The 45,350-nt window shown below is 68.1% G+C and carries 47 protein-coding genes; 17 read left to right on the top strand and 30 right to left on the bottom strand.

Annotation, left to right across the window (positions count from 1 at the left end):
- Positions 1-124: 124 nt before the first annotated feature.
- From ACWDUD_RS26055 to ACWDUD_RS26085, 7 genes are read right to left on the bottom strand one after another with little or no spacing between them, the layout of a single operon-like run.
- On the bottom strand, positions 125-1,675 hold the full coding sequence (locus tag ACWDUD_RS26055) for an acyl-CoA synthetase (RefSeq protein ID WP_450111206.1): 1,551 nt from the start codon (positions 1,673-1,675) through the stop codon (positions 125-127).
- A 43-nt stretch (positions 1,676-1,718) separates the two neighbouring features.
- Positions 1,719-2,627 carry an NAD(P)-dependent oxidoreductase gene (locus ACWDUD_RS26060; RefSeq protein WP_450111207.1) on the bottom strand — a complete coding sequence of 303 codons (909 nt, stop codon included), beginning with the start codon at positions 2,625-2,627 and terminating at the stop codon, positions 1,719-1,721.
- The gene (locus ACWDUD_RS26065) at positions 2,624-3,064 is read right to left on the bottom strand and encodes a carboxymuconolactone decarboxylase family protein (protein ID WP_197257543.1); all 441 of its coding nucleotides are present in this window, start codon (positions 3,062-3,064) and stop codon (positions 2,624-2,626) included. Before ACWDUD_RS26065 ends, ACWDUD_RS26060 begins: the two co-directional genes overlap by 4 nt.
- Before the next feature lie 14 nt (positions 3,065-3,078).
- Positions 3,079-4,518, bottom strand: a complete 1,440-nt coding sequence (locus ACWDUD_RS26070; protein ID WP_450111208.1) for an aldehyde dehydrogenase family protein — start codon at positions 4,516-4,518, stop codon at positions 3,079-3,081.
- 23 nt (positions 4,519-4,541) lie between these two features.
- Entirely contained in the window at positions 4,542-5,576 is a 1,035-nt protein-coding gene (locus ACWDUD_RS26075) for an aldo/keto reductase (protein ID WP_248673412.1), read from the bottom strand.
- Positions 5,569-6,978 (bottom strand): acyl-CoA reductase, encoded by a 1,410-nt coding sequence (locus ACWDUD_RS26080; protein WP_450111209.1) that lies wholly within the window; start codon positions 6,976-6,978, stop codon positions 5,569-5,571. Before ACWDUD_RS26080 ends, ACWDUD_RS26075 begins: the two co-directional genes overlap by 8 nt.
- Positions 6,979-6,985: 7 nt before the next feature.
- Positions 6,986-8,281: a hypothetical protein gene (locus ACWDUD_RS26085; RefSeq protein WP_450111210.1), complete on the bottom strand. Its 1,296-nt coding sequence runs from the start codon at positions 8,279-8,281 to the stop codon at positions 6,986-6,988.
- Between the two features lie 94 nt (positions 8,282-8,375).
- Between ACWDUD_RS26085 and ACWDUD_RS26090 the strand changes: the two genes are divergently transcribed.
- Positions 8,376-9,050 (top strand): TetR/AcrR family transcriptional regulator, encoded by a 675-nt coding sequence (locus tag ACWDUD_RS26090; protein WP_248673415.1) that lies wholly within the window; start codon positions 8,376-8,378, stop codon positions 9,048-9,050.
- Between the two features lie 24 nt (positions 9,051-9,074).
- Here ACWDUD_RS26090 and ACWDUD_RS26095 read toward each other — a convergent pair whose 3' ends face one another.
- From ACWDUD_RS26095 to ACWDUD_RS26105, 3 genes are read right to left on the bottom strand one after another with little or no spacing between them, the layout of a single operon-like run.
- Positions 9,075-9,704, bottom strand: a complete 630-nt coding sequence (locus tag ACWDUD_RS26095) for a TetR/AcrR family transcriptional regulator (RefSeq protein ID WP_450111211.1) — start codon at positions 9,702-9,704, stop codon at positions 9,075-9,077.
- Positions 9,705-9,717: 13 nt separating this feature from the next.
- On the bottom strand, positions 9,718-10,530 hold the full coding sequence (locus tag ACWDUD_RS26100; RefSeq protein ID WP_450111212.1) for an SDR family oxidoreductase: 813 nt from the start codon (positions 10,528-10,530) through the stop codon (positions 9,718-9,720).
- Complete coding sequence (locus ACWDUD_RS26105) at positions 10,527-10,970, bottom strand: VOC family protein (protein WP_450111213.1); 444 nt, start codon at positions 10,968-10,970, stop codon at positions 10,527-10,529. Before ACWDUD_RS26105 ends, ACWDUD_RS26100 begins: the two co-directional genes overlap by 4 nt.
- Positions 10,971-11,071: 101 nt before the next feature.
- Between ACWDUD_RS26105 and ACWDUD_RS26110 the strand changes: the two genes are divergently transcribed.
- From ACWDUD_RS26110 to ACWDUD_RS26125, 4 genes are read left to right on the top strand one after another with little or no spacing between them, the layout of a single operon-like run.
- Positions 11,072-12,373 (top strand): acyl-CoA dehydrogenase family protein, encoded by a 1,302-nt coding sequence (locus tag ACWDUD_RS26110; protein WP_197257530.1) that lies wholly within the window; start codon positions 11,072-11,074, stop codon positions 12,371-12,373.
- Positions 12,370-13,392 (top strand): phosphotransferase family protein, encoded by a 1,023-nt coding sequence (locus ACWDUD_RS26115; RefSeq protein ID WP_450111214.1) that lies wholly within the window; start codon positions 12,370-12,372, stop codon positions 13,390-13,392. The genes ACWDUD_RS26110 and ACWDUD_RS26115 overlap by 4 nt, the downstream gene beginning before the upstream one ends.
- On the top strand, positions 13,389-14,171 hold the full coding sequence (locus ACWDUD_RS26120) for an enoyl-CoA hydratase/isomerase family protein (protein WP_450111215.1): 783 nt from the start codon (positions 13,389-13,391) through the stop codon (positions 14,169-14,171). The genes ACWDUD_RS26115 and ACWDUD_RS26120 overlap by 4 nt, the downstream gene beginning before the upstream one ends.
- A 5-nt stretch (positions 14,172-14,176) precedes the next feature.
- Positions 14,177-15,142 carry an NADPH:quinone oxidoreductase family protein gene (locus tag ACWDUD_RS26125; RefSeq protein ID WP_450111216.1) on the top strand — a complete coding sequence of 322 codons (966 nt, stop codon included), beginning with the start codon at positions 14,177-14,179 and terminating at the stop codon, positions 15,140-15,142.
- Positions 15,143-15,213: 71 nt separating this feature from the next.
- Here ACWDUD_RS26125 and ACWDUD_RS26130 read toward each other — a convergent pair whose 3' ends face one another.
- From ACWDUD_RS26130 to ACWDUD_RS26190, 13 genes are all read right to left on the bottom strand, one after another.
- Positions 15,214-15,627, bottom strand: coding sequence for a hypothetical protein (locus ACWDUD_RS26130; protein WP_450111217.1), 414 nt, complete (start codon positions 15,625-15,627; stop codon positions 15,214-15,216).
- Positions 15,628-15,704: 77 nt separating this feature from the next.
- Positions 15,705-16,310: a TetR/AcrR family transcriptional regulator gene (locus ACWDUD_RS26135; protein WP_197257524.1), complete on the bottom strand. Its 606-nt coding sequence runs from the start codon at positions 16,308-16,310 to the stop codon at positions 15,705-15,707.
- Positions 16,311-16,445: 135 nt separating this feature from the next.
- Positions 16,446-17,591, bottom strand: a complete 1,146-nt coding sequence (locus tag ACWDUD_RS26140; protein WP_450111218.1) for a thiolase family protein — start codon at positions 17,589-17,591, stop codon at positions 16,446-16,448.
- A gap of 42 nt (positions 17,592-17,633) precedes the next feature.
- Positions 17,634-18,443: an enoyl-CoA hydratase/isomerase family protein gene (locus ACWDUD_RS26145; RefSeq protein WP_450111219.1), complete on the bottom strand. Its 810-nt coding sequence runs from the start codon at positions 18,441-18,443 to the stop codon at positions 17,634-17,636.
- Positions 18,440-19,681, bottom strand: coding sequence for a CaiB/BaiF CoA transferase family protein (locus ACWDUD_RS26150; RefSeq protein ID WP_450111220.1), 1,242 nt, complete (start codon positions 19,679-19,681; stop codon positions 18,440-18,442). Before ACWDUD_RS26150 ends, ACWDUD_RS26145 begins: the two co-directional genes overlap by 4 nt.
- Entirely contained in the window at positions 19,681-20,448 is a 768-nt protein-coding gene (locus ACWDUD_RS26155) for an SDR family NAD(P)-dependent oxidoreductase (RefSeq protein ID WP_197257518.1), read from the bottom strand. The genes ACWDUD_RS26150 and ACWDUD_RS26155 overlap by 1 nt, the downstream gene beginning before the upstream one ends.
- Positions 20,448-21,614, bottom strand: a complete 1,167-nt coding sequence (locus tag ACWDUD_RS26160; RefSeq protein WP_197257624.1) for an acyl-CoA dehydrogenase family protein — start codon at positions 21,612-21,614, stop codon at positions 20,448-20,450. The genes ACWDUD_RS26155 and ACWDUD_RS26160 overlap by 1 nt, the downstream gene beginning before the upstream one ends.
- A 97-nt stretch (positions 21,615-21,711) precedes the next feature.
- Positions 21,712-22,026, bottom strand: a complete 315-nt coding sequence (locus ACWDUD_RS26165) for a hypothetical protein (RefSeq protein WP_248673425.1) — start codon at positions 22,024-22,026, stop codon at positions 21,712-21,714.
- The gene (locus ACWDUD_RS26170; RefSeq protein ID WP_450111221.1) at positions 22,023-22,376 is read right to left on the bottom strand and encodes a hypothetical protein; all 354 of its coding nucleotides are present in this window, start codon (positions 22,374-22,376) and stop codon (positions 22,023-22,025) included. Before ACWDUD_RS26170 ends, ACWDUD_RS26165 begins: the two co-directional genes overlap by 4 nt.
- Positions 22,373-23,080: an ABC transporter ATP-binding protein gene (locus ACWDUD_RS26175; RefSeq protein WP_197257514.1), complete on the bottom strand. Its 708-nt coding sequence runs from the start codon at positions 23,078-23,080 to the stop codon at positions 22,373-22,375. Before ACWDUD_RS26175 ends, ACWDUD_RS26170 begins: the two co-directional genes overlap by 4 nt.
- Positions 23,077-23,790, bottom strand: a complete 714-nt coding sequence (locus ACWDUD_RS26180; RefSeq protein ID WP_197257512.1) for an ABC transporter ATP-binding protein — start codon at positions 23,788-23,790, stop codon at positions 23,077-23,079. The genes ACWDUD_RS26175 and ACWDUD_RS26180 overlap by 4 nt, the downstream gene beginning before the upstream one ends.
- Entirely contained in the window at positions 23,768-25,903 is a 2,136-nt protein-coding gene (locus tag ACWDUD_RS26185) for a branched-chain amino acid ABC transporter permease (RefSeq protein ID WP_450111222.1), read from the bottom strand. Before ACWDUD_RS26185 ends, ACWDUD_RS26180 begins: the two co-directional genes overlap by 23 nt.
- Complete coding sequence (locus ACWDUD_RS26190; protein WP_450111232.1) at positions 25,903-27,282, bottom strand: ABC transporter substrate-binding protein; 1,380 nt, start codon at positions 27,280-27,282, stop codon at positions 25,903-25,905. Before ACWDUD_RS26190 ends, ACWDUD_RS26185 begins: the two co-directional genes overlap by 1 nt.
- A 395-nt stretch (positions 27,283-27,677) precedes the next feature.
- Between ACWDUD_RS26190 and ACWDUD_RS26195 the strand changes: the two genes are divergently transcribed.
- From ACWDUD_RS26195 to ACWDUD_RS26225, 7 genes are all read left to right on the top strand, one after another.
- Positions 27,678-28,229, top strand: coding sequence for a carboxymuconolactone decarboxylase family protein (locus ACWDUD_RS26195; RefSeq protein WP_450111223.1), 552 nt, complete (start codon positions 27,678-27,680; stop codon positions 28,227-28,229).
- A gap of 4 nt (positions 28,230-28,233) precedes the next feature.
- Positions 28,234-29,517, top strand: coding sequence for an aromatic ring-hydroxylating oxygenase subunit alpha (locus ACWDUD_RS26200; protein WP_197257504.1), 1,284 nt, complete (start codon positions 28,234-28,236; stop codon positions 29,515-29,517).
- Positions 29,498-29,827 (top strand): hypothetical protein, encoded by a 330-nt coding sequence (locus ACWDUD_RS26205; RefSeq protein WP_197257502.1) that lies wholly within the window; start codon positions 29,498-29,500, stop codon positions 29,825-29,827. The genes ACWDUD_RS26200 and ACWDUD_RS26205 overlap by 20 nt, the downstream gene beginning before the upstream one ends.
- A 299-nt stretch (positions 29,828-30,126) precedes the next feature.
- On the top strand, positions 30,127-31,338 hold the full coding sequence (locus ACWDUD_RS26210) for a metal-dependent hydrolase family protein (protein ID WP_197257500.1): 1,212 nt from the start codon (positions 30,127-30,129) through the stop codon (positions 31,336-31,338).
- Positions 31,325-31,738, top strand: coding sequence for a nuclear transport factor 2 family protein (locus tag ACWDUD_RS26215; RefSeq protein ID WP_197257497.1), 414 nt, complete (start codon positions 31,325-31,327; stop codon positions 31,736-31,738). Before ACWDUD_RS26210 ends, ACWDUD_RS26215 begins: the two co-directional genes overlap by 14 nt.
- Entirely contained in the window at positions 31,735-32,826 is a 1,092-nt protein-coding gene (locus tag ACWDUD_RS26220) for an acyl-CoA dehydrogenase family protein (RefSeq protein ID WP_450111224.1), read from the top strand. Before ACWDUD_RS26215 ends, ACWDUD_RS26220 begins: the two co-directional genes overlap by 4 nt.
- Positions 32,823-33,644: an acyl-CoA dehydrogenase family protein gene (locus ACWDUD_RS26225; protein WP_450111225.1), complete on the top strand. Its 822-nt coding sequence runs from the start codon at positions 32,823-32,825 to the stop codon at positions 33,642-33,644. Before ACWDUD_RS26220 ends, ACWDUD_RS26225 begins: the two co-directional genes overlap by 4 nt.
- A 62-nt stretch (positions 33,645-33,706) precedes the next feature.
- Here ACWDUD_RS26225 and ACWDUD_RS26230 read toward each other — a convergent pair whose 3' ends face one another.
- The 4 genes from ACWDUD_RS26230 to ACWDUD_RS26245 form a co-directional block, all read right to left on the bottom strand.
- Positions 33,707-34,255, bottom strand: coding sequence for a hypothetical protein (locus ACWDUD_RS26230; RefSeq protein ID WP_197257491.1), 549 nt, complete (start codon positions 34,253-34,255; stop codon positions 33,707-33,709).
- Between the two features lie 161 nt (positions 34,256-34,416).
- On the bottom strand, positions 34,417-35,199 hold the full coding sequence (locus ACWDUD_RS26235; protein WP_197257489.1) for an enoyl-CoA hydratase: 783 nt from the start codon (positions 35,197-35,199) through the stop codon (positions 34,417-34,419).
- 10 nt (positions 35,200-35,209) lie between these two features.
- On the bottom strand, positions 35,210-36,385 hold the full coding sequence (locus ACWDUD_RS26240; RefSeq protein WP_197257487.1) for an acyl-CoA dehydrogenase family protein: 1,176 nt from the start codon (positions 36,383-36,385) through the stop codon (positions 35,210-35,212).
- Complete coding sequence (locus tag ACWDUD_RS26245) at positions 36,369-37,367, bottom strand: acyl-CoA dehydrogenase family protein (RefSeq protein WP_197257485.1); 999 nt, start codon at positions 37,365-37,367, stop codon at positions 36,369-36,371. Before ACWDUD_RS26245 ends, ACWDUD_RS26240 begins: the two co-directional genes overlap by 17 nt.
- Before the next feature lie 183 nt (positions 37,368-37,550).
- Here ACWDUD_RS26245 and ACWDUD_RS26250 point away from each other — a divergent pair, with 183 nt between their 5' ends.
- From ACWDUD_RS26250 to ACWDUD_RS26260, 3 genes are read left to right on the top strand one after another with little or no spacing between them, the layout of a single operon-like run.
- Positions 37,551-38,204, top strand: a complete 654-nt coding sequence (locus ACWDUD_RS26250) for a TetR/AcrR family transcriptional regulator (RefSeq protein ID WP_197257483.1) — start codon at positions 37,551-37,553, stop codon at positions 38,202-38,204.
- 57 nt (positions 38,205-38,261) lie between these two features.
- Complete coding sequence (locus ACWDUD_RS26255) at positions 38,262-39,098, top strand: acyl-CoA thioesterase (RefSeq protein ID WP_197257480.1); 837 nt, start codon at positions 38,262-38,264, stop codon at positions 39,096-39,098.
- Positions 39,099-39,129: 31 nt separating this feature from the next.
- On the top strand, positions 39,130-40,194 hold the full coding sequence (locus ACWDUD_RS26260) for an NAD(P)H-dependent amine dehydrogenase family protein (RefSeq protein WP_450111226.1): 1,065 nt from the start codon (positions 39,130-39,132) through the stop codon (positions 40,192-40,194).
- Positions 40,195-40,203: 9 nt separating this feature from the next.
- Here the strand turns inward: ACWDUD_RS26260 and meaB are convergent, their stop codons facing one another.
- From meaB to ACWDUD_RS26275, 3 genes are read right to left on the bottom strand one after another with little or no spacing between them, the layout of a single operon-like run.
- Entirely contained in the window at positions 40,204-41,067 is an 864-nt protein-coding gene (gene meaB, locus ACWDUD_RS26265) for a methylmalonyl Co-A mutase-associated GTPase MeaB (RefSeq protein WP_450111227.1), read from the bottom strand.
- A gap of 34 nt (positions 41,068-41,101) precedes the next feature.
- On the bottom strand, positions 41,102-42,241 hold the full coding sequence (locus tag ACWDUD_RS26270; RefSeq protein WP_450111228.1) for a thiolase family protein: 1,140 nt from the start codon (positions 42,239-42,241) through the stop codon (positions 41,102-41,104).
- Positions 42,234-43,670, bottom strand: a complete 1,437-nt coding sequence (locus ACWDUD_RS26275) for a class I adenylate-forming enzyme family protein (RefSeq protein WP_450111229.1) — start codon at positions 43,668-43,670, stop codon at positions 42,234-42,236. Before ACWDUD_RS26275 ends, ACWDUD_RS26270 begins: the two co-directional genes overlap by 8 nt.
- A 53-nt stretch (positions 43,671-43,723) precedes the next feature.
- On the opposite strand from ACWDUD_RS26275, the gene ACWDUD_RS26280 reads away from it, so the two are divergent.
- Together ACWDUD_RS26280 and ACWDUD_RS26285 are read left to right on the top strand one after the other, a co-directional pair.
- Entirely contained in the window at positions 43,724-44,488 is a 765-nt protein-coding gene (locus tag ACWDUD_RS26280; RefSeq protein WP_450111230.1) for an SDR family NAD(P)-dependent oxidoreductase, read from the top strand.
- Positions 44,485-45,222, top strand: a complete 738-nt coding sequence (locus tag ACWDUD_RS26285) for an SDR family NAD(P)-dependent oxidoreductase (protein ID WP_450111231.1) — start codon at positions 44,485-44,487, stop codon at positions 45,220-45,222. Before ACWDUD_RS26280 ends, ACWDUD_RS26285 begins: the two co-directional genes overlap by 4 nt.
- Positions 45,223-45,350 lie beyond the last annotated feature (128 nt).

Here is a 45,350-nt window from a genome sequence, read left to right on the forward strand (position 1 = left end):
CCCGCCCCCCATCCGGGGGGATTTCTGTCCCCCCGCGCCCTCCCCACCCCGCCCGGTGGTGGGGGCATCGGGCCCCGGTGTGCCTTTGTGGCGGCCCTGACCGCCACAAAGGCACACCGGGGCGTCAGCCCACTTCGGTCCAATACTGTTCGCGCAGCAGTCTCTTGTGCAGTTTGCCGCTCGGGTCGCGGGGCAGTGAATCGACGAAGTCGACCCTGCGGGGGCACTTGTAGGACGCCAGTTCCGATCGGCAGTAGGCGATGAGTTCCGCCTCGAGGTCCGCCGAGGCGCAGGCAGGTTCCACGAGCTGGACGACCGCCCGGACCGACTCCCCCATCTCGTCGTCGGGCACACCGATGACAGCGACGTCCGCGACGGCGGGATGCCCGGACAGGACGTTCTCCGCCTCCTGTGGGTAGATGTTGACGCCGCCCGAGATGATCATGAACGCCAGCCGGTCGGTCAGGTACAGGTAGCCGTCCTCGTCGAGATAGCCCATGTCGCCGAGGGTTCTCCAGCCCTTGGCGTTCGCGACCGCGGCCGTCTTGGCCGGGTCGTTGTGGTACTCGAAGGGGCGACCACCCGCGAAGTACACGACGCCGACCTTCCCCCGGGGCACTTCCTCGCCGTCCTCCCCGACGATGTGGCATTCCTGCATCGGACGGCCGACCGAACCGGGATGCGCCAGCCACTCCTGCGGCGTGATGGAGGCGGTGCCGATGTCCTCGGTGCCGGAATAGTATTCGTGGACGATCGGGCCCCACCAGCTCATCATCTCCCGTTTCACCGGGACCGGGCACGGCGCGGCACCGTGGATGACCTCACGCAGACTCGACAGGTCGTAGCGTCGCCGCACCTCCTCCGGCAGACGCAACATACGCACGAACATCGTCGGCACGAACTGGGCGTCGGTCACGCCGTGCCGCTCGATCAACTGCAGGCAGAGCTCGGCATCGAAGGATTCCATGACCACGACGGTGGCGCCGAGTCGCTGCCATGACATCGAGAACACCAGCGGTGAACCGTGATACAGCGGTGCCGGCGACAGGTAGACGGCGTCGTCGAGCGCGCCTCGCATCTCCAGGCCCTTCGCGATGAGCACCGGGGGCGCGGCGGGATCACCGAAGGGCACGGCGACGAGCGGCTTGCGAACACCCTTGGGCCGTCCGGTGGTTCCGGACGAGTACAGCATCTCGCGGCCCTCGCGTGCCTGGTCCTCCGGCATCGGTTCACTCGCGGCCAGCACGTCGTCGTACCGTTCGAATCCGTCGACATCACCGGATGCACTGACACGCACGGTGATTCGGGACAGATCGAGACCTGCGACGACATCGGCCATCGCCGCACTCGTCACGAGCGCGACGGCGCCGCAGTCGTCGAGGATGTACTGCACCTCCGCCGACCGCAGATGTTTGTTGATCGCGGTGTAGTACAGACCCGATCGCTGCGCCGCCCACGTCACCTCGAGGTACGCGCGGTTGTTCTCCATGAGAATCGCGATCTGGTCGCCCTCGCCGATCCCCCGGTCTCTCAGTGCCTGCGCCAGGCGCGCGGACCGGTCGTCGAGCTGCGCGTAGGTGACCACCTCACCGCCGGCGCCCATGATGATCGCCGGTTTGTCCGGCGTGCGCCGGGCGTGTTCGGCGGGAGTGGTCAGAAGGGCGGGCAGCGCCACGGAATCCTCACTCTCTCGGGATCTTCGGGTCACCTACGAGGTTCTACGGACTCTCGAGTCCGTAGGCCTCTTCCAGATAGCGCACGATCTCGGTCTGATCGGCGCCGGGTTCGAGGGCTTCGGTCGCGTCGTTCCAGATCCGGCCGAGTTCCTCGCCGAGAGCGATCTTCACGCCCTGTTCGCGCGCGAGATCCAGTGCGATGCCCACGTCCTTGCGCATGAGTTCCGCGGTGAACCCCGACGCGAACGAGCGTGACAGCACGAACTTCTCGTACTTGGTCTCGGTCGTGTTGTTCCGTCCACTGCCGGCGTTGATCACCGCGAGCAGCGTCGCCGGGTCGATCCCGAACTTGGCTCCCACCAGCATGGTTTCGGCGGCGGCGACGAGACCGGACGCAGACAGCAGATTGTTGAGGGACTTGGCGGCGTGCCCGGAGCCGGCCGGGCCCACGACGATCACCTCGCGGGCGGTGGCCTCGAGCAGCGGACGCACCCGTTCCACGGCCTCGGTGTCGCCGCCGACCATCACCGCGAGGTCGGCTTGTTTCGCTCGCGCGACACCACCGCTGACCGGGGCGTCGACGATCGCGATGCCCTTCTCGGCGGCTCGTTCGGCCAGGGCCTGGGTGCGGGCCGGCACGCTCGAGCCCATGTCCACGACGATCGACCCGGGACGCAGGTGGCCGAGCAACCCGTCGGGTCCCAGGAGCACTGAGTCGACGATGTCGCTGGTGGGCAGGCTGAGCACCACGACGTCGCAGTCCGCGAGGTCGGCGAGGGCGTTCGCCCGCACGGACGACGGGTTCTCGGCGACGAACCGGTCCAGAGCTTCCGGGTTCGCGTCGAACACCCGCAGTCCCGGCACCGCGTTCGAGAAGTTCTGTGCGATGGGTGAACCCATAGCGCCGAGTCCGACGATTCCGGCCCTGGTGGGCGCAGCGGCGGCGCTCATGCGTCGTCCTCCCCACCGAGGGGGCCGAGTTCGGCGGTCAGCGTGTCCTGGACGACGCGCATCGCCGCGACACCGGCGGGGCATCCGACGTATGCGGTCGCGTGGACGACGGCTTCGGTGATCTCCTCGCGGGTCAGCCCGTTACCGAGCCCGGCCCGCACGTGCACCGCTAGTTCGGTGTGCTGGCTCAGCGCGATGAGGATGCCGAGGTTGAGCAGGGACCGGCTGCGACGGTCGAGACCCGGTCGCGTCCACACCGATCCCCACACGGATTCGGTGACGTAGTGCTGCAACGCTTCACCGTCGGTGCCGATGCTCCGCGCGAGTGCCGCGTCGACATAGGCGTCGCCGAGCACTTCCCTGCGGACGGCCAGTCCCGCGTCGAAGAGCGCCGTGTGCGCGTCCTCGACCGTCGATGCCGTGAGTTCGTCTGCCATTTCGGATGTTCCCTTCACGCCGACGGTCCGGCGGAATCGAGCTTGATGGTCACGCATTTGACCTGGCTGTAGTGGTGCAGCGCCTCGACGCCCTTCTCGCGGCCGTATCCGCTGTGCTTCCAGCCGCCGAACGGGGTTTGCACCGATCCGGTGGACCACGTGTTCACGAATACCTGACCGGCACACAATTGCTCGCCGACGGTGACGGCGCGACTCACGTCGCGGGTCCACAGTCCCGCGACGAGTCCGTACTCCGAGTCGTTCGCGATCGCGATCGCCTCGTCGTCGGTGTCGAACGGGATGGCGACGAGGACCGGGCCGAAAATCTCCTCGCGGGCGATGCGCGCCTGGTTGGAGACCCCGGTGTAAACGGTGGGTTCGACGTAGAAGCCGCCGGTCTCGGCGGCGAGTGCCGCGACCGCACCGCCCGTGACCGCCCGGGCGCCTTCCGATTCGGCGATCTTGAAATATTCCTGGACGCGCTCGAACTGGGCGCGCGTGATGAGCGGTCCCATGTCCTCGCCGATCCTGATCGCGGAGGCGCGTTCGGCGACCGCGTCGAGGACCCGGTCGAAGACCGACCGGTGCACGAGCAGCCGGGTACCCGACGAACACACCTGCCCGGCGTTCGACGTGAACGCCTGCACCGCACCGGCGACCGCGGCGTCGAGATCCGCATCCGCGAACACGATGTTCGCGGACTTGCCGCCCAGTTCGAGGGTGAGCGGGATGATCCGGTCCGCGGCGATCGCACCGATGGCCCGTCCGGTACGGACCGATCCGGTGAACGCGACCTTCGCGACCGAGGGGTGTTCGACGAGCGCGGCACCCGCGACGTCGCCGGTGCCGAGCACGACGTTGAACACCCCGTCCGGGAACCCGACCTCGGTCGCGAGTTGCGCGAGCCGCACCGACGACGAGGACGTGAACTCGGACGGCTTGACGACCACGGTGTTCCCGGCGGCGAGCGCGGGTGCGACCGCCCGGCACGCCTGGTTGAGCGGCAGGTTCCACGGGGTGACGATCCCGACGACCCCGAACGGTTCACGCCGCGTGTAGACGTGCTGGTCGGGTTCGACGTCGAGGATCTCCCCGGCCGGTCCACCGGTGAGCCCGCCGTAGAATTCGAAGTACTGCGCCGAGTTCTCCACCTCGGCGAGCGCGACCTTCTCGGGTTTACCGGTCTCACCGATCTCGAGGGCCGCCAACGTCTTCGCATCCGCACGCATCGCCCGCGCCAGTTCGACGAACAATCTGCCCCGGGCGAGTGCACCGGTGCGGCGCCATCCGGGCGCGGCGCCTTCGGCGGCGCTGACGGCCGCGTCGACGTCGGCGCCGGTGCCGCGGGCGATGCGGTGCGTGACGCGCCCGGTCGTCGGGTCGGTGACCGGCAGGGTGTCACCGGTCGACGCCGCGGCCGGTGCCCCGGCGATCCAGTGGTCGAGTGTGTCCATCGAGCTCACAGCCCTTCGTGACGTCAGGTTCGGAGCCGCGCGGGTCCCGGGGTTGCCGGGGTGTCGCGCGGGGCGACCGGCGGGGGCAGAGTGCGCCTCTCGTACAGGCCGTCCAGGAAGTCGTGGGGGTAGCCTAGACGGATCCGGGTGGCGTCGTCGAGACGGGTGAGATGGTCGTCCTCGAGATCGACGGCGAGCGCTCCGATGTTGTCCCGCAACTGTTCCACGGTGCGTGCCCCGATCGACGGGAGCAGTCCGCGGCTGCGCACCCAGGCGATTGCGACGCGTGCCGGGGTGGTGCCCAGTTCCGCGGCGATCTCCCGTGCCGTGTCGCGGGCGCGGCGCACGACCGGCGCGAGCTTCTCCTCCCGTTCGGGAGTGAGTTCCCGGGCGAGCAGTCCCCGCGCGAGAGGGCTCCACGCGCACATCGCGAGGTCGTGGGACTGCGCCATGGGGAGCAGTTCCCGTTCGGCTGTCCTTGTGACGAGGGAGTATTCGACCTGCAGGGCGCAGAACGAGGTCCACCCGCGCAGCTCCGCGATCGCTGCGGACCGCGCGACCACCCATGCCGGCGTGTTGGTCACCCCGATCGCGAGAACCTTGCCGGAACGCACCAGATCATCGAGCGCGCGCAGTGTCTCGTCGACGGGGGTGAACCGGTCCCACGCGTGCACCCACAGCAGGTCGATGTAGTCGGTGCCGAGTCGCCGCAGGCTGGTCTCGACGCTGCGGCGCAGGCTCTTCCGATGGTTGCCGCCGGAGTTCGGGTCGTCCGGGTCCGTGCACAGCGTGTATTTCGTACTCAGGACGACGGAGTCGCGCTCCCCGGCGACGAGCCGGCCGAGGATCTCCTCGCTCGCTCCGTCGGTGTAGTTGTTCGCGGTGTCGACGAAGTTCCCGCCGGCCTCCCGGTATTCCCGGTAGACCGCGCGGGAGGTCTCCTCGTCGGCACCGAAACCCCAGTCGGTTCCGAAGGTCATCGCGCCCAGGCAGAATTCGCTCACGCGGATTCCGGATCGGCCCAGGACCCGCAACGCCATAGGCTTGGGTTCAAGCATCGTCGTCCACCACCCAGTTCACGAAGCGGTGCAGCGGGTACATGCCGTCGTGGGGGCTGCCCATGCTGCCGGTGAGGGCGCTGCCGAGGCGGACGATGCGCTGGACGCCGGCTGTGGCGAGCAGGTCGCGCACCTCGGTCTTGCGGTGGGCAGGGTAGACGCCGACCGTCTGGGTGGCGACCGTCGCGTAGGACGCGGCGTCGCGCATGTCCTGGACCGGAATGACGTTGACGGTCTTGTTCGTCGGGTGGAAGTCCACCATTTCCGGCGAGCGGACCACGAGTCCGCTGCCGTCGAACGTGCCCCACACGCGGTAGTCCGGTTCGAGGAAGCGCATTCCCTCGACCGCGTCCCGGATCTCCGCGTTGGGTTTCGGTCCGACGGCTTCCGCGAAATCGCGGTCCACACCGAGCCGCTCGTGCAGCAGGGCGCAGAAGCGGTCGGTCTGTTCGACGTCGCCCTCGACGCAGATGTGCCGGGCCGCGAGGCACGCGTCCTGGTTGAAGATCGTGGCGTCGCGGGCCGCCAGTTCGGCGACCTCGCGCAGCGTCTCGTCGGATTCGAAGGCCTCACGGCCGACGATCGACATCGACACCTTGGGGTCGAACGAGATCAGCTGGAATCCCGGTCCCGCGTACTTGGCGGCGTTCTCGATCGCGGAACCGCCACCCCACGCGACGAGTTTGTCGAAGTACTGGGAGCGGTAGAGGATGTTCTCGACCTTCTCGTCGCCGCCGCGCCAGTACACCGCCGACATCGACTGCAGCACCGGATGGCCGGGCGCGATGTCGGCCATGGTGCGGAGCACGGCGACGGTGGTGAACGGGTCGGCCGAGGGCATCTTGAACAGGTTGACGCCCTTGGTCAGTGCGGCATCGGCGATGGTGGTCATCGCGGCGCTCGGCGAGTTGCCGGCCATCATGTGGACCAGTCGCGGCGGGAACGCCCGCACCCGGCTGACGTTGCCGTTCGGGTCGGTGCGTTCGGACCAGCCGTCGAGGACGTCGAGGCTGCCGAAGGTGCGCTCGAGCCGGTATTCGAGTGCCTGCCTCGTCAGGAACTGACCCGGACGCGCGAAGGTGTTCTCGATGATGCGCCGCGGAAGCGCACTGACCTGCACGGTCATCTCGAGTGATTCCTGCAGGTATTCGTTCTTGTCGAGGGTCAGGTACTGCGCGGTTTCGACGAGGAAGTCGATGATCTCCGAGATCGGGACGTCGAACGCGGGGCCGACCTCCGATCGCGGCGCGAACAGGCCGTTGTATTCGAGTTTCGGTGTCACGAACGGAACACCGAAGTCGCGGGAGAGGTATTCGCTCTCCTCGCCCCAGACGAGCTCGCCCCGGACGAAGTGGGGCACCCGGATCTTGGACGTGGCGGGCGCGGAAGTGGTTGCGGTCATGATCGTCTCATTCCTCGATGAACCCGCGGACGTAGGCGTCCATGGTGCCGGCGCACGTGATCTTGTCGTCGTCGCCGAGGTCGGTGAAGCGGGCGATGTCGGGCAGGACGGTCGGGCCGCTGCGTCCGCACGGGCAGTCGCGGAGGTCGACGGTGATGCGGTCACCGGAGATCGTTCCGCCCCAGCGTCCGTCGACCGTCGTGTCGAAGAATGCGGCGCGACCGGTGACGGTGTCGCCGTCCGGTTCCGCGAGCTTCGTGCCGTCCTTGTCGAGCACGAACAGAACGATCTCGTCGGGTACGTGGTAGCGCCCGCCGAGGCACCGCGGCATGCGGAGGTTGAGTTCCTGCATCGAGTAGTAGTGGAAGAATCGCTCCGGTGCGATGTTCAGCATCCGGAAGATCTGCTCCTGGTAGTCGTCGGGCAGGGTGTTGCCCTTGAGTCCGCCGCCGACGGTCAGCGCGTTCGCTCCGGTGATGTCGCCGTCCCGGGCGCCCTTCTCCCGCAGGATCTCGACGAGCCGGAACAGCTGGGTGAACTGGGAGTTGAAGAAGATCCGCTCGCCGGGACGGGCCAGGATGTGGTCGGCCCAGTGGTGCAGCCGGCGTTCCTGTTCCGCCGCGCGCGCCTGTGCCTCGGCCTCGAACGCGGCGATCTCGTCGGGTGCGGCGGTGCCGTCCGCCATGGCCCGGCGCATCGCCTGCAGTCGTGCCATGTAGCGGTGGTGACCGGTTGGCGGGGTGCCCTCGAACAGGGGGATGCCGTCGGGCCGGCGGTACTTGTCGAGGATCATGTCGCGCATCGCGACGTGCGCGCTCTGACCGGTGTCGGGGCCGACGGGGATGACGTGCCAGGTCCGCTCCGGCGGCAGTCCCATCTCGCTCAGTCCGTCGATCATGTTCTGCATGTTGGCGTCACGGTCACGCCGGGACTTGTTGAGGAACGATCCTTTTCCGCTGGTGCCGCTCGAGCTGGACACGAGGTGGCCGGCGGCTTCGAGCGCCTCGATCCAGCCGTCCACGTCCGTGACGCCCGAGACGTCGACGTCGGTGACCCGGTGGGCCGACACGGAGTCGAGCCACCGATTCATGGTGGCCCACTGTCCTTTCGCGATCAGGGATTCCGGGTAGCTCTTGTACGTCGTGTGGGGGAAGAGCAGCGGGACCATGTCCTCACGGGAGGTGATCTGCGTGATGCCCTCCGCCTCGGCGCGCTGCGCCAGCAACGGGACCTGCTGCTTGCGCTGCTGGAAATGGGAATCGAGCGTGGCGATGACGTCCCGCTGCATGGTCGTCTCGGACATGTGGGCCTCCGGCCGTTGGGGGATTCGCTGCGGTAACTTTACCCGCCGGTCAAGTTAAATGTCCATAGCGGAATCGCCTGGCACACTTCGTTTCATGACATCGCAGAAGCCCGACGGTTCCGCCGCACCACGACGCGGCGGGCGCCCCACCCGAGAGCAGGCATCCCAACTCGACCAGGCCGTCCGCGAAGCGGCGCTGAAGCTGTTCCTCGAACACGGCTACGAGGGCACGTCCATGAACGCCATCGCCGCCGAGGCCGGCACCACCAAGCCGACGCTGTACGCCCGGTTCCCTACCAAGGAGGACGTCTTCCGGTCCGTACTCGGATGGGCGATCCAGCGGCCGAACTGGCCCGTCCCCGAACCGGAAGACCCGGACCTGGACGACCTTCCGGGCGCGCTGACCGCGATCGCCCAGGCTGCGCTGCGCCGCGCGCTCGATCCCTCGATGATCAAGCTCGAGCAGATCGCCATCGCGCACGCGTCGCGCTATCCCGACCTCGCCCGGCGCACGTACGGCACGGGATTCTGGCCGCGCCGGCAACTCGTCGCCGACCTGCTGCGACGGCACGCCGCGACCGGCGCGATCCAGGCCGACGATCCGGACGTGCTCGCCGAGCACTTCCTCGGCATGGCGACCGGTGCGCCCTCCCGGCTCGCCTCGTTCGGCATTCTCCGCAGCGAGGAGGAACAGGAACGGCACACGGCGATGGCCGTGGAGATCTTCCTTCGCAGCCTGCGGCCGGACGCACCCTCCGATCCCGAGTAGGTCAGCGTCCGGACACTGTGTAGTTCAACGGCCGGAGGCCGCGGCCCGCAGGCAGAACGCGGTGATCCGCTCGATGTCATCGGGAGCCGGCACGACCCGTCGCCAGAGGTGATCGACGAGCACGCCGATCGTCGCGTGTGCGGCCAGGTTCGCATCGAACTGCGGGTCCACACTGCCCAATTCGGCGAAGGGCGCGTGCAGCAGGCCGGCGAGTGGGCCGCTGGGCGAAGGCGGACCGGACTCGCTGTACTCCCCCAGGCCGGCCGTGTTCCACAGCACCGCCCGGGTGGCCGCGCCGACGTCGTCGGCGCCCTGTGACATCACGCCCTCGACCCAGCGCCGGACCTGCCCCTCCGGCGTGGTTTCCTTGCTCATCTGATGGGCGACATAGTCGCGCAGGCGCGCGGTGCCGTCCTCGAGGATCGCGGCGACGAGTGCGTCCTTCGACCGGAAGTGCCGGTAGAAGGCATCGTTCGACAGGCCGGATTCGGCGACGATGTCCGCGACCCGCGCGCGCGAGGCCGTGCCGGACTTCTTCATCACCACCACGGCCGCGTCGAGGAGACTGCGAACCTCGTTGGCGTAGTTGTCCCCTCGTTTCGCGAGCGTGCGCTGCGCGATACGGTACGCGAGATCGTCGGCCGGTTCCGTCATGGTCATCCCTGTTCTACGTGCTCATCGCGGCGCACACGCCTCCGTCGACGAGAAGATCTGTGCCGCTCAGGAAGCCCGCGTCATCCGAGAGCGCGAACGCTACCACGGCCGCGACCTCGTCCGCACGACCCGTCCTGCCCAGCGGGGTCTGCTGCACGAACCCCGCCATCCGGGGATTGTGCTCCGCTTCCTGCCGCCCCTGCGGGGTGTCGATGATGCCCGGCGAGACCGAGCAGATCCGGGCTCCGCGCGGACCGAGCCGCACCGCCTCGCGGCGCACGAACCGCTGCACGCCGAGCTTGGCCAGCGCGTATGCGGCGCCGCTGTGCTCGACGGTCGAACCCGCCGCGTCGCGGATCCGGTCCAGGAACCGGGCGCCGAGCGGATCGTCGAGCACCTCGGCGACCTCGGGTGTCAGCCCCGATTGCGCCATCGACGCCGCCATCGACGCGAAGCACACGGTCGCGGTCCCGGCCGTGGCGAGCGGACGCAACGTCTCGGCCAGCATCGCGGTCGCGACGAGATCGACGGTGAAGATCTGCCGCCAGTCCGCCATCGTCGGCGAGATCCCCGCCGCGTGCGCCACCGCGCGCAGCGTGCCGAGTTCGGCCACGCGGTCGGCGAGACGGGTGAGCGCATCGCCGTCGGTGATGTCGAGAACGATCGGCTCCACCTCACCCGCGGGGGCCAGGGCTTCGGCGGCGGCAGCAACGGATGCGGCATCACGGTCGGCGAGAAGCAGGACGTCCACCGTCCCGGAAAGCCGTTGCGCGCAGGCGTACCCCATTCCCCGTCCCGCGCCGGTCACGACGCCCACCGTGGTCATGCGCCGGCTCCCCAGCACTGCTGCAGCCCCTGTTCCGCGACGCGGGTGACGAGTTCGATCCGCAGTCCGGTCGTTCCGCGGAGGAATGCGAAGAACAGGTCTCCGTCGGCTCCGGCGCGGGTGGCCTCGGTGACGAATCCCCGTGCGACCAGTGCGGCGGCGTCGGCCGCGACGTCGTCGGACCAGTATCCGGCGTGGTGGATTCCGCCGCCGGCCTCCCACAACGTTCCCGGGACGCTGCGCACGACCTCGAGGCGGGGTTCGGTGATCGAGTAGGCGCACCGCAGCTCGACGGTGCGGTCGCCGGCGGGAAGCGTCACGGGCACCGCGCCGCCGACCTCCGGTCCCCACTCGTATCCGAAGAGCGCCGTGAACTCCTCGCGGGTCGCCTCCGGGTCGTCCGCCACGATGCCCAGGTGGAACAGGTCTTCGGCCTTCATCGCTCGCCTTTCCGCGCACCGTCTGTGCAGTGCCGTTTCCCGTCTCAGAATTGCATTCTTGATTGCAAGAGTCATATTCTCACTCGTGGAGAGGAGACGCAATGGCATGGGATTTCGAAACCGACCCCGAGTACCAGGCGAAACTCGACTGGGCCGACGCGTTCGTGCGTGAAGAGGTCGAACCCCTCGATCTGGTCTGGGAACACGAACAATTCGTTCCGCTCGACGGCGCCCGCCGCAAGGCGATCGATCCGCTGAAACAGGAGGTCCGGAAACAGGGTCTGTGGGCGACGCACCTCGGGCCCGAGCTCGGCGGTCAGGGCTACGGCCAGCTGAAGCTCGCGCTGCTCAATGAGATCCTCGGCCGATCGAGCTGGGCGCCGATCGTGTTCGGCTGCCAGGCACCGGACACCGGCAACGCCGAGATCATCGCTCACTACGGCACTCCCGAGCAGAAGGAGCGCTACCTGCAGCCGCTGCTCGACGGCGAGGTGTTCTCCTCGTACTCGATGACCGAGCCGCAGGGCGGGGCCGACCCGGCGCAGTTCCGGACCCGGGCCGTCAAGGACGGTGACCACTGGGTGATCAACGGCTGGAAGTACTTCTCCTCCAACGCCCGGACCGCCGAGTTCCTCATCGTGATGGTCGTGACGGATCCCGACGTCCCGGTGCACAAGGGAACGTCGATGTTCCTCGTCCCCACGGACACCCCGGGTGTCGAGATCGTCCGCAACGTCGGGCTGTACGGCGAACCGATGAACGAGGGCACCCACGCACTGATCCACTACAACAACGTGCGGGTCCCCGCCGACGCGATGCTCGGCGAGGAGGGCGGGGCATTCGCAGCCGCCCAGGTGCGCCTCGGCGGCGGCCGCATCCACCACGCCATGCGCACGATCGGCTTGGCGCAGAAGGCGATCGACATGATGTGCGAACGGGCCCTCAGTCGGGAGACGGCCGGTAGCCGGCTCGCCGACAAGCAGACCGTGCAGGGTTACATCGCCGACTCCTACGCGCAGCTCACCCAGTTCCGGCTGTTCGTGCTCAACACCGCGTGGAAGATCGACAAGTACAACGACTACAAGAAGGTGCGCAAGGACATCGCGACCGCGAAGATCGTGATGCCCACCGTCCTGCACGACATCGCTTGGCGCGCAATGCAGGTGCACGGTGCGCTCGGCGTCACCAACGAGATGCCGTTCTTCCGGATGATCCACGGCGCCGCGGTGATGGGTCTGGCCGACGGACCGACCGAGGTGCACAAGACGACGGTCGCGAAGCAGGTTCTGCGCGACTACAAGCCGATCGACGACATGTGGCCGTCGGAGTGGATCCCGAAGAAGCAAGAAGCCGCCCGGGCGAAATTCGCCGACTACCTCGAACTCGAAGTGGGGAACCTGTGATCGACACCGAATGCCTCGCCGCCTGGATGGACGAGCAGGGCCTGCCCGGCAAGGGTGCCCCGCTCGAGGCCGAGTACCTGTCCGGCGGAACCCAGAACGAGATCTACAAGCTCACGCGTGACGACTTCACGTGCGTCATCCGGATCCCTCCGGCCGGCGCGCCCGCCGACCGCGACAGCGGAATCATGCGCGAGTGGCGCATCATCCAGGCGCTGGACAGCACCGACGTCCCGCACACGAAAGCCGTGGCCGCGTGCGAGGACACGTCGGTGCTCGGCCGTTCGTTCTACCTCATGGAGTACGTCGACGGCTGGTCCCCGATGGACCACCGCGGCACCTGGCCCGCACCGTTCGACACCGACGTCGAGGCACGAAAAGGACTGGCCTACCAGCTCGCCGAGGGCATCGCCCTGCTCTCGAAGGTCGACTGGAAAGCGCAGGGACTGCAGGATCTCGGCCGGCCCGAAGGCTTCCACGATCGGCAGGTCGACCGCTGGACCCGATTCTTCGAACGGATCAAGGCGCGCGAGATCGAGGGCATGGATGTCGCCACCAAGTGGCTGCAGACCCACCGTCCGCTCGACTACGTCCCGGGTCTGATGCATGGTGACTACCAGTTCGCGAACGTGATGTACCGCAACGGTGCTCCCGCGAAGCTCGCGGCGCTCGTCGACTGGGAGATGGGCACCGTCGGTGATCCCAAGCTCGACCTCGGCTGGATGCTCATGAACTGGCCCGAGGACACGAACGCCATCGAGGACAGCGCGGTCAGCTACGTCGATCTGACCGGGATGCCGAACCGTTCGCAGATGCTCGCGCACTACGCCGACGTCTCCGGCCGTCAGGTCGACGACCTCGACTACTACCTGGTGCTGGCGAAGTGGAAGCTCGCGATCGTCCTCGAACAGGGCTTCCAGCGCGCGGGCGACGACGTCAAACTGCAGTCGTACGGTCCGGTCATCGTCAACCTCATGAAGTCGGCGGCGGAACTCGCCGAGTCGACGGACTACAAGGGATGACCGGCGGATACGACGGGCTCGTCACGGAGAGGCGCGGGCCGGTCCTGATCCTGCGCCTCGACCGTCCCGAGGCCCGCAACGCCCTGACCGGTCCGATGATGCGCGGCCTCGGCGCCGCCGCTCGCAAGGCCCAGAACGATCCGGAGATCCGGGCGATCGTCCTCACCGGCTCCGGCGACCGCGCGTTCTGCTCCGGTATGGATCTTCGTGTGTTCGCCGAAGGAAGGTCGGTGGGGTTCGACAACCCGGACGACGCCGACGCCTACCGTCGGCTGTCCGCCGGGGAACTCGCCGTCCCGGTGGTGGGCGCCGCCAACGGCACCGCCGTCGGGGGTGGGCTCGAACTGCTCCTCGGGTGTGACATCATCGTCGCGTCCACCGAGGCGAAGTTCGGTCTCCCCGAGGTGAAGCGGGGCCTGTTCCCGGGCGGTGGAGGCACGACGATCGGGACACGTATCCCCGTCGGCGCCGCACTCGAGATGACGTTGACGGGGGATCCGATCACCGCGACCCGAGGCTACGAACTCGGACTCGTCAATGCGGTGGTCGCCCAGGAGAAGGTGCTGGACACCGCGCTCGGATACGCGGAGCGGATCGCGGCGAACGCGCCGCTCGGGCTCGCCGCGTGCAAGGAGTTGGTCCGGCTGTCCGTGTCCGACTCCGCGCTCGCCGCGTCCCGACTGAAGGAATGGCAGAGCACCGTCTTCTCCAGTGCGGACGCCAAAGAGGGCGCGGCGGCGTTCGTCGAGAAGCGTGCCCCCGTATGGCAGGGCAGGTGATCCGCATGCGTGCAGCGATCTGCCCCGAATACGGATCCATCGACGTCGTTCGCGTCGGCACCCTCGATCCGCCCGCACTCGAGCCGGGCAAGGTCCGGGTGCGCGTCGCCGCGGCCGCGGTGAACTTCCCGGATGTCCTGCTCGTCGCCGACAAGTATCAGATCAGCGTTCCGCCGCCGTTCGTTCCCGGTAGCGAATTCGCCGGTGTCGTAGAGGAATTGGGCGACGGTGTCGACAGCTTCACGGTCGGTGACCGGGTCGTCGGCACCGGCATCGTCGGGGCGTTCGCGGAACAGGTCGTCGCCCCGGCACGGAACCTGACACCGATCCCGGACGGCGTCGACGCCCACGTCGCCGCCGCGTTCGGTGTCGCGCATCGGACCGCCTATCACAGTCTGCGGTCGGTGGCCGGGGTCCGCCCCGGCGACGAGGTGATCGTGCTCGGCGCCGGCGGTGGGGTGGGGCTCGCGGCGGTCCAGCTCGCCGTGGCCATGGGAGCGACCGTCACCGCGGTCGCGTCCACCCCCGACAAGCTGGAGGTCGCTGCGTCCTACGGGGCACGTCACCTCGTCGACCACCGCACCGTGGATGTGAGGGCGGCGCTGCGGGAGGCGCTGCCCGGTGGCGCCGACGTGGTGCTGGACCCGGTCGGCGGCGGCCTGTCCGAGGTCGCGTTGCGGACGCTACGACGCGGCGGCCGGTTCGTCACGATCGGCTTCGCCTCCGGCGAGATTCCGCGGATCCCGCTGAATCTCGTGCTCGTCAAGGGCGTTCGGATTCTGGGATTCCAATTTCAGGACCTTGATCCGGACGAGATGCGGCGCAACGAAATCGAGTTGCGCGAGCTGCTCGCGACCGGACGGGTCGTCCCGCACATCGGCGCGCGCCTGACTCTCGACGACACCGTCGAGGCGCTGCGCATGGTCGCCGACGGCCGGGCGATCGGCAAGATCGTCATCGACGTGGCGTAACCGCCCGGTGTGCCTTTGTGGCGGCCCTGACCGCCACAAAGGCACACCGGCGGCGAAGCCGCACTGCGTGCCTATCCCACCGAGGCGAGGTCGCGCACCGAAGAGGTTCCGCTGCTGCGGAACGTTTCTGTGGTGCCCGGCGAATCCGCCGGAGCCGCTGCAGCCGCGAGCGCGTGGGACTTGAAGGCGCGTGCCGCCACGCTCAGCCGATGCTGGATCGAATCGAACTTCCGGTCCAGATCCGACGGCAGCGCATCGCCCCACACCGCGATGCGGGTGAGGCCGCTGTCGAGCGCGTCGAGCATGCCTTCACGGATTCGGCTGTCCGACTCGTACAGATTCACCGATACCGCAATGGATTCGGGCATCGGACCGATAGGCGAGGACAGCGCCGCCTCCAGATCGACGGTGGTCGCACCGAGGATCTGGATCGGACGCACATCCTGGGGATCGGCCACGGCGACCGTGACATCCCAGCCGGCCATCACATGATCGAAGAGCCAGCCTCCCGCGAACTGGACGGCGTCGGCGACATTCGGTGCGACGACGGCCAGCCGCCTTCTCAGCTGGTGGCGTCGGGCATGAGCTGTCGAGTAAGCGACTGTATGTACTCCCGGAACACCGCGGTAAGAGGAATCGATGGATCGAGCAGCCATGAGGTTTCCATTCCGTTGAGAAAGGCGACGATCTCTACAGCCTTGGTCGCGGGGTCCACGTCGGCGCGATACCGCCCTGCGCTCTGGCCGCGCCGGATGCCGTCCTCGACGGTGTCCAGCGCGGCCCGGTATCGATCGAGCAGGCGACCGTGCAGGGGTGCCGCCGGATCGAGGTTCTCGATCACCAGCGTGGCGAACATCCCCACCAGTTCAGGTGAGCGCTCGAATCGTTCCGGCACCCTCCCGAGCTGTTCGAGCAGGTCGCCGGACCGATCCGCGTGTGCATCGTCGTCGCGGTCGCGGGCATCGAGCACCGCATGCAACAACTGGTCCTTGGACTCGAAGTGATGCAGCAGCCCCGCGGTGGTGACACCGGCCTCTCCAGCGATCTGGGCGAGTGTCGTGTTCCGCCAGCCGTTCCGCGCCAGCAGTCGCTGCGCAACGGAAAGAATGAGCTGACGGCGATCCTCGCCCTTGGAGAGGAGTGTGTCGTACGGCCTCGGTGCTGACACCTCACTCCTTTCGGACCAACCTACCTAGTACACAGTAGGTTGGTTTTCCGGATGTGACAAGGGTCTCATATCGAGCAGTTCCGTGCAGCAGCTCACACGGATTCCAAGTGCCCTTGCCTACAATTCGCCCGGCCTTCAGTCCACGAGTTCGACGACGGTCGCGTTGGCCGTACCACCGCCCTCGCACATGGTCTGCAGTCCGTACCGGAGCCCGTTGTCGCGCATGTGGTGGATCATCCGCGTCATGAGGATGGCTCCGGAACCTCCGAGCGGATGCCCCAGCGCGATCGCGCCACCGAGAGGATTCACCCGCGCGGGATCGGCACCCGTCTCTTCGAGCCAGGCCAGCGGCACCGACGCGAACGCCTCGTTCACCTCGAACACCCCGATGTCACCGATTCCCAGCCCCGCCTTCCGCAGCACCTTCTCTGTCGCCGGGATCGGACCGGTCAGCATGAGCACCGGATCGGAGCCGGCGACCACACCGGCGCGGTACCGCACGATCGGGGTGAGACCCAGTTCGCGCGCCTTCTCCGGCGTGGTGACCAGCAGCGCCGCGGCGCCGTCGGCGATCTGCGAGGAGTTCCCCGCGTGGATCACCCCGTCCTCCTTGAACACCGGCTTCAGGCCCGCGAGCTTCTCGACGGTCGTCCCGCGCCGCAGCCCCTCGTCGCGCGCGACCGTCCCGTCCGCGGTCTCGACCGGCACGATCTGGGCGTCGAACGCACCCCGGTCGATCGCCGCCGCCGCCCACTCGTGGGACTGCGCCGACAGTTCGTCGAGCCGGGTCCGCGAGAACCCCCACTTCTCGGCGATCATCTCGGCGCCGATGCCCTGGTTGAACTGGAAATTGTCGTAGCGGGCGAGCGCGCGCGGCCCGTACGGCATGCCGTCGGCCCTCGCCGCGCCGAGCGGCACCCGGCTCATCGACTCGACACCGCCGGCGACCACGACGTCCTGCTGCCCGGACATGACCGCGTGCACGGCGAAGTCCAGGGCCTGCTGGCTCGACCCGCACGCCCGGTTCACCGAGGTGCCGGGGATGCTCTCCGGCCAGCCCGCCGCGAGCACCGAGTACCGGCCGATGTTGCTGGACTGGTCGCCGACCTGGGACACACAACCCCACACCACGTCGTCGACGATCACCGGGTCGATCCCGGTGCGCTCCGCGAGGGCCGTGAGCACCACCGCCGACAGGTCCGCCGGGTGCACACCCGACAGCCCACCGTTGCGCTTGCCGACCGGTGTCCGGACCGCCTCCGCGATCACCACTTCACGCATCTACTTCTCCCAATTCGTCATTTGAGGACACGTCCCGCGGCGCTACCGTGCGCGGCCGACCGTCCACTGTCCCGTGAATCGCGGTTCCCGCTTCTCGACGAACGCCGAGAACGCCTCCGGCGCGTCGGCCGTCGCGAAATTCATTGCCTGCGCTCGCGCCTCGTTCGCGAGGGCGTCGCGCAGAGTCCGGTCGGCACCCTCGTTGAGCAGTGCCTTGGTCTGGGCGAGCGCGATCGGCGGCCCCGCGACGAGCTTGCGTGCGAGTTCGTCGACGAACACGTCGATTTCGTCGCCCGGCACCACCCAGGTCACGAGATTCATCGCGTGTGCCTGCTCGGCATCGATCGTCTCCGCGAGCAACGTCAGGCGCTTCGCCTGCTGAAGGCCGACGAGCTTCGGCAACAACCAGGAACCACCGAGATCCAGCGACAGTCCCCGCTTCGTGAAGATCTGCGAGAACGTGGATTCGGGCGTGGCCACCACCAGGTCGCACCCGAGCGCCAGGTTCCAGCCCGCGCCCACCGCGACACCGTTGACCTTGGCGACGGTCGGCAGCGGCAGCTCGTGCAACAGCAGGGCGACGTCGGTCAGCGCCCGCATCTTGTGCATCGGGTGCGCGGTACCGGGATTCGCGATGTCCGCACCCGAGCAGAACGCGCCGGCGGCACCGGTGATCACGACGGCACGCACGTCCGGATCGGTCCCGGCGTCGTCCAGGGCGTCGCGCAGGCACCCCCACAGTTCGGTGTCGATCGCGTTCTTCCGGCGCGGCCGGTTCAACGTCAGTGTCCGGACGCCGTCGCGGTCGTCACGCAACAGCACCGGCCCCTCGGACCGGGGTTCGCCCGTCACCGCCGGTACTCCGGGCCGATTGCGCCCTGCCGGCGCAGTTCCTCGATCTCGGACGGCGAGTATCCGAAGTCGGCCAGCACGCGGTCGGTGTGCTCACCGAGGCCGGGGACCGGGTCCATCCTCAGTTCGCGCCCGGCGACGATCGGCGGTGGCAGGATCGCCTGGATCGAACCGGCAGGCGTGTCGATCGTCCGCCACCGGTCGCGCTCGCTCAACTGGGGATGAGCAAGCACCTCACTCGGAATGTTGTAGCGCGAGTTGCCGATTCCCGCTTCGTCGGCCGTCTTCTGTACGTGGGCGAGATCGTGGCGGGCGCACCACTCGGAGATCGCCTCGTCGAGCACGGCACGGTTTCGGACCCGGTCGGAGTTGGTCCGGAACCGTTCGTCGTCCGCCAGATCGTCGCGCTGCAGGATCTCCCGGGCGAGCCGCTGCCATTCCCGGTCGTTCGTCGTGCCCAGGACCACGGTCTGCTCGTCCGCCGTGCGGTAGGCGCCGTAGGGGGCGACCGCCGGCGAACTCATCCCGAGCGGCTGCTGGTTCACGCCCGAATGCTGGGTGTAGGTCAGGGGGTAGCCCATCATGTCGGTCATCGTGTCGAACAGACTCACCGACACCGCCTCGAGACCGCGGTTGAGCTCGGGATTCCGCGCCTTGCCGAGCAACAGCGCCAGGATCGACAGGGCGGAGTACAGACCGGTCGAGATGTCCGCGAAGGGCGGGCCCGGTTTCGCGGGCTCACCCGGGAAGCCGGTCACCGCACAGGATCCCGATTCCGCCTGCACGAGAAGGTCGTACGCGCGTTTGTGGGACAGCGGTCCCCCGGAGCCGTAGCCGTCGATCTCGACGACGATCAGCTCCGGGTACCGCTTCTCGAGTTCCGCGGCGGTCAATCCGAGGCGCGCGGTCGCACCGGGCGCGAGGTTGGACACGAGCGCGTCCGCCGACGCCAGCAGCCGGTGCAGCACGTCCAGGCCGGCATCGGATTTCAGGTCGAGCGTGACCGACTCCTTGCCCCGGTTCGCCCACACGAAATGCGCGGCGAGACCACCCACCACATCGTCGTAGTCCCGGGCGAAGTCCCCGCCCTTCGGGTTCTCCACCTTGATGACGCGGGCACCGAAGTCGGCGAGCACCCGCGTGGCCATCGGCGCCGAGACCGCCTGTTCGAGGGTGACGACGGTGACCCCGTCGAGCGGACCGGCCGCGGCACCGGCGGATGCCGGTTCCGGTGTCATCACATCACCATTCCACCGTCCACCGGCAGCACCTGGCCGGTGACGAAGGAGGCGGCATCGGACGCGAGGAACACGAAGGCTCCCGCAACCTCCGACGGTTCTGCCCATCGGCGCAGCGGAATTCGGTTGAGCATCTGCTCGGCGAACTTCGCGTCGGTGCGGATGGTGTTCGTCATCGGGGTGGCCGCGAGCGGTGCAATGGCGTTGACGAGGATGTTCTTGCGGGCCAGTTCGCGCGCCAGGGACTTGGTGATACCGATGATGCCGGCCTTCGCCGCGGAATAGTTCACCTGACCGAGCGTTCCCGTGATTCCGGCGGACGACGTGACGTTGATGATCCGGCCGGTGCCGTCGGTCGGGAGGAACGGCAGCGCTGCCTTGGCGCAGTTGAACGCGCCCAGCAGGTGGATGTCGAGCATCTTCTGGACACTCTCGGTCTCGAGGTCCTTGAACATCGCCGGTTCGGTGACCCCGGCGTTGTTCACCAGGATGTGCAGCGCGCCCTGGCCGAACCCGGCGGCACGGGCCGCGGCGGCGTCGGCGGCGGCGCGGTCGCGCACGTCGAGTCCGACGCTGTCGGCCTTGCCGCCGTTCGCGGTGATGCGCTCGGCGACGGCGGCCGCGGCGTCGGGGTCGATGTCGGTCACCATCACCGAGGCACCGGCTGCGGCGAGCGCCTCGGCGACCGCGGCGCCGATACCACCGGCGGCACCGGTCACCAGCGCCGACCGGCCGGTCAGGTCGAACAACGGATTGTTTCCTGCCATCAGTAGCTCCTCGGCATTCCCAAAGTGTGTGATCCCAGATAGTTCAAAATCATTTCCTGGCTGATCGGGGCGATGCGCATGACCCGAGCCTCACGGAAGTAGCGGGCGACGTTGTACTCCTCCGAGTACCCCATCCCGCCGTGCGTCTGCAGCGCGCGGTCGGCAGCGGTGAAACCTGCTTCGGCACAGAGATATTTGGCGGTGTTCGCCTCACGTCCGCAGGGCTTGCCGTTGTCGTAGAGCCAGGTTGCCTTGCGCAACACCAGTTCTGCGGCGTCGAGATGCGCCAGCGAGTCCGCGAGCGGGAACTGGATTCCCTGGTTCATGCCGATCGGCCGGCCGAACACCTCACGTTCGTTGCCGTACTTGACGGCTCGGTCCAGAGCGACCCTTCCGATGCCGAGAGCCTCGGCTGCGATGAGCATACGCTCCGGATTCAGACCGTCCAAAAGATACTGGAATCCCTTGCCTTCCTCGCCGACCCGGTCCTCGACGGGGACCCGGAGATCGTCGATGAACAGCTCGTTGGAGGACACCGCGTTGCGCCCCATCTTCCGGATCGGCCGGACCTCGACGCGGCTTCGATCCAGATCGGTGAGGAACAGCGTCATGCCGTCGGTCTTCTTCTCGACCTCGTCGTAACGCTGGGTTCGGGTCAGGAGGAGGATCTTCTCTGACTCCATCGCCTTGGAGATCCACACCTTGCGCCCGTTGACGATGTAGTGGTCGCCCTCGCGGCGAGCGAAGGTGGTGATGCGCGAGGTGTCCAGTCCCGCACCGGGTTCGGTGACACCGAAGCACACGTGCAGATCGCCGCTGGCGACCCGCGGCAGGGTCCGCTGCTTCAACTCGTCGGATCCGTGCACCACGACCGGATGCATCCCGAAGATGGACAGGTGGATCGCGGTCGCGGCGTTCATGCCACCGCCGGATCGCGCGACCTCTTCGAGAAGAATGGACGCCTCGGTGATGCCGAGGCCGTGCCCGCCGTACTCCTCCGGTGTGGTGATGCCGAGCCACCCGCCGTCGGCGAGCGCCTTGTAGTACTCCGTCGGAAATTCGTGCGCGAGGTCCTTTTCCATCCAGTACTGGTCGCCGAAGTTCTTCATCAGCTCGGCGACCGACTTGCGGATCAGTTCCTGGTCCTCGGTCAGCTCGAAACTCATGCCACCGGGCACAGCCATGTTCTCAACTTCTTTCGTCGGTTTCTCGTGGGGCCGCCGGATCGGGTCCGGCGACCCCACGGGACGTGATCGTCGGTACTCAGTCGGAGGCGGGAAGGGCCTTGGCCGCCTTGACGGTCAGCGGAACTCCGTTGTAGGTCAGCTCGCCCACACCCGGCGAGGTGCACAGGACCTCGAGGGTGTCGTTCTCGTCGACGTACCGCTTGCCGATGAGGGTGACGAGATCGGTGATACCGGCGGTCGAGGGGCGGCCGCCGGTCGCCGGGACCATCGGGCTCCCACCGCACGCCAGCACTCCCCCGGCGTCGGCCGGTGCCCGGACCACGACCACGCGGACCGTGCATTCGGCACTGGCGAGTTGTTCTCCGGCGCGGAGCGGAGTCGAGGTGGTCATGCTTCAACCTCACTTTCGGACGTACGCTCGGCGAGTATGCCGAGATCGAAGGACTGGCGTGCCATCCAGAATCGGAGGAATCCGGTGAGCGAGTAGCGCAGGTACAGCGCCGCGCCGACGATCGCGACGGCGACGCCGAGAATCGAGACCACGATCGCGTCGCGCTGCACGAGCGCGTCGGACGTGTTGTGCGACATGAAGTATGCCACCACTCCGAGGATCGGGCCGATCACCATGAGGGCGATGCCGAGGCGCAGCCACAGCGACGACCGGCCGGCGGCGGGATCGGGGATCTTCAGTTCGGACAGTTCACGGGTGAATCGGTCCGCACGGGATTCGGTCGAGGTCATGAGGAACTCCCTAGGTAGAGGGCTGCGAGCTCGGATCGGAGACCGCTGTCGGGGTGGCCTTGTTTCTGGATGCGTCCGCGCACGAGAACTGCTGCGTGGTCTGCGAAGTCGAGTACGGCATTCGCGAACTGCTCGACGACGAGGACCGCCACGCCGCTGCGGGCGATCTCGGCGACCTCGTCGTAGAGCCGGCCGACGACCAGCGGCGCCAGACCCATCGACAGTTCGTCGAGCAGCAGGACCGCGGGATCGGTGGCCAGTCCACGGGCGAGTGCGAGCATCTGCTGCTCGCCGCCGGAGAGTGTCCCGGCGGTCTGCGACGCACGCTTGGCGAGGATCGGGAAGCGCGAGAACGCGACCTCCTCGATCTGCTCGCGGGGTGTGCCCGTGAACGTCATCATCAGCAGGTTGTCGCGGACGGACATGTTGGGGAACACGCCGCGACCTTCCGGGATCAGGCAGACCCCGGCCCGTGCCAGGTCGCGCGGTGCCACTCCGGTGACGTCGCGCCCACCGAGCACGAGCTGCCCGGAACGCAACGGGTGGACGCCGGCGGCGGCCTTGAGCGTGGTGGTCTTGCCGGCGCCGTTCGGGCCGAGCAGGGCCACCACCTGCCCGGCGGAGACGCTCAGGTCGATTCCGTGCAGCACGGTGATCTCGTCGTAGGCGGCGCGGGCGTCGCGCAACTCGAGGATGGCTGTCATGCTTCCCCCAGGTAGGCCGCGAGTACCTTCTCGTCCTTGCGGATCACGTCGGGTGGTCCGACGGAGATGATCCGGCCGAGATCGAGAACGTAGACCTGATCGCACACGTTCATGACCAGTTCCATGTCGTGTTCGACGAGCAGAACCGCGGTTCCGTCGTCCGCGAGGGCCCGCAGCAGACCGGCGAACAGCTCGGTCTCCTGCGGGTCCTGTCCCGCGGCGGGTTCGTCGAGCAGGATCAGGCTCGGGTGGACCGCGAGTGCCCGCGCGACCTCGACGAGCCTGCCCATGCCGGTGGACAGCGCGTCGGCCGTCGTGTCGGCGAGGTGGTGCAGGTCGAGACGGTCGATGATCTCGTCCGCGACCTGATGCGCTCGGCGACGTTCCGGGCCGAGTTCTGCTGCGACGAGCAGATTGTCGCGGACGCTGAGCCGGCCGAACAGTTCCAGTCGCTGGAACGTGCGGGCGAGGCCGTGCCGGGCGCGGCGTGCCGGGCCGGCTCGCGTGACGTCGTGTCCGTCGAGGTACACGCGTCCCGCCACCGGCCGGCGCAGCCCGGTGATGACGTCGAACAGGGTGCTCTTGCCGGCCCCGTTGGGGCCGATGAGCCCGGTGACCTGTCCGCGTTCGGCTTTCAACCCGACGCCGTCGAGGGCGCGGTGGCCCCCGAACGCGACGGCGATATCGTCAACCTCGAGTTGCGACGGCACGATCGAGCACCTCCTGATCCTCCGGAGTCCACGGGCGTTTGACGCCCCACCACTCGACGGGTATTTCCTCGACGGGGCCGTCCGGTCCCGGCGGTACCTTGCGCCGCGAGTTCGACCAGACGCGGGCGGCGATCACACCGGCGACGATGCCGGCGAAGAACACGTACCCGTTGATCACGTCGCCGAGGCGCAGCAGCCACAGCAGGACGATCCATCCCACGAGCGTCGAGACGACGAGCGTGTCGCGGAACGTCGCTTCCCATTCCTTGCGCATCGAGGGCACGACGCCGTCGTCGACGGCCCCGGACCCGTAGGCGAGTCCGGCCGCGGCGGGCAGGGTCTGCACGAGGTTCTGCGCGCCCGGCCACAGCGCGACGATCGCGTTGAGCGGTCCGGCGATCATCGTGCCGGTGAACAGACCGTTGCCGACCACACCGAGGCCACCGACGACAGCGATGAGGAAGATGCCCAGTCCGGCAATGAAATTGAACTGTTCCGGTGCGACGGACTGCAGTTGCATCCCGTAGAGTGCACCGCCGAGTCCGGCGATGCCGGCGGAGATCGCGAACACCACCGTCTTCATCATCAGGAGGCTGCCGCCGAGGGTCGCGTATGCGGCTTCACTGTCGCGCAGCGCGATCAGCTGCCGGCCGAGCCGGCCGCGGCGCAGCGCCGCGACCCCGATGGTGACGAGGGCCAGGCAGATCGCCGCGAACACGGTCAGTTCCGCCGGGGTGTCGACCTGGAAGCCGAACAGGCTCGGCCCGACCAGATCGATCGAACCCTGATTGAAGAACGCGATCTCCATCCCGAAGACCTCGAAGGAGGGCATCGAGAAGATCCACCGGTCCAGCACGACCGCGATCGCCGCGGTGCCGAGCGCGAGATACACACCCGACAACCGCAGCGCCGGGATCGCGACGATCGCCCCGGCGACACCGGAGACGACCATCGCGGCGAGCAGCGCCCACCACTGTCCGTCCGCACCCAGGTGCGCGCACACGATCGCACCGATCCCCGCCATGCTCAGCTGGGCGAGGGAGATCTGGCCGGCATAGCCGACCAGCGGCACGAAGGACATCGCGATCACACCGAACGCGAAGATCTGCCCGTAGGTGATGAGATCGCCCTCGCCGAGCACGGTGGCGAGGATGATGCCGAACGCGACGATCACACCCGCGAACGCGAACGTCCCTCGCACCGTGGGCACCGGCACCTGGCTGAGGTTCCGGTCGCGGCCCCGCAGACGGCCGTGCGGGAACAGCAGCAGCGCGAGCAGCAGGAGGATCGCCGGTGCGGCCAGACGCAGGCCCGGCAGGTAGTCGTTCTGCGGCAGGTAGCCGGCCATGTAGGCCTCCATGCACCCGACCACGACCGCACCGACGAACGTCATCGGCAGGCTCTTCAGCCGCCCGAAGATCGCCGCCGCGTAGGCGCTGACGATCAGCAACGACAGCTGGGTGGCCTCGAGCGCGACCATCGGGGCGATGAGCACGCCACCGAGGGCCGCCAGCACGGTCCCGAGGATCCACGCGACGCGGTTGGCGCGGACCGGGTCCGCGCCGGTCAGACCGACGAGTGCACGGTCGTCGACCGTCGCCCGCATCTCGGCGCCGGTGCGCGTGTTGAACATCAGCACGCGCAGTCCCAGCGCCACCGCGACCGCGACGATCATCGTCAGTGCCTGGTGCCAGGTGATCGTCGCCGAACCGATGTGGAACGCCTGCTGCTCGTTGAAGAACGTGGGCAGCGACCGGGCCTTGATGGGATTCCAGATCCAGCGCGCCAGCGCGATCAGGCCGCTGAGCATCGCGATGGTCATGACGAGCTTCTCGGCCTCGCCGAGTCGCTGGACCGGACGCAGCAACCGTTCGACCAGAAGACCGAACGCCGGCGCCAGCACCAGCAGCACGACGGCGACCGAGAGCCACACCGGCCAACCCCAGCCGACGCTGAGCTGCCAGTAGGCGAAGGCCGCCATCATGCCCGTGGCCCCGTGCGCGAAGTTGAACACGCCGGTGGTCGTGTACGTGACGACCAGGCCACTGCTGATGATCGCGTAGACCGCGGCCGTGGTGAGGCCGACGATCCCGAAAGTGATGAACTGTTCCATTATTGGACGTCACTCATGCTCTTGCCGACTTCCGCGAGCGTCAGCGGCGCTCCGAAGTCCTGCGTGATCTTGCGCGGCGGGAGGTCACACCGGTACAGACCGTTGTCGGGGTTGAAATCGGCGGTCTCCCAGCCGTCCGGGGTCGCCTTCTCGACGTTGAAACACGACTTCGGCGGCAGCGGCGTCTGCAGATCCGACGGAGCGTGCAGTCCACCACCCGTCCACGCCGTCTCCTGACGCGCGGTCTCGTACACACATGCGCGGGTGAGTTCGTCACCGCAGGCTGCTGCGGCCTTGGCGAACAGCAGCCAGGACGACCAGGCGCGCATCGCCGGGAGGGTGATCTGCGCGTCGGGCGCGTACTTCGCGTAGAGCTCCTTCAGCTGCTCGACGGCGGGCTCGTCGCTTTCGAGCGGTGCCATGCCGCTGAGGTCGACGAGGTTGTTCTGGTACTCCGCGGAACGGCCGAGGAGTTCGATGAACTGCGCGTTGTAGGCGTTGTTGTTCGCGTCGATCCAGTCGAGCTTGTAGTCCATGTTGGTCAGGACCTCTTCGAGCTTGGCGAGCTGGTCGAAGCTGCCCATGAAGATCAGGCCCTTGACGCCCTTGCTCTTGATGGCCTGCGCGTAGGGCGTCCAGTCCGAGACACCCATCGCCGGGTACAGCTCGTTGTAGACCACGGTCGCGCCGAGCGACTCGACGGTCTCCTGGGTGACCGCGCCGATTACCTTGGTGACGGCGGAGTCGCCGTTGATCATGCCGATCGCGGACTTGGAATCGGGATAGGCCTCGTTGATAGCCCACTCGCGGAATCCGGCGTAGTTGTCGTATCCGGGGATCTTCGCCGGGGACGCACTGATCTCGAGATCGGCGCCGGCGGCACCCTCCTGCACGGTCTGGGCCGTGAAGGTCGGAAGCAGGCAGTTCAGACGTTCCTTGACGCCGAGGCCGTCGAGCGCAGCACCGCCGCCCACGAGGGCGAAGTCCTCACGGCACGCCTCGATCATGCGCTGGCGCGGTTCCATCAGCTTGGCGTCGCGGGTGTTGGCGACGAGGGTGCGGCCGTTGATGCCGCCGTTGTCGTTGCACCAGGAGGTGAACACCTTTGCCGCGTCGACAAATTCGGGGTTCTTGGTGAAACCCATGTCGGTGAAGACGCCCACCTCGATCTGCTCGGCGGTGACGCCCTGGGCGGAGGCCGTCGAGGCGTCGCCGTCCTGGCACACCTCGGTCAGGTCACCGAAGTCCGCGGAGAGCGCCGACGATCCGCCACCACTGCGGTCGTCGCCTCCGCCCGTCTCGGATCCGGTGCGGCCGCCGCACCCGGCGACGAGCACCGCGATCGCGGCCAGCGCCACGGCGGCCCGTCCGGTGCCCACGACGACTCGTCGACGCACCTCGGGTACCGGAGTCTGCTGTAGTTTCACGTTCTTCCTCCCCCTGCAGGCCCGTTCGGGCCGACCGGTAGTTGACAGGAGAGCGACGCCGTCCGCGTGGCCGCGGTTGCGCCGGGAATTCCCGAGGCCGTAGTGCTCTCGCCTGATAGGGAAACTAGCCTCTCGCTGTAGGAGAATCAACATATTCTACTGGTCCGGAGCGGGGAGAAGATTCGCGGACCTCACCCCCTGGATCATCCGGACGAGATGCCGGAGCGCTCCGGCGGCAGGCCGCCTACCTGCGTCTTCAGGCCGGACGTTGACTATCCGGCAAAAGCCTGGAAACCTACTGAGCAGAAATGAGAATGCAATTCTCGCCGACGAGAGGAGGTTGGTGCATGGCCCTGCTTCCACCGCTGCCCGCAGAGGAGTGGGACGACAAGACGCGAGCGGCGTTCATCGGGATGCTCGCGCGGGATCGCCAGAATCCGGAAGGAGCCGGCACGGCCCTGTCCGCGCTCGCGCACCACCCGGACCTGACCAAGGCGTTCCTGGGCTTCAGCGTCTATCTGCTGTGGCGGTCGACGCTGCCGCCGCGGCTGCGGGAGCTCGCGATCCTGCGGGTCGCGCACCGCCGCGACTGCGAGTACGAATCGCAGCACCACGTCCCGATCGCGCAGGAAGCCGGGCTGACCCTCGACGAGATCGAGGCAGCACGCATCGGTGAGGCCACCGACGAGTTCGAACGCACCCTGCTCGCCGCGGTCGACGAACTCGAGGACAAGAACCGGCTCTCCGAGCAGACGTGGAACGCGCTCGGCGAGCGGCTCGACAAGCGGCAGCGAATGGACTTCATCTTCACGGTCGGTGGCTACGGCCTCATGGCCATGGCTTTCAACACATTCGGTATCGGACTCGGACACGACACCGAGCCCGGACAGGAAAGGTAGATCCGTGCCCCATTTCCCGAAACCAGCCGAAGGCAGCTGGACCGAACACTGGCCCGAACTCGGCACCGCACCGGTCGACTACACCGACTCGTACGATCCGCAGTTCTTCGAGGACGAGCGCAACGCGATCTTCAAGCGCACCTGGCTCAACGTCGGCCGTGTCGAGAAGCTCCCCCGCAAGGGCAGCTACTTCACCAAGGAACTGCCCTCCGCGGGCCCCGGCACCTCGCTGATCATCGTCAAGGGCAACGACGGTGAGATCCGCGCCTTCCACAACCTGTGCCGCCACCGCGGAAACAAGCTGGTCTGGAACGACTTTCCCGGTGAGGAGGTCGCCGGCAGCTGCAAGCAGTTCACCTGCAAGTACCACGCCTGGCGCTACAGCCTCGAAGGCGATCTGACCTTCGTCCAGCAGGAGGGCGAGTTCTTCGACCTCGACAAGCAGGACTACGGACTCAAGTCCGTGCGCTGCGAGATCTGGCAGGGCTTCATCTTCATCAACCTCGACGACAACGCCCAGCCCCTCGACGAATACCTCGGCCCGCTGGCCAAGGGCATCGAAGGCTACCCGTTCGACAAGATGACCGAGGTCTACAGCTACCGGGCCGAGATCGGCTCCAACTGGAAGCTGTTCATCGACGCCTTCGCCGAGTTCTACCACGCCCCGATCCTGCACATGAAGCAGGCGACCAAGGACGAAGCCGAGAAGCTCGCCGGCTACGGCTACGAGGCGCTGCACTACGACATCCAGTCGCCGCACTCGATGATCTCCTCCTGGGGCGGCATGGCCCCGCCCAAGGACCTGAACATGGTCAAGCCCATCGAACGCGTCCTGCGCTCGGGCCTGTTCGGACCCTGGGACCGCCCCGACATCCCCGGCATCTCCGGCGACGAACTGCCCGAAGGCATCAACCCCGGCAAGTACCCGGTCTGGGGCCAGGACTCCTGGGAGTTCTTCCCCAACATGACCCTGCTCATCTGGGCACCGGGCTGGTACCTGACCTACCACTACTGGCCCACCGCCCCGGACCGCCACATCTTCGAGGCCAACCTCTACTTCGTGCCCCCGAAGAACGTCCGCGAGCGCCTCGCCCACGAACTGGCCGCGGTCACCTTCAAGGAGTACGCACTGCAGGACGCCAACACCCTCGAAGCGACGCAGACGATGATCGGCACCCGCACCGTCACCGACTTCCCGCTCTGCGATCAGGAAATCCTCCTCCGCCACCTGCACAAGACCGTCGGAGACTACGTCAAGGAGTACCGTGATGGCGCTGCTGCCAACTGAATTCGCCGACCTCGAACCCTTCGCTGCCGACTGGGTCCTGGCCACCGAACCCGAGCGCTACGCCAAGCGCCTGGCCTCCACCATGCCCGAGATGCAGAAGTTCTACGACGCCGCATTCCCGCGCATCGAGGACGCCATCACCTACTGCGACAAATTCGACTACGACGACCTGCCCGACGACGCCCGCGCCCTCGTGCACCTGATGCAGTCGCTCATCATGGTCTCCTTCCCCGTCGAAGTCTGGAAGCAACCCCGCGTCCCCGACAGCGGCGCGGCCTGGGCCGAAATCATCCACGAACCGGTGGTCTGACGCCCGACCCACGACGAACCGTCCCCCCGCAGCCGATGCGCCGCGGGGGGACGGTTCCGTTCGTCCGGGACCTTTCGGCCGACACCGTCACCGGACACATTCCCCGGACGTTGACGCTCCCCGACAACTGTGGAAATCTGATAGTCAATGAATGAGAGCGTCATTCTCATGAATGAGATTGGATGAGCTCGGGCTCGCCGAGGCGACGAGCTCGGACAGGAAGGTGGACCCGTGCCCCATTTCCCGAAACCAGCCGAAGGCAGCCGGGCCGAAGTCATCCGAGAACCGGTGGTGTAGCGGTGATTACACTCAAGGCCGCCGGCCTTCTCGATGTCGACAGCGGAAAGATCGTGCGCCCCGGCATCATCCGCGTCGAAGACGACAAGATCGTCGGGATCGGCGGTGAACCCGAAGGCGAGGTCGTGGATCTCGGCGACCAGATCCTCCTGCCCGGCCTGATGGACATGGAAGTCAACCTGCTCATGGGCGGGCGCGGCGAGAAGCCCGTCTACTCCACGGTCCAGGACGATCCCCCGCTGCGCATGCTCCGCGCGGTCGGCAACGCCCGGCGCACCCTCCGCGCCGGCTTCACCACGGTCCGCAACCTGGGCCTGTTCGTGAAGACCGGTGGCTACCTGCTCGACGTCGCACTGGGCAAGGCCATCGACGCGGGCTGGGTGGACGGCCCGCGGGTCGTCCCGGCCGGTCACGCGATCACCCCGACCGGTGGTCACCTCGATCCGACGATGTTCGCGGCGTTTGCCCCCGGCGTGCTGGACCTGACCATCGAGGAAGGCATCGCCAACGGTGTCGACGAGGTCCGCAAGGCGGTGCGCTACCAGATCAAGCACGGGGCCAAGCTCATCAAGGTCTGTGTCTCGGGTGGGGTCATGTCGCACACCGGAACACCGGGCGCACAGCACTATTCCGACGAGGAGCTGCGCGCGATCGTCGACGAGGCGCACCGGCGCGGCCTGCGCGTCGCGTCGCACACCCACGGCGCGGACGCCGTCCGCGCGGCCGTCGCCGCCGGAATCGACTGCATCGAACACGGATTCCTCATCGACGACGACGCGATCGACAAGATGGTCGCCGCCGGCACCTATCTCGTTCCCACCACCCGGCTCGCCGACGCGATGGACGTCTCACACGCGCCGCCGGATCTGCAGGCCAAGGCCGCCGAGATGTTCCCCAAGGCCCGCACCTCGGTCAAGGCGGCCTACGAGGCGGGCGTGAAGATCGCGCTCGGCACCGACGCGCCGGCCATCCCCCACGGCAAGAACGCGGACGAACTCGTCGCGCTGGTCGACCGCGGCATGTCCGCACTGGACGCGCTGCGCGCCGCGACGATCACGGCCGCCGAACTGATCGATGTCACCGACCGCGGCCGGCTGGCCGAGGGCCTGCTCGCCGACATCGTCGGCGTCCCGGGCAACCCGCTCGAGGACATCACCGTCACGCAGAACGTGCAGTTCGTCATGAAAGGCGGAAAAGTCTATGTCAACAACTGACGACCTCGTCGAGATCAACCAGCTCCTCGCGCGGTACGCGGTCAACATGACCAAGAACGACGTCGAGGGTGTCATGGCGGTCTTCACCCCCGACGGCACCTACAGAGCCTTCGGCGATGCCTTCACGCTCGACCAGTTCCCCGAGTTGGTCGCCGCGGCACCGAAGGGCCTGTTCATGACGGGCACCGCCCTCGTCGAGCTCGACGGCGACACCGCGACCGGAACCCAGCCGCTGTGCTTCGTCGACCAGACGACCCACAACATGCGCATCGGGTACTACAGCGACACCTACGTCCGCACCGAGGACGGCTGGCGTCTGAAGACCCGGTCCATGACCTTCCAGCGTCGCAGCGGGGCCCACGACTCGGGTATCCCGCACGCCTTCGAGCCGTCGGCATGAACGTCGACGAGTTCCGGTCCGCCCTGCGCGCCTGGCTCGACGAGAACGACCTGACCCCGCCGCCGGACCATTCGCTCGACGGTCAGGTGGCGCAGCTGGGCCGGGTGCGCAGGGCACTGTTCGACGCGGGCTGGATGCGGTACGGCTGGCCCGTCGAGGTCGGCGGTCTCGGGGGCGACGCGGCGCTGCGGGCCGTGCTCGGCGAGGAGGTCGCCACCCGCGACCTGGCCGAGCCGGGTATCTACTCGATGATCGAGGTCCTCGCGCCGACGATGATCTCCTACGCCCGGCCCGAACTCGCGGCCGAGATGGTTCCGCTGCTGCTCAGCGGTCGCGAGCAGTGGTGCCAGGGCTTCTCCGAGCCCGGCTCGGGCAGCGACCTCGCGTCGCTGAGCACCCGCGCCGTGCAACGCGGCGACGAGTGGGTGATCAACGGCCAGAAGGTCTGGACGAGCCTGGCGCAGTACGCATCCCGCTGTGTGCTCCTCACCCGCACCGCGCCCGGCCACGACGGGATCACCGCGTTCTTCGTCGACATGGACACCCCCGGCATCACCGTCAAGCCGCTGCGCACGATGCACGGCATCGACGAGTTCGCCGAGGTGTACTTCGACGACGTCGTGGTGCCCGCGGACCGCATGCTCGGCCGGCCGGGCGACGGTTGGCGGGTCGCGATGGATCTGCTTCCGCACGAACGCTCGACGTGTTTCTGGCACCGGATCGCGTACCTGTTCACGCGTCTGGACAAGTTGCTCGACGAGACCGAACTCGATGCCGACGACGATCTCGGCTCGGCGTATCTGGCGCTGCACACGGTGCGCTGCCGGTCGCGCCTGACCCAGCAGCGACTCGCCGAGGGAGCCGCGCTCGGACCGGAGACCTCGATCGACAAGGTGCTGCTGGCAACTGCCGAACAGCAGTTGTTCGACACCGTGCGCGATCTGCTGCCGGGTGTCCTCGAACTCGAGGACACCCTGTGGCGACCGGAATTCCTGTACTCGAGGGCCGCCACGATCTACGGCGGCACGGCCGAGATCCAGCGCAACATCATCGCGCGCCGCCTGCTCGATCTGGGGAGGGATCGATGACCGACGCCACCACCGTCTCCGACACCACGCAGGCCGAGGAACTGGCACTGCTGGGCGACGCCCTGCGCGGGACCATGACCTCCACACCCGCGCACGAACTCGATTCGGCGCTGGCCGATCTCGGCTGGGGCGACATGCTCACCGAGATGCCCGACGTCGCGATCCCACTGGTGTTCCGACTGCTCGGCGAGACGGGCGCGCACGCCCCGGTGATCAACGACGTCGTACTGCACGCGGCCGGACTGCCCATCGCCGGAACCCTCCCGTTGCCGTTCGCGGGCGGCAGATGGATCGTGTGGGAACGCACCGGCACCGCCGGCACCGCTCTCGACGAGGAGATCCCGCTCCACACCGCCGACGCGGGCGAGGAACTCGACCCCGCGGCGATCGCCGCCGGCCGGCGTGCGCTCGGCTGGTGGCTGGTGGGGACGAGCCGGACCATGTTGTCGCTCGCGCGAACCCACGCCCTCGACCGCACCCAGTTCGGCACGCCCGTCGCGGCGTTCCAGGCGGTGCGACACCGGCTCGCCGAGACCCTCGTCGCGATCGAGGGTGCCGAGGCGACGCTGCTCGCCGCGACCGACGACCTCGGATCGCTGCTGGGGAAGGCCGCGGCAGGGAAGGCCGCGCTGACGGCGGCCCGCCACTGCCAGCAGGTGCTGGGCGGGATCGGATTCACCGCCGAACACGACCTGCACCGGCACATCCGCCGGGCGCTGGTCCTCGACGGATTGCTCGGCAGTGCACGCGAACTCACCCGCGAGGCCGGTGCTTTCATCCGGTCGACGGGTTCGGCTCCGCGTCTCGTCCACCTGTAGAACCTCGGAAGCACGAAGGAGGGGCGCCCGCGGTGCGGGCGCCCCTCCTTCGTGTTACGGGATCAGCAGCCCGGGACGGGAGCGCCGCCGCCCTGGATCGCGAGCAGCGTGCAGAAGGTGGTCGCGCTGACCTTCCACGTGCCGTCCTGCTGGATGGCGTTGCCGGACTGGTCCGGAAGCACGGGAGCACCGTTCATGAGCAGCGTCCACTTGACGTCGGCGTTCTCCGGGTCGGAGAGGGTCACGCCCTCGACCGTCGCGGTCGTGGCCATGGCCTGCGGGTTCGATGTCATCGCTTCGAGCGTCGGCAGGAACACGTCGCCGTTCTCGACGAGCGCGGCACGCTCGGCCGGCGGGGTGGCGCCGTTGAAGAACGTGACGTAGGCGTTCGTGACGGCCTCGGTCGTCGCCGGATCCGCCGCTTCACCGGCTGCAGCCGCCGTGGTCGTCTCGGTGGCGGTGGCCTCGGTCGTCTCGGTCGTGGTGGTCGCCGTGGTCGTGGTGCTGTCGCTGGAGCTGTCGTCGTCGCTGCTGCAGCCCACGAGGGTGACGGCCGCAACCGCCACCATCCCGAAGGTGGCGACAGCACGACGGATGTTCGAAACGCGCATGACGGATCCTCTCCGGTGGACGAACCGGTTTCGTCCACCACTGTGTTGGAACTTCCCCCCAGGTCCCTGCGAGAGTACGTTGCCGACTCGCCCCGGGAAGGCCTTTTCGCCCCTCGAATTCCGTTGCCGTCCAGATGGTCCGGCAGCGGATGCGGGCGACGTTACTCGATCTTCGACTTCATCTCGTCCAGGTTCACCAGGATCGGGAATCCACCGACGCTCAGCGCGTTGCCGTGACCGGTCTGGTGGACGTCGAACACCGACTGGATGGCCGCGTAGAAGCCCTGCACGTCCAGGGTCTGATTGACGGCACGCTTGGCCTGCCGCAGCCCGAACGGAGGCATCGACGCGATCTTCGTCGCGAGTGCGCGGGTCTCCTCGTCGAGACGGTCGCGGGGCACGACCTTGTTGACCATCCCGGTCTGCTCGGCTTCGTGCGCGGTGACCGGGCGGCCCGTGAACAGGATCTCCTTGGCCTTGCGTGGACCGAGTTCCCATGTGTGCCCGTGGTATTCGACCCCGCCGATTCCCATCAGGACGACGGGATCGGAGAAGGACGCGTCCTCGGACGCGATGATGAGGTCGCACGGCCAGCACAGCAGCAGCCCACCGGCGATGCAGCGACCCTGGACGGCGGCGATCGACGGCTTCGGGATGTTCCGCCAGCGCAACGAGTACTCGAGATAGCGGCGACTCTCGTTGGAGTAGATCAGTTCGAGCGTGATCTTCAGATCGTCGGGAACCTTGGTGCCGAGATCGTGTCCGGCGGAGAAGTGTTTGCCCTCCGCCCGCAACACGATGACGGAGACGTCCGGGTCGGCGGCGGCACGCATCCAGGTGGCGTCGAGTTCGTCGAGCAACTCCGCGTTCTGGGCGTTGGCCGCCTCGGGACGGTTGAGCGTGATCGTGGCGATCTTGTCGGCTACCTCGTACAGGATGTACACGGCTGCAACCTCACCCCCGGGGAAGGCCGAGCACACGCTCGGCGACGATGGTCCTCTGAATCTCCGACGTACCACCGGCGATGGTGCCCGCGAAACTGCGGACGTAACGCTCGAACCAGCCGGTCGAGAAGTGGTCGTTGTTCCAGGGATTGAACGGTGCCGTCCAGTTCGGGTGGACGAGACCGTCCTCCCCCGCCGCGTCGAGTGCGTGTTCGGATGCGGACTGCACCGCTTCGGATCCGAGCAGCTTGAGCACCGACAGGGCCGCGACGTCCTGTTCACCGCGGGCGGCCCGCGCCAGCGCGGCCGAACCCAGCAGCCGCAGGCTCTGCAGGTCCATCGCGAGGGTCGCGTACCGATCGCGGTCGAGCACCGTGAGCGGCCGGAAGTCCTCGACCAGATCCTGGAGGCGGTCCGCGAAACTGAGCCAGAGCAGCGTACGTTCGTGCCCCAGCGCGCCGTTCGCGACGCCCCAGCCCCCGTTGAGTTCGCCGATCAGATTCTCCGCGGGCACCCGCACGTCCGTGAAGAAGACCTCGTTGAAGTCGAAGTCCTCCGACGACGCGACCGAGGCGAACGGGCGCCGCACGACACCGGGTGTGTCCGTCGGAATCAACAGCACGCTGATTCCCTTGTGCTTGGGCGCATCCGGATCCGTCCGCACGAAGGTGAGGAGCACGTCCGCGTCGTGTGCGCCGGACGTCCAGACCTTCTGCCCGTTGACGACGAAGTGATCACCGTCGAGCACCGCCCTGGTGCGCAAACCCGCGAGATCGGATCCGGCGCCGGGTTCGCTCATGCCCAGTGCTGCGGTGATCTCCGCGCGCAGGATCGGAACGGCCCAGCGCTGCTTCTGTTCCGGCGTGCCGAACGACAGGATCGACGCGGCGATGATCCCGAGTCCCTGCGGGTTGAAGCTGTGGTAGATCCGGCGGCGGGACAGTTCCTCGAGGTGCACGTACTGCTGCAGGATCGTGGCGTTGCGTCCACCGAACTCGGGCGGGTTGCCCGGCAGCAGCCAGCCGTTGTCGAACTGCAGCCGCTGCCACGGGCGGGCCCAGTCCGGCACATCCGCGCTCGAGCCGGGGCGGACGCCGGTGGCGGCGCCGTCGGGCAGGTTCTCCTCGAGGAAGGCCACGAACTCGGCGCGGAAGTCCTCGACATCGGCATCAAAGGTGAGTTGCACGGTACTCCTCGGCGATCAGCGCCCGATGCTCTGCCGCACCCCCGAGCAGATGCTCGCCGGCCTTGGCGCGCTTGAGCGCGAACTGAAGGTCGTTCTCCCAGGTGAATCCCATGGCACCGAACAGTTGGATGCCGTTGCGGAACACCACGGATTGGCATTCGCCCGCGGCGGCCTTGGCCATCGACGCGGCCACGCGCCGGCGGGGATCGTTCTCCGCGATCGTCAGGGCCGCGTAGTAGGCCAGCGCGCGTGCCCGTTCGATCGCAACGTGCATGTCGACGGCCTTGTGCTTGACCGCCTGGAACGAGCCGATCGGAACTCCGAACTGCTGACGTTCCCGGACGTGCCCGAGCACCATGTCGAGGATCCGTTGGCACGCACCGACGACGGTCAGCGCGAGCCCGGTCAGTGCCAGGTGGCGGGCCGGCTCCACGTCCACGTCGACGCGCCGGTCCTCGGAGATCCGGACTCCCCGGAACGCCACCTCGGCGAGGTGCAGCACCGGGTCGAAGACCGGGCTCCGTGCGACGACGGCCTGCTCGGCCGGCACGACGAACACCCCCGCCTCGGTGACGACGGCCAGCCGGTCGGCACGGTCGCCGTCGAGGACGTGGTGCGCGGTGCCGTCGAGGATCCACTCGTCGCCCTCGCGGCGCACGCCCACACCCTTGTAGATCGCGGCACCGGCGAGTCCGGCATCGTCGAACCCCGGTGCAAGAGGAGCGAACTGGGTCATCGTCGCGAGATAGGGAGTGGGGTCGGTCGCCCGGCCCAGCTCCTCGAGGACGATGGCGAGTTCGACCGTGGTGTCCGGGTCCGTCAGTGCGGTCCATCCGAGGTCGATGTAGGTCTTCCACAGAGGGGACGGGTCGGCGCCGCTGTCGACGATGTTGCGGACCAGCGTGGGCGAGCATTCCTTGGCCGTGACCTCACGGACGGTCTTCTGCCATAGCCGCTGATCGGAGTCGAACTCGAAGAGCATCCCGGCCTGCCTCCTTGGCTGAGCTGTGGTGCACGATGTCGATGCGAGAATAACATTCTCGCTTGACGAAAGTAATAGTCTCTATTTATCGGCGACACAGGCGCAGTCGGCGCACTGCGCAAGGAAACTCTCCGGTACAGTTGCTCGCATGTTCGGTACACGTGTCACAGAACAGAGCCGGTGGTGACCGGCCCCAGCGAAGAGCCGGCCTGGAAGCAGCGCGCAGTCGAGCGCTCCATCAGGACCGCCAAGATCCGGGCCGAACAGCGAGTGCAGCGCTTCCTCGACGCGGCTCAATCGATCATCGCCGAAAAGGGCAGCACGGATTTCACCGTGCAGGAGGTCGTGGACCGGTCCAAGCAGTCGCTGCGCAGCTTCTACCTGCAGTTCGACGGCAAGCACGAGCTGCTGCTCGCGCTCTTCGAGGACGCCCTCAGCCGCTCCGCCGACCAGATCCGCGCCGCGGCGTCCGGCCAGGACGCGCCGCTCGACCAGCTCCGCGTGGCGGTCGAGTTGCTGTTCGAGTTCTGCCGGCCCGACCCGAGCGCGCAGCGTCCGCTGTTCACCGACTTCGCGCCGCAGCTGCTGCTCACGCATCCCGCCGAGGTCAAGGTCGCGCACTCCTCGATGCTCGCGCTGTTCACCGAGCTGATGGAGAAGGTCGCCGCCTCCGGCGAGCTGCGCCCAGGCGCCAACCCGCGCCGACTGGCCGCGATGACGATGCAGACCGTCATGTTCATCGCACAGTCCGCGGGCGCCCCCGACGACGCGACCATCAAGCCGATCTCGGCCGAGGAAGTCTGGACCTTCTGCTCCCGCGGATTCGCCGGTAACTGAGGAATCGTCGGCGAGAATCGTATTCTCAATCGGGGATAGTTCGCTTACACTGGCGGCGTGCCCGATCTCTGGAACGACCTTCTGGCCTGCCTCGAGCTGCGCGCCGACGCCTCGGCAGACCTTCCCGACAGCGACACCCCCGCGACATCGGCGGTGTTCGAGGGAACGAACCAGCAACTCGAATACCACCGTTTGTTCGGCGGTCAACTCCTCGGCCAGTTCGTCCGCGCCGCGGAGGCCGCGTGCCCGACGAAGCGCATCAAGTCGCTGCACGCCCTGTTCCCCCGCGAGGGCAAGGCGTCGGAACCCGTCCGCTACGAGGTCACCCGCCAGCACGAGGGACGTTCGTTCGCCACGCTGAGCATCGTCGCGAGCCAGTCGTCGGGTGTCATCGGCACCGCGTCGGTTTCGATGCACGTGGGCGAGGACGGCCCCGAACTACAGACCGTCGAGTCCGTTCCGCCGGTGCTCGGCGAGAACGACCGTGCCCGCGTCGACCTCATCCCGTGGGAGATCCGGACGACCGAGGATCTCAACTCGTACGAGTCCTCGCCGCCCGAGTACGAAATGTGGATGCGCACACCGGAAGTCGATCCCGCGCTGGCCCCGGCCCTGACCGCGTACGCAACCGATCTGACCCTCATCGGAACCGCCCTGCGACCGCTCGAGGGCCTGGCCCAGACCGGCAACGGCACCGTCTTCACCTCGGCCGTCACCTCCCACACCCTGTGGTTCCATCGTCCGTTCCGCACCGACGAATGGCTGCTGGTGCGTCAGCACAGCCCGCTCATCGCCCACGGCCGGTGCTTCGGCCGGGGCGACGTGCTCGACGAGAAGGGGACGCTCGTCGCCTCCTTCGCACAGGAAGCCCTGCTCCGCCTGCCCCGCCCCTGACCCGATCGAGGTTTCGTTGGATCCGAAAGCCTTGTCCGACAACGCTGTCGGCCTATCCGTGCCGGAACACACGTACCGGGTGGTCCAGTGGGCCACCGGCAACCTCGGCACGCGTGCACTGCGCGGGGTCATCGAGCATCCGAACCTGGAACTGGCCGGGCTGTACGTCCACACACCGGAGAAGGCCGGTCGCGACGCCGGCGACCTCTGCGGCACGGACCCGACCGGCGTCACCGCGACCACGGACATCGACGACGTTCTCGCACTCGGCGCGGACTGTGTGCTGTACATGCCGCGCCTGTTCGATCTCGACGAGGTGTGCCGAATCCTCGCCTCCGGCAGCAACATCGTCACCACCCGCGGCGAGTTCCACCACCCGACGGCGATGGATCCGGCGGCCCGCGCCGAGGTCGAGGACGCGTGCGCGCTCGGCGGCACGTCGATCCACAGCACCGGAAGCAGCCCGGGATTCGTCACCGAGGCACTGCCGTTCGTACTCACCTCGATCCAGCGCAAACTCGACCGGCTCGCGATCGACGAGTATGCCGACCTCTCGCAGCGCAATTCACCCGGAATCCTGTTCGACATCATGGGTTTCGGTCGCGAGCCCGCCGCCTTCGAGGACTACCGCATCGACCACATCCGGTCGAACTTCGGCCCGTCGCTGCACTCGGTCGCCGACGCACTCGGGCTGCGGTTCGATTCCGTCGAAGCCCACGGCGAATTCGCCACGGCACGCACGCAGGTCATCATCGCGGCGGGCACGATCGAGCCGGGTACCGTTGCCGCACAGCGGATCACGGTCGCAGGTATGCGCGACGGACGAGCGCTCCTCCGGTTCCGTGCGACCTGGTACTGCACCACCGACGTCGACGTCGACTGGGACATCCGTCCGACGGGATGGCACATCGACGTCGCCGGCGATGCACCGCTCGACATCGACATCCGCTTCCCGATCCCCTTGGAGCGGATGAGCGCCGTGTCCCCCTCCTACACCGCGAACCGGGCGGTGAACGCCGTGCCGGTGGTATGCGCGGCGGAGCCGGGCATCCGCACCACCGCCGAGCTGCCGCAGGTGCTCGCCGCCCTGGGGTGAGCGAAAGCCTCAGGGACGGCCGAGCAGCCGCGCGGCCGCGCTGTACGGATCGGTGCTCCCGTCCGCGACCGCGGCGGCCAGATCGTCGAGTTCCGGCAGCGAACGCAGCTGCGACAGGGCCAGGGACAGGATCTGGGACCGCACCCGGGCGGCGCGGCGTTCCCCGCTGTCGGCGCGCTGATGCAGTTCGATCGCATCCATCAGCGCGTCGACGCCCTCGCCCTTCGATGCGACGAGCGTGAGGATCGGAACGTCGGTCTCCGCCTTCAGATCCCGGACCGTCCGGTCGGCGCCTTCCCGGTCCGCCTTGTTCACCACGAGTAGATCGGCGACCTCGAGCAGACCGGCCTTCGCGGCCTGGATCGCGTCGCCGCCACCGGGATTGAGGAGCACGACCGTCGGATCCGCGACCGCCGCGATCTCGATCTCGGACTGTCCGACCCCGACACTCTCGAGCAGCACCACGTCGTAGCCGAGTGCGGCGAGCAACCGGATCGCGGCGGGTACCGCGGCGGACAGTCCGCCGAGATGGCCGCGCGCCGCGAGCGAACGGATCAGCACATCGGGGTCGTTGACGTGGGCGGCCATGCGGATCCGGTCGCCGAGCAGGGCTCCCCCGCTGTACGGGGAGGACGGGTCGACGGCGAGCACCGCGACCCGGAATCCGCGCTCGCGGTATGCGGTGACGAGCACACCGACGGTCGTCGACTTACCGGCGCCGGGTGGTCCGGTCACCCCGACCACCCGCACGGGCACCGGGTCGAGAGCGGCGAGCACCTCGTCGCGCCGGTCGTCCTCGACCATCGTCAGCAGCCGTCCCGCCGCGCGCACGGATCCGGTGCGCGCGGCGGCGAGGAGTTCGTCGATCGTCACGGCGCACCGGATCCGTTGCTCGTTGCTGCGGCTGTCACGGAGCGGGCACCTCGATGACCGTGGCCGAGCCCATACCTCCGCCCGCGCACATCGCGGCCACGCCGACTCCGCCGCCGCGGCGGCGCAGTTCGTGCACCAGGGTCACGAGCATGCGCGCCCCGGTCGCGGCGACCGGGTGCCCGAGACCGCAGCCGCTGCCGCTGACGTTGACCTTGTCGGGATCGATGTCGAGGAGCTTGATGGTCGCCACACACATCGCGGCGAACGCCTCGTTGATCTCGAACAGATCGACGTCGCAGAAGGTCATGCCGGCGCGACGCAGCGCCTTCGGGATCGCGTGCACCGGAGCGAGTCCGGTGCGGGCGGGATCGACCGCGACCGATGCCCACGACCGGATGTAACCGAGTGCGGGCAGGCCGAGGCTGTCGCTCGCGATCGCGAGGGCCGCAGCGGCGTCGTTCGCGCCGCACGCGTTGCCGGCGGTGATGCTGAAACCTTCGATCTCCGGGTGCAGGACCTTGAGGGAGGCAAGCTTCTCGAGGGTGGTGTCGCGGCGCGGATGCTCGTCGACGGCGAACAACCCGTGCGGAGTCTCGATCGGGACGATCTCCTCCTTGAACCGGCCCTCGTCGATGGCGGCGATCGCGTTGCGGTGCGAGCGCAGCGCCCACGCGTCCATCTCCTCGCGGGTCACACCGGCCTCGACGGCGGCGTTCCAGCCGACGGTGATGGACATGTCGCGGTTGGGGGCGTCCGGGCGGTCCGGGTGGGTCGGCGAGTTCCACGGCACCCAGTCCTCACCGGAGCGCATCAGGGAGCGCGGCGACGTGGAGGCCGAGTTCACGCCACCGGCGATGATCAGCTGGTCCATGCCCGCCTTGATGCTCGCCGCGGCGGTCTGGACGGCGGACTGCCCGGCCGCGCAGTGCCGGTTCAGTGCCAGACCCGGCACGTCGGTCAGTCCCGCCGTGATCGCGGCGTGGCGGGCGATGACGCCGCCGCCGTAGAGCCCTTCGCCGAGGATGACGTCGTCGATCGCCTTCGGGTCGAGGTCCTTCGCGGTCTCGGCCACGATGTGGTTCGCGAGGTCGAACGCGCTGGTGTCGCGGAGCGTGCCCTTGACGGCCGTACCGATCGGGGTGCGCAGCGCGGAGACGATGACGGCTTCAGGCATTGGTGTTCTCCAGTTCGGTCAGTAGGGTCCGGCGCAGGAGTTTTCCTGTTTCGGTCTTGGGGAGTTCGTCGCGGAACACCACGGTGTCCGGCGTCTTGGAGGACCGCAGCCGGTCCTTGACCCACGCGGTGATCTCGTCCGGATCCGCATCGCCCACAAGTACCGCGACGATCCGCTGACCCCATTCGGGGTCGGCGACACCGACGACCGCGGCCTCGGTGATCCCGGGGTGCTCGAGCAGGACGTCCTCGATCTCGGCGGGGGCGATGTTCTCGCCGCCGCGGATGATGGTGTCGTCCGCGCGCCCCTCGATGAACAGGTAGCCCTCGTCGTCGACGTGGCCGAGGTCGCGGGTGGCGAACCAGCCCTGTTCGTCGAGGACGCTGCGCCCGCCGTACTCCCCGGAAATCTGCTCGCCGCGGACGAACACCAGCCCGGTCTCTCCCGGGGCGACGAGTTCGCCTGCCTCGGTGCGGATTTCGATCTCGATGCCCGGCAGCGGGCGGCCGACGGAGCCGAGCCGGTCGCGGACGGCCGCGTCGTCGGACGCGAGAGCCGTCCGGTGGTCGTCGGGTCCGAGCACCGCGATCGAGGACGCGGTCTCGGTGAGTCCGTAGGCGTTCACGAACCCGGTGTCCGAGAAGGCCCGCAGAGCGTGCTCGAGGACGGGACGCGGAGTCCGCGATCCGCCGTAGGCGAGGCTCTGCAGCGACGGCACGTCGGCCGGCGCGTCGCCGAGCACGGCGACGATCCGCGCCAGCATGGTCGGCACGAGCATCGCGTGGGTGACCTTCTCCCTGCGGACGGTGCCGAGCCAGGTCTCGGGATCGAAGGCGTCGAGGTAGACCACGCGACGGCCCGTGTACAGGTTCGACAGCAGATTCGTCAGGCCCGCAATGTGATACGGCGGGACGGACACGAGCGAGGCGTCGGTTTCCTCGGCGGAGGCGAACTCCATCGTGTTGAGCACGTACGCCAGCAGGTGGCGGTGCCGCAGCACCGCGGGCTTGGGATCCGACGTGGTGCCGCTGGTGTAGATGATCGCCGCGACGGCGTCGCCGTCCCACTCGGGCGCGACCTCGTCGGCGTCGACGGGGGTCGCGGTGGAGTCGACGAACGCGTCGAGGTCGCCGGGAGCGAGTTCGAGCGCCCCCGGGTGCCGGTCCCGCAGCGCCGTCAGCTGGGCTTCACCGAGTCGGTAGTTCAGTGCCACGAACGGCACCCCGGCCAGCGCGGCACCGAACAGCGCCACGGGATAGGCCAGATGGTTCGTGCCCAGGTACAGCACGGCCGGATACCCACGGAAACGGCTCGCAGCGACGCGGGCCCGGTCGTGGAGTTCGGGGCCCGTGAGGGAGCGGCCGTCGTAGGTCACGACAGCTCGATCACCGTTGCTTGCGGCCATTTCTAGAATCATGCTGATGTTCATGAGAACATTATTCTCTCAAGCAGAGAGCTGTAGTTGCAAGAAGGGAAACCAACATGCAGATCACCGGTAGTTCAGCGATCGTCGTCGGTGGCACCGGCGGCCTCGGCGAGGCCACCGTGCGCCGTCTCCACGCCGGCGGGACGAAGGTCGTCGTGGCCGACGTCAACGACGACAAGGGCAAGGCACTCGAGGAGGAGTTGGGCGTGCGCTACGTCCGCACCGACGCCGGCAGCGAGGAGTCGGTGCTCGCCGCGATCGCCGAAGCCGAATCGCTCGGACCGCTGCGCGTGTCGGTGGACTGCCACGGTGGCCCGGCCGGGGGCGGGCGGCTCGTCGGCAAGGATGGCAGCCCGATGCCGCTCGAGAACTTCACCAAGACCATCGAGTCGTACCTGGTCTCGGTGTTCAACGTGATGCGCCTGGCCGCCGCCGCCATCGCCCGGCAGGAGCCGCTCGAGGACGGGCAGCGCGGTGTCATCGTCAACACGGCGTCGATCGCCGCCTACGAGGGCCAGATCGGTCAGCTCCCCTACTCGGCCGCGAAGGGCGGCGTCGTCGGCATGACCCTGGTCGCCGCGCGTGACCTGTCGCCGCTCGGCGTCCGCGTCGTCACGATCGCACCCGGCACGTTCCTCACGCCCGCCTACGGCAAGGCCGGCGACCAGCTCGAGGCCTACTGGGGTCCGCAGGTGCCGCATCCCAAGCGCATGGGCCGCTCCCCCGAATACGCGACGCTCGTCGCGTCGATCGTCGAGAACGACTACCTCAACGGCGAGGTCATCCGCCTCGACGGCGCACTGCGGTTCCCGCCGAAGTGACCGCTCTCGACGGCAAGGTCGCGTTCGTCGCCGGTGCCAGCCGTGGCATCGGCGCCGCGGTGGCCGCCGCACTCGCCGAGGCGGGTGCGGCGGTCGCGGTCGCGGCGCGCTCGGAGAACGAGGGCCGGCTGCCCGGCACGATCCATTCGGTCGCGGACCGGATCGTCGCGTCGGGCGGTCGCGCCCTGCCGGTGCCGTGCGACGTCACCGACGAGGAGTCCGTCGACGCGGCGATCGCCGCGACGGTCGCCGAGTTCGGCGGCCTCGACATCGTGGTCGCCAACGCCGGGGTGTTGTGGCAGGGCCCGATCGAGACGACGCCGCTGAAGCGGTGGCAGCTGTGCCTCGACGTCAACACCACCGGCGTGTTCCTGGTGACCAAGGCGGCGATTCCGCATCTGCGCGCGCGTGGCGGCGGATCGCTGATCGCGGTGACCACCACCGGCGTGACGATGACCGACCGCGGATCCAACGCGTACTGGGTGTCGAAGGCCGCGGTCGAACGGCTCTATCTGGGGCTGGCGTCGGACCTGCGCGGCGACAACATCGCCGTGAACTGCCTGAGCCCGTCCCGGGTCGTTCTCACCGAGGGCTGGACCGCCGGCGGCAGCGGTATCGAGATTCCGCCGGAGATGGTCGAGCCACCGGAGACGATGGGTGCGGCGGCGGTACTGCTGGCCGCGCAGGACGCCTCCGGGATCACCGGCACCGTTCAGCGGTCGGAAACGCTCTAGCGCTACGCGCCGGTGTGCCTTTGTGGCGGTGGGAGCCGCCACATTGCGGCCCAGAACGAGTTGGGCTTCGCGAGCTGCCTCGATGATGCGTCGCAGATCGAGCCCTGTCTCGACATCCATCTCGTGGA

It is taken from the genome of Rhodococcus sp. NPDC003382, assembly GCF_053589135.1.

Excerpts from the sequence above, each read along its gene's own strand:
- ACWDUD_RS26065 (WP_197257543.1), bottom strand. The coding sequence starts at position 3,064 with ATGGCAGACGAACTCACGGCATCGACGGTCGAGGACGCGCACACGGCG.
- ACWDUD_RS26185 (WP_450111222.1), bottom strand. The coding sequence starts at position 25,903 with ATGGAACAGTTCATCACTTTCGGGATCGTCGGCCTCACCACGGCCGCG.
- ACWDUD_RS26195 (WP_450111223.1), top strand. The coding sequence starts at position 27,678 with ATGGCCCTGCTTCCACCGCTGCCCGCAGAGGAGTGGGACGACAAGACG.
- ACWDUD_RS26105 (WP_450111213.1), bottom strand. The coding sequence starts at position 10,970 with ATGAAGGCCGAAGACCTGTTCCACCTGGGCATCGTGGCGGACGACCCG.
- ACWDUD_RS26095 (WP_450111211.1), bottom strand. The coding sequence starts at position 9,704 with ATGACGGAACCGGCCGACGATCTCGCGTACCGTATCGCGCAGCGCACG.
- ACWDUD_RS26155 (WP_197257518.1), bottom strand. The coding sequence starts at position 20,448 with ATGGCAGGAAACAATCCGTTGTTCGACCTGACCGGCCGGTCGGCGCTG.
- ACWDUD_RS26280 (WP_450111230.1), top strand. The coding sequence starts at position 43,724 with ATGCAGATCACCGGTAGTTCAGCGATCGTCGTCGGTGGCACCGGCGGC.
- ACWDUD_RS26215 (WP_197257497.1), top strand. The coding sequence starts at position 31,325 with ATGTCAACAACTGACGACCTCGTCGAGATCAACCAGCTCCTCGCGCGG.
- ACWDUD_RS26075 (WP_248673412.1), bottom strand. The coding sequence starts at position 5,576 with ATGCTTGAACCCAAGCCTATGGCGTTGCGGGTCCTGGGCCGATCCGGA.
- ACWDUD_RS26080 (WP_450111209.1), bottom strand. The coding sequence starts at position 6,978 with ATGACCGCAACCACTTCCGCGCCCGCCACGTCCAAGATCCGGGTGCCC.
- ACWDUD_RS26090 (WP_248673415.1), top strand. The coding sequence starts at position 8,376 with ATGACATCGCAGAAGCCCGACGGTTCCGCCGCACCACGACGCGGCGGG.
- ACWDUD_RS26150 (WP_450111220.1), bottom strand. The coding sequence starts at position 19,681 with ATGACACCGGAACCGGCATCCGCCGGTGCCGCGGCCGGTCCGCTCGAC.
- ACWDUD_RS26170 (WP_450111221.1), bottom strand. The coding sequence starts at position 22,376 with ATGACCTCGACCGAATCCCGTGCGGACCGATTCACCCGTGAACTGTCC.
- ACWDUD_RS26165 (WP_248673425.1), bottom strand. The coding sequence starts at position 22,026 with ATGACCACCTCGACTCCGCTCCGCGCCGGAGAACAACTCGCCAGTGCC.
- ACWDUD_RS26270 (WP_450111228.1), bottom strand. The coding sequence starts at position 42,241 with ATGCCTGAAGCCGTCATCGTCTCCGCGCTGCGCACCCCGATCGGTACG.
- ACWDUD_RS26175 (WP_197257514.1), bottom strand. The coding sequence starts at position 23,080 with ATGACAGCCATCCTCGAGTTGCGCGACGCCCGCGCCGCCTACGACGAG.
- ACWDUD_RS26205 (WP_197257502.1), top strand. The coding sequence starts at position 29,498 with ATGGCGCTGCTGCCAACTGAATTCGCCGACCTCGAACCCTTCGCTGCC.
- ACWDUD_RS26085 (WP_450111210.1), bottom strand. The coding sequence starts at position 8,281 with ATGTCCGAGACGACCATGCAGCGGGACGTCATCGCCACGCTCGATTCC.
- ACWDUD_RS26070 (WP_450111208.1), bottom strand. The coding sequence starts at position 4,518 with ATGGACACACTCGACCACTGGATCGCCGGGGCACCGGCCGCGGCGTCG.
- ACWDUD_RS26225 (WP_450111225.1), top strand. The coding sequence starts at position 32,823 with ATGACCGACGCCACCACCGTCTCCGACACCACGCAGGCCGAGGAACTG.
- ACWDUD_RS26230 (WP_197257491.1), bottom strand. The coding sequence starts at position 34,255 with ATGCGCGTTTCGAACATCCGTCGTGCTGTCGCCACCTTCGGGATGGTG.
- ACWDUD_RS26100 (WP_450111212.1), bottom strand. The coding sequence starts at position 10,530 with ATGACCACGGTGGGCGTCGTGACCGGCGCGGGACGGGGAATGGGGTAC.
- ACWDUD_RS26160 (WP_197257624.1), bottom strand. The coding sequence starts at position 21,614 with ATGAGTTTCGAGCTGACCGAGGACCAGGAACTGATCCGCAAGTCGGTC.
- ACWDUD_RS26245 (WP_197257485.1), bottom strand. The coding sequence starts at position 37,367 with ATGCTCTTCGAGTTCGACTCCGATCAGCGGCTATGGCAGAAGACCGTC.
- ACWDUD_RS26220 (WP_450111224.1), top strand. The coding sequence starts at position 31,735 with ATGAACGTCGACGAGTTCCGGTCCGCCCTGCGCGCCTGGCTCGACGAG.
- ACWDUD_RS26275 (WP_450111229.1), bottom strand. The coding sequence starts at position 43,670 with ATGAACATCAGCATGATTCTAGAAATGGCCGCAAGCAACGGTGATCGA.
- ACWDUD_RS26125 (WP_450111216.1), top strand. The coding sequence starts at position 14,177 with ATGCGTGCAGCGATCTGCCCCGAATACGGATCCATCGACGTCGTTCGC.
- ACWDUD_RS26130 (WP_450111217.1), bottom strand. The coding sequence starts at position 15,627 with ATGGCCGGCTGGGATGTCACGGTCGCCGTGGCCGATCCCCAGGATGTG.
- ACWDUD_RS26120 (WP_450111215.1), top strand. The coding sequence starts at position 13,389 with ATGACCGGCGGATACGACGGGCTCGTCACGGAGAGGCGCGGGCCGGTC.
- ACWDUD_RS26060 (WP_450111207.1), bottom strand. The coding sequence starts at position 2,627 with ATGAGCGCCGCCGCTGCGCCCACCAGGGCCGGAATCGTCGGACTCGGC.
- ACWDUD_RS26140 (WP_450111218.1), bottom strand. The coding sequence starts at position 17,591 with ATGCGTGAAGTGGTGATCGCGGAGGCGGTCCGGACACCGGTCGGCAAG.
- ACWDUD_RS26110 (WP_197257530.1), top strand. The coding sequence starts at position 11,072 with ATGGCATGGGATTTCGAAACCGACCCCGAGTACCAGGCGAAACTCGAC.